This window comes from Amycolatopsis pithecellobii (genome assembly GCF_009707865.1).
GTDB classification, from domain to species: Bacteria; Actinomycetota; Actinomycetes; order Mycobacteriales; family Pseudonocardiaceae; genus Amycolatopsis_E; species Amycolatopsis_E pithecellobii.
This window is the reverse complement of record NZ_WMBA01000045.1, coordinates 1-54,486: the sequence shown is the minus strand read 5'-3', so window position 1 is coordinate 54,486 and position 54,486 is coordinate 1. Positions and strand designations below refer to the sequence as shown.

Sequence of the window (54,486 nt, the reverse complement as noted above, 5' to 3'; positions counted from 1 at the left end):
CGGCCATCCGCAGCCCGGACCGTCGCGTCTGGTGCACCAGCACGGCGCGGTAGTCCTCGGCGAAGGAGAACTCGCTGGCCAGCGGACTCTGCAACGCGGCGGCCACCCGTGGGTCGCTCGTGTCCGACACGATGGGCTCGTTCGCGAGCAGGTCCGACTGCAACACCAGTTGCGTGTCACCGTCGAGCGGTTCGACCTCGTACCTGATCGCCACCACGGCGCGCTGCGTGAACGAAACGAGGCGCTGTGTGCGCACCAGCACGCGACGGCCGGTGGGGGAGACCCATTCGGTATTGCGGGTGAGCGTGCCGGTGCGGAAATCGAGGGTGCGATCGTGTGCCGTGGCGGTGCCGTACCGCATGTCGAACGGCTCGTCTTCGACCAGGAGCCGGATGATCTTGCCGTCGGTCACGTTCACCACGGTCTGGCCCGCTTCGGGATACCCGTAACCCGCCTCGGCATAGGGCAGTTCGTGTTCCTCGTAGAAGCCGTTGAGGTAGGTCCCCGGCAGCCCGCGCGGTTCGCCTTCCTCCAGCGTGCCGCGGATCCCGATGTGCCCATTGCCCAGTGCGAACGTGGATTCGGTGCGCCGCAACTGATCGACGGCGAGCCCGCGCCAGCGCAGGCGCCATGGGTCCGTTTCGTACCCCCGGGTTTGGTCGCTCATGCCTTGGCCCCCAACAGGTCCGCGAGGTCGTCCACCACGACGTCGGCGCCGTGCGCTCGCAGTTCGTCCGCCTGGTCGGCGCGGTTCACCCCTACCACGTAACCGAAACTACCGGCTCGGCCGGCTTCGACGCCCGCCAAAGCGTCCTCGAACACAGCGGCCCGTGCGGGCTCGACACCCAATGCCTTGGCGCCGGCGAGAAAAGAGTCCGGTGCGGGCTTGCCGCGCAGGCCGTCGCGCCGGATCACCAAGCCGTCGATACGGGCCCGGACGAACCGGGTCAGGTTCGCTGCCTCCAGTACCGCGGCGCCGTTCGCGGATGACGTGACGACCGCGATCGCGATGCCCGCCTTCTCGGCTTCTTCGAGGTATCGCACGGAACCCGGGTACGGATCCACCCCGCGCTCGTCGATGATGTGCAGCACCAGTGCGTTCTTCCGGTTCCCGACACCGTTGACCGTGGCCCGGCCCGGCGGGTCGTCCGGATCGCCTTCCGGCAGGGTGATGCCGCGCGAGGCGAGGAACTCCCGCACGCCGTCGGCACGCGGGCGGCCGTCCACATGCTGGATGTAGTCGGCATCGGTGAAAGGCCGGAAACCGTCCCCGTCGCGCTCGCGCAGAAAGGCGTCGAACGTCTGTTTCCATGCTTCCCGGTGCAGCGCGGCGGTACCGGTCAGCACACCGTCGAGGTCGAACAGGCACGCGGAGATGCCTTCGGGTAGCCCGATCATGCTTCGCACCGTACCCGCCGTGGCACGCTACGGCACCGTGCCGGGATGTGGCCTTACGTGGTGGATCAGTTCGTGCACGGTGGCGTCGGCGAGCCGGTAACGCACGATGCGGCCGGTGCGATGCCCGGTCACCAGCCCGTGCGCGCGCAGCAGCCGCAGCGCCTGTGACACGGCGGTGTCGGTCATCCCGGCCACCGCCGCGAGATCGGTCACCGCGATCTCACCCGCGTAATGGATGCACACCAGCAGTGTCAGCCGGGACGGGTCGGCCAGCACCGAGAACCGTTCCGCCCACTGCTGTACGACCGCCCGGTCACCGAGGCCGTCGAGCGCGGCCGCGACCGCACCCGGGTCGATCACCCGCTGTTCCGGCTCGTCAGGCATACCTCATGATCTCATCACCGTGTTTGCCCGCTGCGGTCGCCTGACCTGGTGAACCGCGCCGCCTGAGCTGGCCTGGCGAGGGGCGGGCCGGGCAGGCTGCCTCATGTGGACGAGGGACGACGCCTCCGCATTTTCCTGAGCCGTTGCGAGGAACATCACGTGGACGAACAGGACGCGGCGCGTGCGCTGGCCGCCGCCCGGTTCGACGTCCGCACCGGCCGGGTCGCCGGCCGCGACCCGTTCCGGCTGGCCTGGCGGCGGCTGCGCCAGGCGCAGGCGCGACCGTCCACTTGACGTCCGAAGTGGACGGTCGGGCCGGCACGGTCGGCGGCCACCCGCCGTGGTTTTCTATGGGGCATGACGGCACAGATACTGGACGGTCGTGCGGTGGCCGCGAAGCTGCTCGATGCGGTGCGCGCGGAAGTCGCCGGACTCGGGCGGAAGCCGGTGCTCGCCACGATTCTCGTCGGCGACGATCCGGCCTCGCACACGTATGTCCGGATGAAGGCCAACCGGTGCGCGAAAGTCGGCATGGAGTCCCGGCGGATCGAACTCGGCGCGGACACCACCACCGGTGAGCTGGTGGCACGAATCCGGGACCTGTCCGAGGATCCGGACGTGGACGGCATCCTGCTGCAGCATCCCGTGCCGGGCCAGATCGACGAACGCGCCGCCTTCGAGGCGATCGACCCGGCGAAGGACGTCGACGGGGTGACCCGGACGTCGTTCGCGAAGATGGCGTTCGAGGAGGGCGGTTTCGCCTCCGCCACTCCCGGCGGAATCATGGCGCTGCTGGACGCCTACGAGATTCCGTTGTCCGGCAAGCATGCGGTGGTGGTGGGCCGAAGCCCGATCCTCGGCAAACCGGCCGGAATGCTGTTGCTGGCCCGGAACGCGACGGTCACCTACTGTCATTCCCGGACCACGAACCTGGCCGCCATGGTGTCCGAAGCGGACGTGCTTGTTGCCGCGGTCGGCCGGCCCGGTCTGGTCCGCGGTGACTGGATCAAGCCCGGCGCGGTGGTCGTCGACGCCGGTTACGCCGACAACAAGGGTGACGTGGAGTACGAGGCCGCCGCGGACCGCGCGTCGTACATCACCCCCGTACCTGGCGGGGTCGGCCCGATGACCATCGCCGTCCTGCTTGCCCAGACTGTGCGCGCGGCGCGGGAGAACCGACCGTGAGCCTTGGGGTGTCGACGCTGCCCTGGTGGCCGCTTCACGAAGACTGCGAACCGTGATTCCGGAACTGTTGTCCCTCATCGGGATCGCTGCTTTCGCCGTGTCCGGTGCGGTCGTCGGCGTGCGGCGGCGGCTGGATCTACTGGGTGTGGTGGTGGTCGGGCTGGCCACCGGAACCGGCGGTGGTGTGCTGCGTGACCTGGCGCTGAACGTGTCCCCGCCGGCGGCGTTCACGCACTGGCCGACCCTCGCCGTCGCCGTGGGCGCGTCACTCGGGGTTTTCGTGCTGCACGGGCGGTTGTCGCGTTTGCGGCGGCTGGAGTTGGTGTTCGACGCGTTCGGGATGGGCCTGTTTGCCGCCACCGGCGCGAGTTACGCGCTGGACCGGGCGGCGGGCCCGATGGCGGCGGTGCTGATCGGAACCCTCACGGCGGTTGGCGGTGGGGTCATCCGGGACGTGCTGGTCAACGAGATCCCGATCGTGCTGCGCCGCGAGCTCTACGCGATCTCGGCACTGGCCGGGGCGGTCCTGACTGTCGCACTGGTCGCGGCGACGGGGTCGCTGCCGTTGTCCACCGTCGCCGGAGTAATACTCGCGGTCGGCCTCCGGCTGATCTCCCTCTGGCGCGGCTGGCACCTACCCGCCCCCAAGAACCGGTAGCACCAAAGCAAAACCACTCAACTCGACCACCTCGACAAGCGAGTGGGAGTGGGCAGTCGGTCCATTATGGACTCAGTCTTCAGTCCTCCGTGCGCATCGCGACTACCGGGGTGGGGCGCATCGTGATCCGGGTTGCGATGGCTATGGAGCCCCAGCCGAAGGCGACCGCGGCGGCCACGATTCCCAGGTAGGCCAATGCGGGCACCGTCGGGATCGCGGACCCGGTCAGGCTCAGGCTGATGCCGATCAGTGGGGGGAGCGCGGCCACTGAACCGAGCACGACCGCGGCCACGACGATAACCGTTGCCTCGCCGCGCATCATTCCGCGTACCTGCCGCGGTTTCGCCCCGACCAACCGTAACAACGCGAACTCCCGGACCCGCGCCGCCGTCGCCAGCACCAGGATGTTCACCACCGCGATCGCGAGGAACGCGATCAGCACCAAATTCAACAGCAGCGAAACCGAGGATTCCACAGTGGACGAACCGCCGGTGAACGAAACCCCGTCTGTCAGCTGGATTTCCGGATGCGCGGCGAGCAAGTTCCGTAACGCGGCGGAATCAGTGCCGGCCAGGAGAATCGCGTCGTCGAGGCGGCTGGTGGTGTGGGCGACGACCACGTCGTTCGGCAAGGTCACGTCGCCGAATCCGAGCCCTTTTTCGTACACCGCAACGACACGCGCGGTGTACGGTGTGCCGTCCCCCAGTCGCAGCGCGAGCGTGGAACCGACGTCGACGCCGAACGTGCCGGCCGCGGTTTCGCTGACCGCGACGGTATTCCCCGTCAGACCCCCGAGGTTACCCCGCTGGACACCCAGGTCCATGACCGAGCCGAGCCCGGCGGTGGTGATGCCTTGCGCCGCATAGGATTCCGTCATGGTGTCACCCAGCTCCCGGTAACTGGCCAGCACCGACGTCCGCGCCACCGGAACCGCCGCGGTGATGCCGGGTACCTGCCGCACCGCGTCGGCCACCGGCGGCGCGATGCCGTCCCGGGCGACGAGCACGTGATCGGCGCGCACACCGTCCGCCACCTGGCGCTCGGCGGCCGTGCTGGTGGTGGTGACCGTGAAGATCTGCACCGCGGCCAGTGCCACCCCCATGATCAGCGGCGTAGCGGCCGAGCTGAGCCGGCGAGACCGGGCACGGGCACTGGTACTGGCCAGAAATCCCGCGACCGTGCGGCTCATGCCCAGCCTGCCGAACACACCGGCGGTCGCGGTGAACAACCGCGGTCCGAGTAGCGCCACTGCGACCACCAGTAGCAGCGCGGAGGTCGCCGCGCTCCCGGCCGCCGCCGTGCCGTCGAGTGCCAGCGGCAACGCCACCCCGTTCACAACCCCGGCGAGTGCCAGCACCCACCCGATGAGCAGCCGCGTCCGACCCAGTTTCGGCGGTTCGACGGCGGCCTCGCCCAGCGCCGCCACCGGGTTGATCCGCGTGGCCCGCCTTGCCGCGATCAGCCCGGCCACCACCGCCGCGAGCACGCACGCCACGACGGCAGCGAGCGCCGGGAGCGGTCCCACGACGAAGCGGAACCCAGCGGGGAGCGCACCGAAGCGGGCCAGTTCCGTACGCAGCAAGAAACTCAGCCCGATCCCGGGCACCGTGCCCAGCGCCGCCGCGACCGAGCCGAGCAGCAGTGTCTCGGTGGTGATGAGCCGCCGGACCTGCCGCGGGGTGGCCGCGATCGCCCGCAGCAGCGCGAACTCGCGGCGCCGCTGCTGGATCGACAACCCCAGCGTGCTGGCCACGACCAGCACCACGATCATCAGCATGGTCCCGCCGAAGGAGCCCGCGATCAGCATCAGGAACGACCGTGCGGACCCGATGTCGAGGAACTCCGCATCGGCGCGGTCGGCACCCACCGCGGTGGTGACACCGGGGACGTCGTGCCCGATCCGGGCCGCGAGTGCCGTGGCATCCGCCCCCGGATCGGCCAGCACCGCGACCGCGTCCACCTGGTCCGGGCGGCCGGACAGCACGCGCGCCTGCGCGTCGGTGAGGAATGCCGAATCCTGGGCGGGCGCGGTGATCCCCACGACGCGATAGCCGCTCGCCACCGCACCGACCGACAGGTCGACCGTGTCACCCGTGCGCACGCCCGACCGCGCGGCCAGCGCGCCGTCGAGGGCCACCTCGTCGGGCGCCTCCGGAGCGCGGCCGCCGGCGAGGGGAACCGGCCCGAGCCGCGTGGCCGACCAGCCATGCGCGACCAGTGGGACATCGCCACCCGGTCGCCGCAACCCGGCGTGCACGCTCACATCGCCTACGGCCGCACGTACTCCGGGCACGCGCGCGATGTCGTCGGCCCGAGCCGCCGGAAGCGTGACCCGCTCCGCGAAGCGCTGATCCAGGTCGTCGGTGACGGGCAGGGTCTGGGGTCCGGTGACCACGACCGGCGCCGCGGCATAGCGCTGCGGCGCGATCCCGCCACGCGCACCGGAATCGAGGAGGATTCCGCTCGCCGTGACGAGCGCGGAACCGCAGAACACGGCGACGAACGCGGCGGCCAGCGCGCCCCGCCGGGCCCGGATTGTCTGCCAAGCAAGGGAAAACACGGCGCTCACCACTCCCCGAGGTGCGTCATGCGCTCCGCGATCCGCTCCGGCGCGGCCCCTGCCAGCTCGCCCGCGATGCGGCCGTCGGCCAGGAACACCACCGAGTCCGCATAGGACGCCGCAACCGGGTCGTGCGTCACCATCAGCGCCGTCTGCCCCCACCGGTCCACCGCCTGCCGCAACGTTCCCAGCACCTGCCGGGCGGTGCGGGTGTCCAGCGCGCCGGTCGGCTCGTCCAGGAACATCACGTCGGGCCGGGTGATCAGCGCCCTGGCGATCGCAACCCGTTGCCGCTGCCCGCCGGACAGCTTGCTGGGGCGCCGGTCCAGCGGCACGTCCAGCTCGACCGAGCGCACCACTTCGGCGAGAAGGCCCGGCTCGACGGGCCGGTTGTCCAGCCGCAGCGGCAGCACGATGTTCTGCTCGACGGTGACCGCGTCGAGCAGGTTGTAGGCCTGGAACACGAACCCGGTCCGCCGCCTGCGCAACTCGGTCAGCTCGGTCTCCCGGAGGCCGGTGAGTTCCTGCTCGCCGAGCAGCACCCGGCCCGAGGTCGGTTGGTCCAGACCAGCGGCGCAATGCAGGAACGTGCTCTTGCCTGAGCCCGACGGCCCCATCACCGCGGTGAAACTGCCGCGCCGCAAGGCAATCGTCACGTTGTCCAGCGCGCGCACCGCCGTGTCCCCGCTGCCGTAGGTCTTGCTGACCGACAGCAGCCGTACCGCGTGGGTACGCTCGCCCGTCACCGTCGTCATCGCTGTTTCCTTCCCGTTTTTCCAGCGATGTCGACGTTATGGGCGTGGCGGGCGCGGCACATTGCCGCCAGATACCCGATCCGGGGTACAGCCAGCTATACCCCCGGGGCATCGGTCAGGCGGCGGCCGTTCGCGCCGCGGGCGGCAGGAGCGACTCGTCGGCCGCGGGCCACGCCAGCGGGTCCGGGCCGAGCGCGACCAGCTGCGCCACCTGCTCGGCACACCAGGGGGAGACGGCTCGCCTTCCGTCGAGTACCTCCCCCGCGAAACCCGCCCAGTCCACCCACTCGTAACTGTCCACTTCGGACGGATCAGGGACCGGGTCGGTGCCCGTGCGGGCGCGGAACACCGGGCACATCTCGTTTTCGACGATGCCGCCCATGACCGCGCGGTAGCGGAAGCGCGGCAGGACCAGCGTGACGTCGGTGACCTCCACGCCGAGCTCCTGCCCGGTCCGGCGCCCGACGCTGGCCGCGATGTCCTCGCCCGGTGCCGGATGACCGCAGCAGCTGTTGGTGAGCAGGCCGGGGAAGGTCTTCTTGGTGCGCGCGCGGGTGGTCAGCAGGAGGCGGCCGTCCGGACCGAAGAGGTAGCAGGAGAAGGCCAGATGCAGTGGGGTGTCGTGATGATGAACCTCCGCCTTGTCCAGCACGCCATTCGCTTCCCCTGACTCGCTCAGCAGCACGACCTGTTCCATGCGACCGATCGTAGGTTGTGGCCCCGTGGCGGGCCGAGCGATTCCCGTAGACATCCCGTAATGGCCGAACGGTGTCGCGCGGGCCACACTGAACTCATGGACACACCTGCCAAACGGCGGACCGAGCTGAACCCGGCCCGCGTGCTCGGCCTGGCCGCGGTGGCGGCGGGCATCCTCGCGGCGGCGGTGAATGCCGACGCCTGGTGGTTCCTGCTCGGGACCATCGCGTTCGTCTTCCTCTTCGTCGCCGGCGAGGGGCAGTGACGGGTCTCGCCTTCCCGGCGCGGCACCGGGCGCGATGACGGCTGCCCGGCGATTGCCCTTGTACGGGGCAGGCTTCGTCACGGCCTTCGGCGCGCACAGCATCGCCGCCGGACTCGGCGGGTACGTCGGTGGTCACGCGTCGTTGCTCACGTTGGGCCTGTTGCTGGCCGTCTACGACGGTGCCGAAGTGGTGCTCAAACCCGTGTTCGGCTCGCTCGCCGACCGCATCGGGCCCAAACCCGTGCTCCTGGGCGGGCTGTTCGCGTTTTCCCTGGCGTCGGGCGCTTTCGTGCTCGCCGGCGACCCGGCGATGACGGGACTGGTGCGGCTGGGCCAGGGCGCCGCCGCGTCGGCGTTCTCCCCGGCGGCGGGTGCGCTGGTGGCCAGATTGTCCCCCCAACGCGGGCACGGTAGGGCGTTCGGTGGCTACGGGGCGTGGAAAAGCCTCGGGTACACACTCGGCCCGCTGCTGGGCGGGGTCTTCATCGTGGCGGGCGGATTCGCCCTGCTGTTCGGGATTCTCGCCGGGCTCGCGCTCGCCGTCGCGGTCTGGGCGGCGCTGGCCGTGCCCGGCGTCCCGCCGTTGCCACGAACCCGGCAGACCGTCCTCGACCTCGTGCGGCGCCTGCGCAATCCCGGGTTTCTGCACCCGACCATCGCGCTGGCCGGCACCACTGGCGCACTCGCCGTCGGGGTGGGTTTTCTTCCGGTGACCGGTGCGGCGGCCGGGCTCGGCCCGATCACGACCGGCGCCGCGGTGTCGGCGCTGGCCTTGTCCTCGGCGCTCGTGCAGCCGTTGGCCGGGCGCGCGCGGGACGCCAGCCGCCTCGCCGACCGCCCCGGCATGGCGGCCGGGCTCGGCGTGACCGGCGCCGGACTGGTGGTGGCGGCACTCGCGCCGGGGGTCGTGGGATTGATCGCCGCTGCGGTCACTATCGGCGCCGGGATCGGCCTTGCCACCCCGCTTTGTTTCGCGCACCTGGCCACGGTCACCCCGCAGGAGCGGCTGGGGCAGACGATGGGCGCGGCCGAGGTCGGGCGCGAACTGGGTGACTCCGGCGGGCCGCTGCTCGTCGGTGCGATCGCCAGCGCGGCGACGCTCGGCGCCGGATACTGGGGCCTCGCCGCCGTGCTGGTCGTCGCCGGACTGACCATGGCGTGGGCGAAATAACATGCTCAAGCATTAATTGCTAATGCATAATAAAACGCGCATGCGCGCTGCGGGAAGGCCATTTCGTGCCTGGGTGGGCCGGCCGGCGCATCGAAACGGAGGTTTCCCTGATGGCGCCAGCCGAACCGGCCAGGGCCGGGCGGACCGTGGCGGTACTGGCGTTCTCCGGGATCGTGGTCTCGCTCATGCAGACCCTGGTGATCCCCCTCATTCCTGAGCTGCCTTCGCTGCTGCACGCCTCGGCGTCCAACGCCACCTGGGCGATCACCGCGACGCTGCTGGCCGGCGCGGTCGCGACCCCGGTCATCGGCCGGCTCGGCGACATGTTCGGCAAGCGCCGCATGTTGCTGATCAGCCTGGCGCTCCTGGTCATCGGATCGGTGGTCGCCGCGCTCGCCGGGGCGCTGGTGCCCATGGTGATCGGCCGCGCGCTGCAGGGTTTCGCCGCCGGGGTGATCCCGCTGGGCATCAGCATCATGCGGGACGAGCTGCCCGCCGAGCGGCTTGGCTCCGCGACGGCACTGATGAGCGCGTCGCTCGGGGTCGGCGGTGCGCTAGGCCTGCCCGCGGCGGCGTTCCTGGCCGACCGCGCCAGCTGGCACGCGCTGTTCTGGACCGCCGCCGCGGCCGGCGCGATCGCCACCGCGCTCGTGGTGACGATGGTGCCCGAATCCGCGGTCCGCTCGCCGGGCCGCTTCGACTTCGTCGGCGCGGTGGGCCTGTCGATCGGGTTGCTGTGCCTGCTGCTGGGCATCTCCAAGGGTGGTGACTGGGGCTGGGGGAGCGCGCTCACCATGGGCACGTTCACGGCGGCGGTCGTCGTGCTGCTGCTGTGGGGCTGGTGGGAACTGCGGATCCGGGAACCATTGCTGGATCTGCGCACGACGGCCCGCCGTCAGGTGCTGCTGACCAACATCACTTCGATCGTGTTCGGGCTCTCCATCTTCGGAGTCTGGCTGGTGGAGCCCCAACTGCTGCAGCTGCCGGCGGCGACCGGTTACGGGCTCGGCGCGGACATGCTGACCGCCGGCCTGGTCACCGCGCCGGCCGGGCTGGTGATGATGGCGATGGCACCGGTGTCCGCGCGGATCTCGAGCGCATGGGGCCCGAAACTCACCCTGATGCTCGGCGCCATCATCGTCGCCCTGGGCTACGGGCTCGGCGTGGTGCTGATGTCCCAGCTGTGGGAGCTCGCGCTCGTCGCGGCGGTGATCGGTGCGGGCATCGGCCTCGCCTACGGCACGCTGCCGGCGCTGATCATGGCGGCGGTGCCGGTGTCCGAGACCGCCGCCGCGAACAGCGTGAACACGCTGATGCGCTCGATCGGCACATCGAGTGCGAGCGCGATCGCCGGCGTCGTGCTGTCCCAGCTGACGATCAGCCTGGACGGACAGATCTTGCCGGCGCAGAGCGCTTTCCGGGTGGTGCTGGGCATCGGCGCGGCCGCGGCGCTCGTCGCGCTCCTGATCGCGGCGTTCCTGCCCGGCCGCCGGACGGCGGCCACCGCGGAGAAGCCCGCGGTCGCCGGCTTCTCCGCGGTGGCGGACCCCCGGCCTGCCCCCGCCTTGGCTACTTGCTCGCCACCCGCCGGTACTGTGCCGTCGCAAGCGGCGCGAAGATTGCGATGATCGCCACGCAGCACAGCACCGCGTAGAGGGCGGCGTGCTGGGCCGGCCAGCCCACCGGTGGCGGCCCGACCTCGTTGCCGAACAGCTGCCGGGTCGCGTTGACCACCGCGGTGAACGGGTTCCATTCGGCGAACGCGCGCAGCGGCCCTGGCAGCGTGGCGAGCGGGACGAACGCCGAGGAGATGAAGCTGAGCGGGAACATCCAGATGAGCCCCGCGCTCTGCGCCACCTCGACACTGCGCGCGGCGAGCCCGATCAGCGCACCGACCCACGACAGCGCCCACGCGAACATCAGCATCACCAGATAACCCAGCACCGCGTCGACGAAACTGCCGCGGATCCGCCACCCGATGGCGAGCCCGCACGCCGACATCACGATCAGCGCGACGATGCTCACCACGAGATCGGACGTGGTCCGGCCGAACACCACCGCGAGCCGGGACATCGGCAGCGAGCGGAACCGGTCGATGATCCCCTTCTGCAGGTCGTTCGCGAACCCGATCACGGGTGAACGCCGAGTTGAACGCGACCGTCTGCGCGAAGATCCCGGCGATCAGGAACTCCCGGTATGCCGCGCCGCCCGCGTTCCCGCCGATCGCGTTGCCGAAGACGTAGGCGAACAGCAGCACGAACATGATCGGCTGCAGGGTGGCGGCCATCAGCCAGTCCGGGTTGCGCCGCACGTTCATCAGGTTGCGCCAGGTGATGACGCCGCCGTCGGAAAAGCCCTTCGCGATCGCGTTCATTTCGCCGCCCCCTCGGTTTCCGTCGCGCCGTGCCCGGTCAGGGACAGGAACACGTCGTCCAGCGTGGGTCTGTGCAGCCCGACGTCCTGCACCGTGACGTGCTCCGCGTCGAGCCTGCGCAACGCCTCGATCAGCGCCTTCGGGCCGGTGTCGACGAGAATCCCGGCGCGCCTGGTGTGCTCGTCCCCGGTCGGCTCGCTGGACCCGACCTCGCGCAGCACCCGCAGGGTGACCGGCAGGTCGTGCGCCGAGGCGACGACCAGTTCGAGCCGCTCACCCCCGGTCTGGGCCTTGAGCTCGTCGGCCGTGCCGCGCGCGATCACCCGGCCCTTGTCGATCACCACGATGGTGTCCGCGAGCTGGTCGGCCTCCTCGAGGTACTGGGTCGTCAGCAGCACCGCCGCGCCGTCCTGGGCCAGTTCCTTGATGACGGCCCAGGTGTCGAGGCGCCCGGCCGGGTCGAGGCCGGTGGTCGGCTCGTCGAGGACGACCACGGCGGGCTCGCCGACGAGCGCACCGGCGAGGTCGAGGCGCCGGCGCATCCCGCCGGAATATCCCTTCGCCGGCCGGTCGGCGGCTTCTTCGAGCTGGAACCGGGCCAGCAGCTCCCGGGCCCGCGCCCGTGCGGCGGCCCGGCGCCGCCCGTACAGCCGGCCGACCATGTACAGGTTTTCGTAGCCCGTGAGGTTTTCGTCGACCGCCGCGTACTGGCCCGACAGTCCGATCTCACGGCGGACGGCGTCCCGGTCGGTGAGCACGTTGTGCCCCGCGACCCAGGCTTCCCCTGAATCCGGGCGCAGTAGCGTGGTCAAAATGCGCACGGTGGTGGTTTTGCCGGCGCCATTCGGACCGAGCAGGCCCAGCACATGCCCCGCCGGGATGTCCAGATCCACCCCGTCCAGCGCCCGTGTCTGCCCGTACGTCTTGACCAGTGCCCGCGCCCGGACGGCGGTATCCGGTTGCGACATTCTTCCCCCTGTCCTTCGGTGTCCGACCAACATAGGAGGAGGCACCGACAAAAACGTCAGGGTTTTTCCCTGGACTCCGGTGCCGCGACGCGAGGGTGAGCTGAGCCGCTAACCACTCGTTCGGAGTATGGCCCTCACCCACGGCTTCGATCGCCTGCTCGCTTCCGCGGTTTTCTCACTTTCCGTGACCGGATGCGAGACGCTTTTCGCGGTCTCATAGCTCCTTGGAGGAAAGGGTGCACGTGGTTTTCTACCTGGAATGCACGTGCACGTGGCACGTGCATTCACCCGTGCAGTAGGCAGTGGTAGCTTGCTGGCTGCAATATGCACGTGCATCCCCGCGGGCACAAAGGACGGCGAATTCGACCATGAGCGCCACGGAAGACACTGATTCGGTTGAAGCACGGCTGACCGACCTCATCGACCGGGGGTACCGCTTCATCCATCCCCGTGATCAGGACGGCACGGTCGTCGCCGTCGTCGGGGTCCGCCCGCACGGCACCGTCGTCGACATTCTGCGCCTCGAGGGCGAGGACGAGGCGACCGCCCTCCGGGTGCCCGCCGACGAGCAGGATCCGCTGACCCCAAGCCAGACGCTCTGGCGCTGCCACGGTGCCGCGGGTCAGGTGCTCGACGAGCTGCTCGCGCTTCCCGACGATTCCCGGACGATCTCGACCGTCACGTCCGGAAGGGGTTCCACTCGCCGCGTCCATGCTTGAGGATGGCGCGGTGACCAGTCTGGATGATCTCTCGCTGCGATGTCGGGCCGCGGGCGGTGAACCGGATCTGGCGGCGTCGCTGGCGGCCGCGCAGGCCGGCGACGAAAACGCGTTCCGCGTGCTCTATCGCGCACTCCAGCCCGGCATGTTGCGTTATCTGCGGGTCCTGGTCGGTGAGGATGCCGAAGACGTCGCGTCCGAGGCGTGGTTGCAGATCGCCAACGGCCTGTCCGGTTTCCGTGGCGACATCGACGGATTCCGCGGCTGGACCGCGACGATCGCCCGCAACCGGGCGCTGGATCAGCTGCGCAGCCGGCGTCGCCGCCCGCTGACCACGGACGCCGAACTGCTGGTCGAGTTCCCCGCACGCGACAACACCGCCGACTCGGCCGTGGACACCCTGTCCACCGACGCGGCGCTCGCCCTGATCGCGAAACTGCCGCCGGACCAGGCGGAAGCCGTGCTGCTGCGGGCCGTCGTCGGGCTGGACGCGGCCGGGGCCGCGAAGGTGCTCGGCAAGCGCTCCGGCGCGGTGCGCACCGCGGCCTACCGGGGGCTGCGCAAGCTGGCTGAGCACTTGGAACAGGCGGGTGTGACAGATCCGGGCGCCCTGACGCTGAATGAAATGAGATGAGCACACACCGAGCCCGTTCTGTCGACCGGTTCACCGCGGAGCAGCTGCTTCGCGGTGAACCGGTCGTCGGCAGGGGGCCGGACGCCGTGAGGGAATTACTGTCGGCCGCGGCCGCGCCCGCGACCGAGGCGGAGCTTGCAGGGGAGCCCGCCGCCCTCGCGGCGTTTCGGAGCGCGCAGCCCTTCCCGGCCACGCGGCCACGGAGGGGCTCGATCATCGGTTCGCTCACGGCGAAGGTCGCGGCCGCGGCCGTGGGCGCCGTGGCGGTGGGAGGGGTCGCTTTCGCGGCCGCGTCCGGCACCCTGCCCGCGAACCCGGGTGGTCCGGCTCCGGTGCCTGCGCCGTCCGTGGGGCGGACCAGCGACACGGTGCGCATCCCGGCACCGCCACCGCCGGTTCCGCATTCCGTTGCCGGGCAAGCGGAAAGCCCGGGCAGCAGCCCGGCGAGTCGCGCCAGCACGACCGGCGCGACCACCGCAGCACCGCCCCCGCCGGTCACCAGCCACCCCGGCGGTCAGGGCAATCAGGGCAAGGGCACCCCGTCCGCGAAACCCGTGGAGAAGGGGCCGACGAAAACCCATCCGGTGACACCGTCGAAAGGCAAGCCCGACGGTTGATCCCCCTAGCGGCGGCGGTTTCCTACGCCCTCTTCTTCCGAAGGGAATCGCCGCTTACGGACGAGCGGCGGGCACCGCCCCCCAGGCCCGCCGCTCGTCCTCCTTTCCCCGCCATGATCGTTGGAGACGCGATGGTCAACTCCTGCCCGCACACGATCACCGCCGCCAGCTACCTGCTCGGTGTGCTGGCCGCGAGCGAGCGCGACGAATTTCGCCGCCATGCCGCCGGCTGCGCCCCCTGCCGACGCGAGCTCGCCGAGCTGCGGCCGGTCACCTACGCGCTCGCGTCGGTCAGAGCGCGGGCGCGGGCGTGAGCCGGCCGCCGCGGGGTCAGTCGCCGGTGGGTCGTTCGTCGCGCAGTGAACGGCGGATTTCGGCGAGCTTGTCCTTCGCGGCGCGGTGGCGCTCGGCGATCTGCTCGTCAACGGACGCGGTGTCACCGGACAGCTCGGTCATGCCATCGGCGACCGCGGAACGGTGCTCGATCTTGTCACGGACATAGTCGAAGGTCGGCACCCCGCCTTCGGTGTAGTCGCCTTCCGGTTCGGTCATGCCCCCAGTCTGCCACCGGCCGCGCCGGCAGGCGCTAGGTCCGGGCCAGATCGTCGGCAACACCCAGTTCGGCGAGCAGGGTTTCGCGCAGCACCGGGAACTCCGGTGACTTGCGGTCCCGCGGGCCGTCGAAGCCGATCCGGTGTTGCGCGGCGAGGTGGCCGTCGCGCATCGCGACCACGCGGTCCGCGAGGAGGATGGCCTCGTCGACATCGTGGGTGACCAGCAGGACCGCGGGACGGTGCCGGGTGACCAGATCGCGGACCAGCGCATGCATCTTGATCCGGGTGAGCGCGTCGAGCGCCGCGAACGGCTCGTCCAGCAGCAGCAACCGCGGCTCGCGCACGAGCGCGCGGGCGAGCGCGACCCGCTGCGCCTCACCGCCGGACAATGTCGCGGGCCAGGCTTCGGCGTGGCCGTCGAGGCCGACCTCCGCCAGCGCGCGCAGGGCGGCCGCGCGTGCGTTGCCGCCGAGGCCGACCGAGACGTTGCGCCAGACCCGGCGCCACGGCAGCAGCCGGTGTTCCTGGAAGACGACCATCTTGGCGTCCGGCGCGGTGATCCGGCCGTCATCGGATTGGTCCAGACCGGCGAGCAGGCGCAGCAATGTCGTCTTGCCGCAACCACTCTGCCCGATCAACGCGACGAACTCGCCCTCCGCGATGTCCAGGTCGAGTCCATTGAGGACGGTTCGGGCGCCGAACCGGCGAACCAGCCCGCGGACCTCGACGGCACTCACAGCTTCACCGAGTGGTCGGCGATGTCGATCTTCCTGGTGAGGATCTTCCGTTCGGCGAGCCAGTCCGCGCCGCGTTGCAGTTGGGCGATCCCGTCGTCGTTCATCAGTGACAATGTGGTCTGGACATTCTTCGCGGCCATCTTGTCGATCACCGCCCCCGGATAGTTCGACACCGTGTTCCCGATCCGCAGCGACTCGGCGTAGTGCTGGTTCTGCCAGTCATAGTCCTCTTTGAACGCCTTGATCACGGCGCGGATGACGTCCGCGTTCTTTTCGGCGTAGTCGCGCCGGACGAGGTAGCTGGAGAAGTCGATCGTGAAGTCCAGTTCGTCGTTGTCGACGAAGATCGGGGTCGCCCCGTACTGCACTTCGGCGATTTCGCGGAACCCCTGCCAGATCGACCACGCGTCGATCTGCCCGCTCCCGAACGCCGCCGACGCTTCAGGCGGGTTCATATAGACGAACTTCACCCTTTCCTTGGGTACGTTGTATTTCTCCAGCGCGGCCACGAGCAGGAACTCACCCAGCCCGGCCTTGTTGACTGCGACGCCCTTGCCGACCAGGTCACTCACGTGCGAAATGCCGCTGCCGGGCCGTGCGACGATCGCCGTGGTACGCGGGGTCGACGCGCCCCAGGCGACGTACACGAGGCCCGCCCCGGACAGGATCGCCTGGTCCGCCGGTGTCGTGCTGCCGCCGAAGCTGAAATCGGCGCTGCCGCCTACGACGGCCTGCATACTGGGCGCGTGGTTGGGAAACGGCCCGACCCATTCGACGGTGATGCCTTGGTCCTTGAGCGTTTTTTCCAGCACACCACGGCTTTTCGGGACCGAGATGGTCCCGTAGGTCAGCCGTACCTTGCCGGGTGTGCCGCCGTCGGACGCGGCGGTCGCGCCGCACGCGGCGAGTGGCACGGAAAGCGCGGCGGCACCTGCCGCGGACAGGAAAGTTCTGCGGGACACGGTGGTTCGGGCTGACATGGGGCTCCTCAGGCGTGCAGTTTTGCGTAGGTGGGGTGCCAGCGCAGCAGCCGGCGTTCGAGCAGCCGGGTGATCAAGTCGCACACGATGCCGATGACGGCGTAGATGATCACCACCAGCACGATCACGTCGGCCTGCAGGAACTCGCGGGCGTTGGTAGCCATGAAGCCGAGTCCCGCGTCGGCGCCGATGGTTTCGGCGATGACGAGCGCGAGCCAGGCCGCGGTGAGGGAAAGTCTGAGCCCGCCCAGGATCGACGGGAGCGCGCCGGGCAGCACGACCCAGCGAACCTGCTCGGCGCGGTTCAGCCCGACCACTTCGGTCATTTCCAGCAACTTCGCGTCGATCTGGCGGATGCCGAGCACGGTGTTGAGATAGAGCGGGATCGAGGTGCCCAGCGCGATGAGGAAGATCTTGCCGCCCTCGCCGATGCCGAACCAGACGATCACCAGCGGCAGGATCGCCAGAAACGGGACCGCGCGGACCATCTGGATGGTGCGGTCGAGAAATGCTTCCGCCACCCGGGAAAGCCCGACGAGCAGGCCGAAGCCGAGGCCGGCGACCGCGCCGATCACGAATCCGGTGGCGGCGCGTTGCAGGCTTGCCAGCAGGTTTTCCGGCAGCTCGCCGTCGGCGATCAGCTCGGCTGCCTTGGTCAGGACCGTGCTCGGCGCGGGCAGCACCTGCTGGGAAATCAGGCCCAGCCGGGCGGCCAGTTCCCAGATACCGAGCACGGCGAGCGGGGCCAGCCACGAGACGGCACGATAGGGGAAGCGGATCGGGGTGCGCCGCCTGTCCTTAATGGTCACCGTCATGTGTCCATTGTTTTGGGCAGCGAGAGACGGTGTCAATTGCCGTAGCCGGCGTCCCAGAGGTCGGGATCGATCCACAGTGGACCATTGCCGGTGGGCACGGAAACGGCTTGGTTCGGCGGTTTTTTCGCGCCGGTGAGCAGTTCGATCTCGAGTACGGTGAGGCTGCCGTAGCGGCGCAGTGCCTCGTCGGCGGTCAGCCGCACCCGCGGCAGCGTTTCGCCGGTGACCGCTTCGACCGTGCCGGCGTATTCCGCGAACGGCCGCCAGCCGGGGACGACCCGCTCGCCTTGTGTGCCGCGAAAGATGAGGGTGGGCAACGCATACCGGAGGCGACCGTTGACTTCCTTGGCGCGGCCGCTGTGCGGGCCGGGCGCTTCCAGATGCCGTACTTCGTCGCAGGGCGTGCGGGTTTCGGTCCAGTCCTGCTCGACCGCGTGTTCCTGGTGGGGGAGTTCCCGAGCGAGCCGGGGGACGTCGAGCCCGGGAAGGCAGGCCACTGCGGACAGTACACTGTGGACATCGTCGGCCGGGCGGCCGGAGACGAACGTTGTTTCCCGGAGCCTGCGCAGAACCTGGTCGGCGAGCACGTCTCCTTGTGCTTCGGCGGCTTTGGCCGCCATCGACGCCGGCCAGCTCGTGCGCGCCACCCACGCCAGCTTCTCCGCGTGCGGCGCGCCGGTATGCCGGCTGATGTCGGCGATGAACCCGGCGTACCACGCGGCTTCGGCGTCCGGGTCGGGCGGCAGTTCATCGTCCCGATCGAACAGGATGCCGAACACCCGCCGCCAGCGCGCCCCCAGGGGCTCGGTCACCAGCCGCAGCAGGCGGAACTTCGGCTCCGAGCCCCACGCCCACGGGCAGGCGGGATCGGTGTACTCGACCACCTCGAGCACGGGCAATTTTCCTTTCCCAGCGGCGCGAGTTGAGCGTTGCGTGCGCGCGAGTTGAGCGTTGGGAGTGTGCGAGTTGAGCGTTGCGTGCGGCGGGAAGGCGCAACTCGCGCGGCGGGAACGCTCAACTCGCGCGGCCACGCAAGCCGCGTCAGTCAGCGCAGTCAGTCCTCTTGGGACACTTCGGCCCAGAGGCTGGGCAGATTCACCACGATGCCCTCCTGGCTGCTGCGCGCGATGATCACCACCGCGTCTTCCTCGCCCGGGTTTTCCTCCCGGTGCGGGACATACGGCGGCACGAAGATGTAGTCGCCGGGACCGGTCTCCAGCCGGATCTCCTTGTCGCCGTCGGCGAAGACGAACACCGGGTGGCCGGACTTGATGTAGATAGCGGTCTCCGCCTCGCCGTGGTGGTGGTCGCCGGAGTTGGTGGCCGGGCCGACGTGCGTCTCGCCCATCCACACTTTTTCCGAGCCGACGGTTTTGCCGGACACCGCCTCCAGCCGTCGCATTCCGCTGGTCTGCATCGTGTCTTCGGTCAGCTCACCGCCCTTGATGTGGCGCAATGGCTGATGCCAGTGATCGGTCATGTGCCGCTCCTTTCCGTTTGCCGGTCAGCAGTTGCGCGATCGACGTCGCGGTCAGCATCCGGTCGAGCTGTGCCTCGAGGTCCGCCCAGAACGGGGGCAGGAACTCCGCGGTGCCGTGGTAGCTCAGCCCGGCCCGTGGTTCATTGCGGATCGACAGCAGCTCACCGTCGACCGCCAGCACCGCGTCCCGGACGCTGATCGTCCCGGCGTCACGGGCGAGCCAGTACCCACCGTCGCAGCCGCGCTGGCTGCGCACCAGATCGGCGCGACGCAGGTCACCCACCACGGCCTTGATGAACCGCGGCGGGATGTCCTGGCGCACGGCCATTGTTTCGCAGGTCGTGGGCTGTGACGTGTCCGAGGCGAGCTCGAGCAGCACCCTGATCGCGTAGTCCGCCCTGGCCGAGATGCGCATGTTTCCCATTGTGCGCCGGCGCTCACACGGCGGCCGGTTCGCGGTGCCGGTTCGCCAGTTCCGCGCGGACCAGGGGTAGCAGGTGACGGCCGTAGTCGATCGCGTCGTCCAGCGGGTCATAGCCGCGGATGAGCAGGGTGCTCACGCCGATGTCGACGTAGTCCAGCAGCGCCTTGGCCACCGTTTCCGGCGTGCCGACCAGCGCGGTGGAGTTCCCGGCGGCACCGGTGGCCTTCGCCGGCGCCGTCCACAGTGCACGGTCGTGCCGTTCGCCTTTTTCCGCAGCGGCCAGCAGGCGCAGGCTGCCGACGTTCTGGGGCTGCCCGCCGTCCCGCCATTCACGGGCGATCTTCGCCGCGTCCGTGGCGGTGACCGTATCCAGGATCCGGTGTGCGCGTTCCCAGGCCAGGTCCTCCGTGGGGCCGAGGATGGGCCGGAAGGACACACTGATGCGCGGTGGCGTGCTGCGGCCCGTCGCCGTTGCCGCTGCCCGGATCGACGCGATCTGCTCCGCGGTCTCGGCGAGCGGTTCTCCCCACAACGCGAACACATCGGCGTGTTTGCCACCGACCCGGTAGGCCGCTTCGGACGACCCTCCGAAGTAGACCGGGATGCGGCCCCGCAGCGGCCGCACCTGACCGACGTAACCGTCCACTTTGTAGTATCGGCCATGGTGGGAGAACGGTTCGTCCGCGGACCAGGCGGCCTTGACCACGTCGAGGTATTCGTCGGTCCGCGCGTACCGTTCGTCCTTGCCGAGGTAGTCGCCGTCACGGGCCTGCTCGGTGTCGCTGCCGCCGGTGATGATGTGCACCGCGACACGGCCGCCGCTGAAATGGTCGAGGGTGGCGAAGGCGCGCGCGGCGAGTGTCGGTGCGACGAAACCGGGACGGTGCGCGACCAGCAGGCCGAGCCGCTCGGTGTTCGCGGCGGCGAACGCGGCCACCTGCTGGCCTTCCGGCCAGCCCGCGCCGTAGCCGATCAGCACCCGGTCGAACCCGCCGTCCTCATGCGCCCGCGCGAACCGCCGGACGTAGTCCGGATCGATGACCGGTCCGCGGGCGGGCCGCGTCTCGCTCGCGTCGCGCGTGCCGATCATGCCGATGAACTCGACCGCCATGACATGTTTCCCCTCTGCTGCGGACGAACGATCAACGACGCCAGCAAACGATGGTGTGTCACCGGTTGTCAATACAGCCACCCGCAGGTGTCCATTCCGTGGACGGGCTGGGCAACCGGACGGGCCCGTCTTACCGTGAGGCTCGTGACGACCGTTGCCGCCCCCAGCCTGCCGGGCATCGTCCGCGAACTCGCGGCGCGTGCCGGGCAGCATGATCAGGACGGCAGCTTTCCTTTCGAGGGCATCGAACTCGTGCACTCGGCCGGGCTGCTGACGAGCACCGTGCATCCCCGTTACGGCGGGCAGGGCGCGGGAATCCTCGACACCGCGCGGCTGCTCGCCGAGCTCGGCCGTGGTGACCCGTCGGTCGCGCTGATCACGGCGATGACGTTGTTCTCCCATGCGGCACAAGGAGAACAGCCCAGCTGGCCCGAGGAGGTCTACCGGGCGGTGCTGGCGGACTCGGCGCGGCGGCCGGTGCTGATCAACGCGCTGCGCGTGGAGCCCGCGCTGGGTTCACCGAGCCGCGGTGGCCTGCCGGAGACCGTCGCGCGGCGCACGGCCGGCGGCTGGTCGCTGTCCGGGCGCAAGATCTACTCGACGGGTTCGGCCGGTCTCGAGTGGATGGTGGTGTGGGCACGCACCGATGAACCTGAACCGCGCGTCGGCGGGTTCCTGGTGCGCGCCGGTTCACCCGGTATCGAGATCGAGCCGACGTGGGACCATCTGGGCCTGCGCGCCAGTGCCAGCCACGACGTCATTTTCACCGACGTACCGGTGGAAGGTTCGCTCGAACTGTCCACTCCGGACAGTGTGCGGCCGCCGGCGGCATTGACCTGGCAGCTGGCGCTTCCGGCGCTGTACCTGGGCGTGGCCCGCAACGCGCTCGACTGGCTGGTGGGTTTTCTGCGCGACCGGGTGCCATCCGGACTGGGCAAACCGCTGGCCACGCTGCCGAGGTTCGAAACGGGCGCCGGTGAGATCGCCGCCGCGATCCAGGGTGCCGAGGAGTTGCTGTTCGGCCTCGCCCGGCGGCTCGACGAAGGTGATCCCGGCGCACCGGCCCGGGTCGGTGTCGCGAAGGTACTGGCCACGCGGGCGCTGATCTCCGCCGTGGAGCAGGCGCTCGCGCTCGCCGGGAACCCCGGGCTGACCCGGCATTCCCCGCTGCAACGCCATTACCGCGACATCCTGTGCAGCCGGGTGCACACCCCGCAGGACGACGCCGTGCTGACCGCACTCGGCCGCACGGTACTGGGAGGCACATAGATGAGCGTGACGCTGCACTGGTTCCTGCCGACCCACGGCGACGGTCGGTCCATTGTGGACAAGCCCTCGGAAAGCGCTTTCGGTGCCGGTATCCCACGGGAACCGGAGATCGGCTACCTGGCACAGGTCGCGCAGGCCGCCGAGCGGCTCGGGTTCACCGGGATGCTCACGCCCACCGGAAGCTGGTGCCAGGACGCGTGGCTCACCACCGCCGCGCTGCTGGGCGTCACCCAGCGCATCAAGTTCCTGGTGGCGTTCCGGCCGGGCTCGATCACCCCGACGCTCGCCGCGCAACAAGCCGTGACCTACCAGCAGGTTTCGGGCGGGCGGCTGTTGCTCAACGTGGTCACCGGCGGCGACCCGGTGGAGCAGGCGCGGTTCGGCGATTACTTGTCCCACGACGAACGGTACGACCGCACCGACGAGTTCCTTGCCGTCATGCGGGAGATCTGGGCGGGGGAGCCTGCCGATTTCGCCGGCCGGTACTACCAGATCGAGGGCGCCACCGCGTACACCACGCCCGATCCCGTGCCACAGCTGTATTTCGGCGGTTCCTCCGACGCGGGCATGCAGGTCGCGGCGCGGCGCGCGGACGTGCACCTGACCTGGGGTGAGCCACCTGCGGCCGTCGCGGAGAAGATAGCCAGGCTGCGCAAGCTGGCCGCCGACGCGGGGCGGGAGCTGCGGTTCGGGATTCGCCTGCACACCATCAGCCGCGACACCTCGGCCGCGGCGTGGGCGCAGGCCCAGCAGCTGTACGACCAGTTCGACCCCGTGGACGTCGCGGCCTCGCAGGCGAAGTTCGCCGCCGGGGATTCGGTGGGGCAGAAGCGAATAACCGCGCTGCACGGAGGCAGGTTCGACGGTGACGCGCGCTCTCTCGAAATCCACCCGCATCTGTGGGCCGGGATCGGCCTGGTGCGCGGCGGCGCTGGCACGGCGCTCGTCGGCAGCCACGCCGAGGTGGCCGACCTCATCGAGGAATACCACGCGGTCGGGATCGAGGAATTCGTCCTGTCCGGCTATCCGCATCTCGAAGAGGCGTACTGGTTCGGCGAAGGCGTCCGGCCGGAGCTCGCCCGCCGCGGCCTGCTGGCGAACGCGGAGGCCCCGGCTCTCAGGTAGTGAGACGGGACCCGTGGTGATGGTCTCCTGTTACTGATGCGACGGAAAGTAGGCGGATACGGGCCGCAGCCGACCTGCTCGCAGAAACCCCTTTCCGCCGTGGCTGCCGTCGGATTAGTAACGAACGGCGCAGTATTGAACACACGGCAATGCGGAGGGAGTCCGGTTTGGACACGGCCGCGAAACTCGGCTGGTCGTCGATCGATCTGGAACACGTGCGGCCTGATCCCGCCCTGCTGCCGCCCCTGGAGGACGCGGTGGCCGCGGGTGCCCGTGCCCGCTGGCGGCCCGTGGACGAGCAGGACGGGATCACGCCGCGGTTGCTCGCCGCGGTCACCCCGACCTGGCCGTACCCGGCGGCGGACTGGACCGTCGCCGGCAGTGGCGCCGACGGGTTCAGGCTGGCCTGCCACGCGGTCGCACGCGCCGGCGATGTGGTGGCGGTGGCCGAGCCCACCGACCCGCTGATCCTGGAAACCTTGCGGGACTTGCGAATCCGGATCGTCCCGGTGACCTGCGACCACGAGGGTCCGGAACCGGCATCCCTCGCGGAGGCACTCGCCCGCCGTCCGGTCGCGTTCGTCCATCAGCCACGCGTCGCGGTACCCACCGGGCTTTCGGTGTCCCGCGAACGGCTTGCCGGTCTCGCCGCGTCACTGGACGGCTTGACGGTGCTGGAATACGACGCGCTCGGGCCGCTTTCCGCCGCGTCGCCGATGAGTCTCGGGACGCTGCTGCCGGATGTGCTGCATGTGCGTTCCTATTGCCACGCCTACGGTCCCGAATTGCGCAGCGGTGTCGTGGCCGGTCCGGCGTGGCTGGTGGAACGCGTCCGGCGGTTGCGTGCGCTCGACACCACGTGGACCGGCCGGATTTTGCAGGACACACAGGCATTTCTGATCGACGATCCGGACACCGGCGCGTTGTTGCGGCAGGCGCGGACCCGGTACGCCGCACGCCGGGCAGCGCTGGCCGCCGCGCTGCGGGCGGAAGACATCGTGGTGCACACCACCGACGGGCTCGGACTGTGGGTGCCGGTCGCGGACGAGATCCGGGCGCTCATGAGCCTTGCGGCACAGGGGGTTTCGGTCGCCGCCGGCAGCAGGTACCACTCGCGACCGCCCGCCGGGCAACACGTGTATGTGACGATCGGGCTGCTGCCGGACGATCCCGGACTGGCCATCACCCTCGCCGGGCTCATCGCGGCCGCGGCGCGCGGCAGACCTTAGCGCCCAGCCGGGAGTCGCACCATTCCTCCCGGATGCTGGACTGCCCACCATGGACCCGATGTCCAGTATCTGGAATCCCTGCCGGGACAGGGTTTCGCACTTTAGCGTGACCGCGTGTCTTCCCGCATGCGTGTGCTGATCCCGTCCATTGCCGCCGTGCCGGTGCTCGCCCTTGCGGCATGCTCGTCCGGCGCCACGACCGCCGACGCGGGACCGCCGCGTGCCGGTGGCACGCTGACCCTCGCGGTCGGCTCGAACCCCGACTGCCTCGACCCGCAACAGGCAGGTACGAACGCCAGCCTGAACGTGGGCCGCCAGCTCGTCGACTCGCTCACCGACCAGGATTCGGCCACCGGCGAGATCAAGCCGTGGCTCGCGCAGTCCTGGGAGGTCAACGCCGATTCCACGAGCTTCACCTTCCACCTGCGCACCGGCGCCACCTTTTCCGACGGCACACCGGTGGACGCCAACGCGGTGAAGACGAGCTACGACGGCATCAAAGCCCTCGGTGCGAAATCGCAGCTGGGAGTGGGATATCTGGCCGCGTACTCCGGCGCCACCGTGGTGGACCCGCAGACGGTCCGGATCAATTTCTCCTCGCCCAATGCGCAGTTCCTGCAGGCGAGCTCGACGATGTCACTTGGCCTGCTCGCCCCGGCGGCGTACCAGAAGTCGGCCGAGCAGCGTTGCCAGGGCGACGGACTCATCGGCTCCGGTCCGTTCGTGTTCACCAGCTTCAAGCAGAACTCGGAAATCGTGATCTCCAAGCGCAAGGGTTACGCGTGGGGCTCGTCGTTGTGGAAGCACCAGGGCGAGGCCTATCTCGACGCAGTGAACTACAAGATCGTGCCGGAGCCCGGCGTGCGCACCGGCAGCCTGCTGTCCGGACAGCTCACCGCGACCACCGAGGTGCAGCCGGTCGACGAGGCGCAGTTCCAGGGCAACGGGTTCACCGAACAGACCCGGCCCAACCCCGGCATCGTGTTCAACCTGCAGGCCAACGTGAGCCGGGGTGTGCTGTCCGATGACAAGGTGCGGCAGGCGATCACCAAGGGCATCAACCGGCCCGAGGTGGTGGACACGGTGCTGAGCCCCAACTACAAGCCGGCCACGAGCATCCTCGCGTCGACAACTCCCTTGTATACCAACCTGTCCCAGCAGCTGGCCTTCGACCCGGCCGGCGCGGCGGCGCTGCTCGACGCCGACGGCTGGGTATCCGGTCCAGACGGGATCCGGGTCAAGAACGGACAGCGGCTGTCCGCGTCCGTGGCGTTCGCCGCGGTGTTCAACCAGAGCCAGAGCGTGCTGGAGCTCGTCCAGCAGCAGCTCAAGAAGATCGGTTTCGAGCTGCGTCTCGACCAGCGCACCGCCGCCGAAACCGTGCAGCTGCAGCAGACCGGGAACTACGATTTCTTCTGGTACAACGTGACTCGCGCGGATCCCGACATCCTGCGCCTCACCTTCTCCACCAAGACCACCAACCGCAGCAAGCTCGCGCCGGGCAACCCGATCGACGCACCGCTCGAGCAACAGGCGGCCTCGCTCGACCCGGCGGTCCGCAAGCCCGCCGCCGAGCAGGCCCAGCGGATCATCGTCGAGCAGGCCTACTCGATTCCCGTGTTCGAGCTGACGCAGGTGGTCGCGCTCGGGCCGAACGCGCACGCGCTCGGGTTCGAGGCGTCGTCGCGGCTGCAGCTGTTCGACACCTGGGTTTCCGGCGCATGAGGTACTACGTCCTGCGCCGGGTCCTGCAGGCCGTGGTCGTGCTGTGGGCGGCGTTCACGTTGTCGTTCGTGATCCTGTACCTGTTGCCGGGCGACGCGGTGCTGTCGAAGCTGGGCGGCGGTGAGGGCTCGGCGACCCTCACCGCGGACCAGCTGGCGCAGGCGCGGGCCGAGTACGGGCTGGACGATCCGTTGCCCGTGCAGTACGGAAAACGCTTACTCGGCGCGCTGCACGGTGATTTCGGGCGCTCGGTCGTCACCGGTGACAAAGCCACGCACATGGTGCTCAGCGCGCTTCCGCCCACGCTGGCCATCGGCGGGCTGGGACTCGTGCTGGCCATCGTCTTCGGTGGTGGCGCGGCGCTCGCCGGCACCTACACCCGCGCGAAGTGGCTCGGAAACCTGCTGCTTTCCCTGCCACCGCTGGGAATTTCGCTGCCGGTCTTCTGGGTCGGCCTCGTCCTGGTGCAGATCTTCTCGTTCCAGCTGCGCGTGCTACCCGCCCTGGGCAACCACGGCCTGCAGTCGCTGATCCTGCCCGCGATCACGCTCGCCCTGCCGACCGGTGCGGTCATCGGCCAGGTGCTGGCGAGAAGCCTGCGCACCCAGCTCGCCGAGCCCTACATCGAAACGGTGCGGGCCAAGGGCGCCGGGCGCGGTCGTGTCCACTTCGGACATGCGCTGCGCAACGCGGCGATCCCGGTGCTGACGATGATCGGCGTAGTGGCCGGCCAGCTGCTCGCGGGTTCGGTGGTCACCGAGACCGTGTTCTCCCGCGACGGTGTCGGCCGGGTGACGACCGTGGCCGTCAACGGGCAGGACATTCCCGTGGTGCAGGCGGTGATCGTGCTGGCCGCGTTCTTCTTCGTGGTGATCAACCTGGCCGTGGACCTGGTGTACCCGCTGCTCGATCCGCGAGTCCGGCAGAACCCGGTGGCGCAGGCCAGGAAGGAACTCGTTCATGGTTGACGTCCTCGCCGTGCGCCCCGGCTTCGTGCTTCGGCGACCGGGACTCGTACTGTCCACTGTGGTGCTTCTGCTGGTGATCGCGTGGGCGCTGGCACCGAGCCTGTTCACCCGCTACGACCCGCTCGCCGGTGTGCCGCGGGAGAAGCTGCGCGCCCCCTCGGCCGCGCACCTGTTCGGCACCGACGAAACCGGGCGCGACGTGTTCGCCAGGGTCGTGCACGGTGCCGGACTTTCCTTGCAGGCGGCCGTTTCCGCGGTGCTCGTCGCCCTCGTCGTGGGTTCGGTGCTCGGGCTGGTCGCCGGTGCGCGGGGCGGCTGGCTCGACTCGGTGCTGATGCGGGTGATGGACGTTTTCCTCGCCGTGCCACCGATTCTGCTGTCGCTCGCGCTGGTCACCGCGCTCGGGTTCGGCACCATGAAGGTCGCCATCGCGGTCGGTGTGGCGAACGTTGCCCACTTCGCCCGGTTGATGCGCGCGGAGGTGCTGCGCGTGCGCACCGGCGTGTACGTCGAAGCGGCACGCGCCGGGGGAGTGCGCTGGTTCGGCGTGCTGACCCGGCATATCCTGCCCAACTCCGCCGGGCCGGTGCTGGTGCTCGCGGTACTGACCTTCGGCACCGCGGTGCTGGAGATCTCCGCGTTGAGCTTCCTCGGCTACGGGGCGGCGCCGCCGACGCCGGAATGGGGCTCGCTCGTCGCCGGTGGCCGTTCGTTCCTCGCGAGCGCGTGGTGGATGACCACACTGCCGGGGCTGGTGATCGCCGCGGTCGTCCTGTCCGCCAACCGGATTTCCCGTGCACTGGAAGGGGAACGACTGTGACCGAGCTACTCGTGGTGCGTGATCTGGCGGTGTCCTACCGCAAGGTGCCCGCCGTCCGCGGTGTCGACCTCACTGTCCGGAGTGGACAGACGGTGGCGGTGGTCGGCGAGTCCGGTTCCGGCAAGAGCACCATCGCGCACGCCGTGATCGGCCTGCTGCCCCGTGGTGGCCGGATCGACCGCGGGTCGATCACCTTCGCCGGGCAGGAACTGACGACCCTGTCCGAGCGCGGATGGCGCTCGGTGCGCGGTCGAGAAATCGCGCTGATTCCCCAGGATCCGGCGGTCTCGCTCGACCCGGTCAAGCGAATCGGTGAGCAGGTCGCGGAAACCCTGCTGGTGCACGGCCTGGAGACCAAGCGTGGCGCGCCCACCGCGGCCGAGGAACTGTTGCGGCGAGCCGGAATCGACGAGCCGGGGTTACGGGCCCGCCAGTATCCGCATGAGCTGTCCGGCGGCCTGCGCCAGCGGGTGCTGATCGCCGCCGCGCTGGCCGGGCGGCCCAAGCTGATCATCGCCGACGAGCCGACCAGCGCGCTCGACGTCACCGTGCAGCGGCGCATCCTCGACCATCTTGAACAGCTTGCGGCCGAGGAAAACCTGGCACTGCTGCTGATCACGCACGACCTCGGCGTCGCCGCCGATCGTGCCGGCGAGATCGCTGTGATGTCCGAAGGCAAGGTCGTCGAGCGCGCGCCGAGCGCCACCCTGCTCGCCGCGCCTGCGCACGCCTACACCCGGCAACTGCTTTCGGCCGCGCCCAGCCTGTCCGGCGAACCGCTGCGTCCCCGGCGCGAAGGTGGCGAGCCGCTAGTCGGCGTTTCGGGTCTGCACAAGGATTTCGGCGCGGTGCGGGCGGTGTCCGATGTGTCCTTCGAACTTGCGAAAGGACAGACGCTCGCGCTGGTCGGCGAGTCGGGTTCGGGCAAGTCGACGACGGCCCGGATGTTGCTGCGCCTGGAAACCCCGTCCGCGGGCACGGTGCGGTTCGATGGTGCGGACATCACGCGGCTGGGCGGTGAGCGGCTGCGGCTGCTGCGGCGCCGGATGCAGCTGATCTACCAGAACCCTTACGCCTCCCTGAATCCGAAGCTCACCATCGCCGACATCGTGACCGAGCCATTGCGGGCGTTCCGGGCCGGCAGCCGCAAGGACGCCGCGGGGTTGCTGGACCAGGTCGCGTTGCCCTCGGCCATGCTCAAGCGGAAACCCGCGGAACTGTCCGGTGGGCAGCGGCAGCGCGTGGCCATCGCGCGGGCGCTTTCGCTCCGGCCGGATCTGGTGGTGTGCGACGAGCCGGTGTCCGCTTTGGACGTTTCGGTGCAGGCACAGATCCTGGAACTCCTGGTGCGGCTGCAGGACGAGCTGGGCCTGGCGTACCTGTTCATCTCGCACGATCTGGCCGTGGTGCGGCAGGTCGCCGATCACGTCGGGGTGCTGCGAGCGGGCCGGCTCGTCGAGTACGGCCCGGCCGACGACGTCCTGCGCCGGCCGGCGCACGAGTACACCAAGGAGCTGCTGGCGGCCATTCCCGGACAGGTCACCGCCGCCGCGTGAGCACCCGGCCAATGCCACAAAGGGGCACTGGCCGGGTTCGCGATCACGTGGTGGAGCGGGCGGGCAGCTTCCAGTCCGGCCGGATGAAGTGGCAGGTGTAGCCGTTCGGGTAGCGCTCCAGGTAGTCCTGGTGCTCCGGCTCCGCTTCCCAGAACGGGCCTGCCGGGGCGACCTCGGTGACGACCTTGCCCGGCCACAACCCGGACGCGTCCACATCCGCGATCGTGTCCTCGGCGATCCGCTTCTGCTCGTCTCCGAGGTAGAAGATCGCCGACCGGTAGCTCAGCCCGACATCGTTGCCCTGCCGATTCTTCGTCGTCGGATCGTGGATCTGGAAGAAGAACTCCAGCAGCCTGCGGTAGCTGATCTTCTGCGGGTCGAACAGGATCTCGATCGCCTCGGCATGCGTGCCGTGGTTGTAGTACGTCGCGTTCGGCACGTCACCGCCGGTGTACCCGACGCGGGTGGCCAGGACACCGTCGTACTTGCGGATGAGGTCCTGCATGCCCCAGAAGCATCCGCCGGCGAGGATGGCCTTCTCGGTGGGCGCTGTCATGGTCTTCACTCCTTCTGCCTGGGCCGGTTCCAGCTTACCCGCGAGCCGAATGTTTCCCAGAGCTTCGCCGTACGGTCGACCGCGCGCCGCGCACGATGCCCAGACTGGTTCGCATGACCGACCTCAACCGCCGCCGGTTCCTCCAGGTGGCCGGGGGTGGCGCCGCGGCGACGATGCTGTCCGGCAGCATCGCGCGCGCCGCGGCCATTCCCGCCGCCCACCGCACCGGGAGCTTGCGCGATATCGAGCACATCGTCGTACTGATGCAGGAAAACCGCTCGTTCGACCACTATTTCGGGTCGCTGCGCGGCGTCCGCGGTTTCGACGACCCGCGTCCGGTCGCGCTCGCGAACGGCAAACCTGTCTGGTACCAGCCGGACGGGACGAAGGAGCTCCTGCCGTTCCGGCCCCGGGCAAACGACCTGGGGCTGCAGTTCATCCAGGACCTCCCGCACGGCTGGACGGACACGCACGCGGCGTGGAACCAGGGCAGGTACGACAACTGGGTGCCGGCCAAGGGCAGCACCACGATGGCGTACCTGACCCGCGAGGACATTCCCTTCCACTACGCGCTGGCCGACACGTTCACCATCTGCGATGCCTACCACTGCTCGTTCATGGGCTCCACCGACCCGAACCGGTACTACATGTGGACCGGGTACACCGGCAACGACGGCAAGGGCGGCGGCCCGGTCATCGGCAACGACGAGAAGGGGTACAGCTGGACCACCTACCCGGAACGGCTGGAACAGGCGGGGGTCTCGTGGAAGATCTACCAGGACGTCGGTGACGGTCTTGACGCCGCCGGCGGCTGGGGCTGGATCAGCGACGCCTATCGCGGCAACTACGGTGACAACTCGTTGCTGTACTTCGACAACTACCGCAACGCCCAGCCGGGAAACCCGCTCTACGACAAGGCGCGCACCGGCACGGACGTCAAGCACGGCGGCACGTTCTTCGACATCCTCGAGGCCGACGTGCGGGCCGGGCGGCTGCCGCAGGTCTCCTGGGTCGTCGCGCCCGAGGCGTTCACCGAGCACCCGAACTGGCCCGCGAACTATGGCGCCTGGTACATCTCGCAGGTCCTTGACGCGCTGACCGCGGTGCCCGAGGTGTGGAGCAAGACCGCGCTGCTGATCACCTACGACGAAAACGACGGGTTCTTCGACCACATCGTGCCGCCGTACGCGCCGCTGTCAGCCGCACAGGGGGCGTCCACTGTGGACACCACAGGTGAGGTCCTCAATGGACTGCCCTACGGTCTCGGCCAGCGGGTCCCGATGCTCGTGGTGTCACCGTGGAGCAAGGGCGGCCGCGTCTGCTCCGAGGTGTTCGACCACACCTCGATCATCCGCTTCATCGAGCGGCGGTTCGGGGTGCGCGAGCCGAACATCTCACCGTGGCGCCGCGCCGTCACCGGGGACCTGACGTCGGCTTTCGACTTCTCCCGCAAGGAAACCACGGTCCCGGCGCTGCCTTCCACTGCCGGCTACGTGCCGCCGGACCACGACCGCCACCCCGACTACGTCCCGGTGCCGCCGGGTAACCCCGCGCTGCCACGGCAAGAACACGGCCGCCGGCCCGCACTGCCGTTGCCCTACGACCTCAGCGTCGACAGCCAGGTGACAGGCGGCACGTTCTCGTTGCGGTTCGCCAGCGACGGCCCGGCTGGTGCGTGCTTCCACGTGACGTCGGCCAGTGACCAGAACGGTCCGTGGAGTTACACCGTTGGCGCTGGGCAGCGGCTTTCCGCGCAGTGGAGCCTTTCCGGCGGCGCGTACGACTTCGCCGTGCACGGGCCGAACGGGTTCGTGCGGCGGTTCGCCGGTGGTGTGTCCACAGTGGAGGTCACCGCACGCCCGGTGGACGGCAAGCTGAACGTGGTGTTGGTCAACAGCGGGAAGACCGCCGTCCGGGCCAGCGTCGCCAACGCGGACGCGTACGGGCCCACCCGTCCGGTGGCCTACGACGTGCCACCCGGCGCGCGGGTCACGCATTCCGTGGACACCGGCGCCACCGCCGGCTGGTACGACCTTTCGGTCACCGCGGGCACCTTCGTGCGCCGCCTCGCCGGGCATCTGGAGACGGGCGGGATCACGTTGTCCGACCCCGCGCTCGGCGCACGCTGAGCGGGTTCCCCCGCCCGGGGTTCCCGTGTTCCCGGGCGGGGGCACCTGTCACACGTCGCTGCCGCGGTGGCCCAGCTTCGGCGCGATGCGGGTCAGCGCGAAGCCGGCAGCCAGCAGCGCGAACGCGGCGAGCACGAGCCACAGCACGTTCGCGCCGGTGTAGGCGAGCCCGCCGGTGACCCCGGTGGCCGAGGCGGCCCCGATCTTCTGATACATGGTTTTTCCTTTCCTGGATGGGATTTCTCACCAGCTCTTGCGGGTGCGGAACAGGGCGTCGAAATACGCCTTGGCGTGGCAGGCCTGCAGGAAATAGTCGAAGACCAGCTCGTACATCGAGGCCGACAGCAGCATCCGGCGCCAGCCACGGTAGCGAACGGTGACCACGCGCTCGATCACGAACACCGAGGACAGCGCCAGCCACGCCGGCTGCAGGTGCAGGACACCGAGAAACGGCGCCACGGCAAGGGTGATCAGGTAGGTCACCGACACCAGCAGCCCGAGCACCGTGAGGGCCTGGCGCAGCCAGTACTTCCAGGTGATCCTGGTAAGTCCATATTGGACACAGTTCTCGACCGCACCGCGTTTCCACCGCAGCCGTTGTGTCCACAGCTCACCCCAGCTGGTCATGACTTCGGTGCTCAGGCCGCAGCCGGCCGGCGAGATGACGCGATGCCCCAAGGTCAGCAGGGCCAGCGTCAGCTCGTTGTCCTCGGTGAGCACGGTCGTGTCGTAGATCCCGCCCGCGCCGTCACCGGCGGGCAGGCGCCCGTCCAGCCGTGCCTGGGAAACCGCGCGGAGCGTGGCGACCCCGAACATCGCGGCCGTCCCGGTCAGCACGAGACAGCGGCCGCGTAGCCGGTGCACGTCGCGGGCATAGCGGGCGTACTCGTTGCGCTGCAGGTGACCCACGAAACCGCCGCCCGGCGCGCCGCGGAAGACTCCGCCGACTCCGCCGTAGCCGCGTTCGAGATACCGCAGCGCCGTCGCGACGAACTCGGGGTCGAGCATGCTGTCGGCGTCCTGCACCAGGACCACATCGTCGTCGTCCAGCGTGGGCAGGAGCGCGGCGAGTGCCTGGTTGAGCGCGCCGGCCTTCTTCGCCGTGTTGCCCGCGGTTTCCATGACCCGCGCGCCGGCGGCCGAGGCGAGGGCCGCGGTGTCGTCGGTGCAGTTGTCGCACACGACCGTGACCAGGCCGGGCACGTGGGTCTGCGCATCGAGCGCGCCCAGTGCCGCGCCGATCTTGCCGGCCTCGTTGTGGGCCGGCAGCAGCGCGATGACCCGCAGCAGGCCAGGTCGCCGGTGCCGCCCGTCGACGGCGGGCGAGGTGGCAGCGGGCATCGTGACGTCCGATCTTCCTCAGGGCGTGATCATGATGCTGAGAAGATCGGGAAGCGGGGTGAAGGGTTACGAAATTTTTCGACTACTACTCAACTGGGTTATAAAATCCGATTCCCGGTGGAAAGTAACACTCTGAGTGATCGGCAGTGTGGCGAAAAAAGGGTCTTTCGCCTCTAGCGACCGTCTACTTTGGTCGGTCCTTTGTGGCCGGTCGTGCGGAGGTGCTTCCGTTGCGTCACGCGTGCAGGTGATCGGTCCAGTCGTGCGGGACGCGGTCGGCCGGGCCGGGGGCGCTCTGGCCCGGCGGGTGATGCTGGGGCGCGGCAAGCTCCGGTCCGTTCTCGTGCAGCGCCTGCTCCCGGTAGTCCCAGAACCACTGCTCGCCCGGCTCGAAGCTGCGGACGAACCGGTGGCCGGTTTCGGTGAAATGGGCGGTGGCGTGCTGGCCTGGCGACGAGTCGCAGCAGCCGATGTGCCCGCAGGTCGCACATCGCCGCAGATGGAACCACCAGCCGGGCGGGGTCGCCGCCTCGCACTCGGCGCAGCCGGTTCCGCTGGGTCGCACGCTCGGGTCGATGCCCTCCATGGCCTCACCGTACCCCGCCGCCAAACTAGATTAGCGCTAATTAATTATGTGCTAATCTAGTTTCATGGTGCTGCGTGCGGTGTTCGACGACCTGGTCCGCTTCGAGACGGTGCTGTGGAACGCGCTCGACGAGCGGCTGCGCAAGGATTTCGCGGTGACCACCGGGGGCCTGAACGTGCTGCTGCTGATCGAGTCGGCGCGGTCCTGCCGGGTGTACGACATCGCGAACGCGCTGGCCATCACCGTCGGCGGGGCGAGTCAGGCCGTGGACCGGCTCGAGCGGCAGGGGCGCATCGTGCGCCGGCCGAACCCCGCCGACCGTCGCTCGTCGCTCGTCGAGCTCACGCCGGCCGGCCGGGAGCTGGTGGCGACGGCAGGCAAGGCGCTCGACGAGGAGCTCGAAAAACATCTGAGCGGCCCGCTTTCCGCGAGCGCGCTCAAACAGTTCGCCGCCGCGCTCGCGACCCTGCGCACGGCGGCACAAAAACCGGAAGGAAATCCATCATGAGTCAGGCACGAGCCGTCCGCTTCGACGAGTACGGCGGCCGGGAAGTCTTGTACATAGCCGAATTCCCGGTCCCCGAGCCCGCGCCGGGTGAGGTGCTGGTGCAGGTGCGCGCGGCCGGTATCAACCCTGGCGAGATCGCCATCCGGTCCGGCGCCATGCGGGAGCGGTTCCCGGGCCCGCTCCCGTCGGGGCAAGGCAGCGACCTCGCCGGCGTGGTGGCCGGGCTCGGCGAGGGCGTCACGGATTTCGCCATCGGTGACGAAGTACTCGGCTTCTCGTGGAAACGCTCCAGCCAGGCGACGCACGTGGTGGTGCCCGCGAACCAGCTGATCGCCAAGCCGGCCGGGCTGAGCTGGGAGACCGCCGGATCCCTCTACGTCGTCGCGGCCACCGCCTACGCCGCGGTCCGTGCCGTGGACCCGAAACCGGGGGAGACGGTCGCGGTTTCGGCGGCGGCGGGCGGCGTCGGCTCGCTCGTGATCCAGTTGCTGAGGATGCGTGGCGTGCGCGTACTGGGCATCGCCTCGGCCGCCAATGACGGCTGGCTCACCGGCTACGGCGTCGTTCCCGTGCGCTACGGGGACGGTCTCGCCGACCGGCTCACCGCGGCGGCGCCTGATGGCATCGACGCGTTCATCGACCTGTTCGGGCCCCAGTACCTGCGGCTCGCGGTCGAGCGCGGCATCCCGCGTGACCGGATCAATACGATCATCTCCTTCGCCGAGGCCGCGGAGCTGGGGACGAAGGCCGAAGGCAGCATCGAAGCCTCGACGCGCGAAGTGCTGTCGGAGATGGCCGAGCTCGTCGAGTCCGGGAAGCTCGAATTCCCCATCGCGGCGACCTTCCCGCTCGACAAGGTCAGGGACGCCTTCGCCGTGCTCGAGCAGCGGCACACGCACGGAAAGATCGTGCTCATCCCCTGACGCCGGGACCACTCATCCAGCCTGGGCGGACTCTTGTCCGTCCAGGCTTTTTTGTGTTCCGGCCCAGCCTTGCGTACAGTTGTCCGTCTAGCGGACAATCGTACGGAAGGAGCGTCGCGATGAACGAGCCGAGCGAGTTCGCCCCGGGCCGGCCCGTGGTGTTGCGTGGCGGCACCGTCCTGACGCTGGACGACCAGCGCCGGACGTTCGAGCGCGGCGACGTGCTCGTGACCGGCGATCGCATCACCGCGGTCGGGCCGGAGCTGGCCGCCCCACCCGACGCCGTGGTGATCGACGCGAGCGGCGGCATCGTGATGCCCGGCATGATCGACACGCACCGGCACATGTGGCAGACCGCGATGCGCGGGTACGGCGCCGACTGGACGCTCACGCAGTATTTCGTCTGGTACTACCTGGAAAGCGGCAAACTCTTCCGGCCGCAGGACATCCACGCCGGCAACGCGCTCGCCGCGGCCGAGGCGCTCGAATCCGGGGTCACCACGGTGGTCGACTGGTCACACGGGTTGCAGACGGTCGACCACGCCGAGGCGGCCGTCGACGCGCTGCGCTCCGTGCCGGGCCGGTTCGTGCTGGCCTACGGCAACATCCAGGCCCCGCCCGCGGAATGGACTCGCGCGCCCGAATTCCGTGATTTCGTCAACCGGCGGATCACCGGGGACGACCTGCTCGGTTTCCAGCTCGCCTTCGACGTCACCGGCGACCCGGCGTTCCCCGAGAAGCCTGCCTTCGAGGTGGCGCGCGAGCTGGGTGTGCCGGTGACCACGCACGCCGGGGTCTGGGGCGCGACCAACGACGACGGCATCCGGCTCATGTACGACAACGGTTTCATGACACCGGAAACCGTGTACGTGCACGCTGCTTCGCTGTCGGCCGACTCCTACCACCGCATCGCCGCGACCGGTGGCTCCATCTCGGTGTCGACCGAGAGCGAGCAGAGCGCCGGGCAGGGCTACCCGCCCACCTGGGCCATCCGCGCCCACGGCATCCCGGTTTCGCTGTCGATGGACACCTCGGTCTGGTGGAGCGGTGATCTGTTCTCGGCGATGCGGACGACACTCGGCGCCGACCGGTCGCGCGAACATCTCGAAGCGCACCACAAGTCCGAGACCATCACCCATTGCAGCCTGCGCGCGGACCAGGTGGTGGCGTGGGCGACCCGCGGCGGTGCGCACGCGATCGGGCGCGACGACCTCGGCAGTCTCGAGCCCGGCAAGAAGGCCGATGTGGTGCTGCTCAAGAACGACGATTCCGCGGTGTCATTCCCGTTGCTGAATCCCTATGGGCACGTGGCTTTCCAAGCGCAGCGCGGAGATGTGCACACGGTGCTGGTCAACGGGAAGGTCGTCAAACACGAGCACCGCCTCGTCGGCATCGACCTGGCCGCGATCCGTCGTGAAGTCGAAGAGACCGTCGATTACCTGCGCTCGACGATGGGCGAAGAGGCGTGGCAGAAGGGCATGAACCCGGACGTCGCCGAGACCAAGGTGCTCGACAACCCTTACACCTACACCGAATACCGCAGCGCCGCGACGCACACGAGGTCTTCCTGAGCATGACTGAAAGCGCTTCCACAGGCCCGCTCGCCGGAATACTGGTAGCGGACTTCTCCCGGATCCTCGCCGGGCCGTACGCCACGATGCTGCTGGCCGACCTGGGTGCCGACGTGGTGAAGGTCGAGGGCCCCGGCGGGGACGACACGCGCACCTGGATGCCGCCGGTCCGGGACGGGATTTCGACCTACTATCTCGGCGTCAACCGCGGGAAACGCTCCATCGCGCTGGATCTGCGTGACGAGGCGGATGCCGTACTCGCGCGGGAACTCGCGCGGCGCGCGGATGTGGTGATCGAGAACTTCAAACCGGGCGGCCTGGCCAAGTACGGTCTCGACTACGACGCCGTGCGGGCGACCAATCCCAGTGTGGTCTATACCTCTATCAGTGGTTTCGGTTCCGGCGCAGGCAAGGATGTGCCGGGCTACGATCTGATGGTGCAGGCGATCTCCGGCCTGATGAGCCTCACCGGTGACCCGGACGGCCCGCCGTACCGGGCCGGGATCTCGGTGTTCGACGTGATGGCCGGAAACCACGCCACCATCGGCATTCTCGCCGCGCTGCGGCACCGGGACGCCGCCGGGCAGGGACAGCACGTCGAGGTGAACCTGCTGTCCTCGGCGCTGACCGGGCTGGTCAACCACAGCTCCGCATATGTCGCGGGCGGCACGGTTCCCTACCGGATGGGCAACGCGCACCCGAGCGTGTTCCCGTACGAACCGTTGCCCACCGCCGACAACGACCTCATCATCACCGCGGCCAACGACAAGCAGTTCCGGAAACTGTGCGAGGTGCTGGGAATTCCGGAGATCGCGGACGATCCGCGGTTCGCCCGCAACGCCGATCGCACCGAGCGGCGCGAGGAGCTTCGCCCGATCCTCGCCGGGCAGCTGCGCAAACGCGGCGCACTGGAATGGTTCGATCTGCTCGTGGCGGCGGGTGTCCCCAGTGGACCGATCAACACGATCGACGGTGGTTTCGCGATGGCGCAACGGTTCGAGCTGGATCCGGTCGTCGAGGTCGGTGGCGTGCCCGGTACGCGGCATCCGATCCGGTTCTCCGAAACCCCGGTGAGCTACCACCTGCCGCCGCCACGGCTGGACGAGCACGGCGACGATCTGCGGAAGTGGCTGGAGGAGCAAGGGTGACCGAGTACCCGACCGCGCTCGGCGCGTCTTCACGCGAGAAGATCACCTTGCTGGGCCAGGATCTGGCCGGGGACGTGATGGGCAAGGTGTCGTTCGGGGAGCTGGCGTTCTGGCTCGCGACCCAGCGGCGGCCTGCCCCGGGGGAGACCCGGGTGTTCGAGGCGGTGCTGGCGGCGCTGGCCGATCACGGTTTCACCCCGACGGCCATCGTCACCCGGCTCACCTACCTGTCCGCGCCGGATTCCATTCAGGGCGCGCTGGCGGCGGGGTTGCTCGGTGGCGGGTCGCGGTTCCTCGGCGTCACCGAGGACTGCGGGCGTTTCCTGCACGAAGTACTGTCCACAGTGGACCGGCCGGTGGACGACGAGCTGGCGCTGGAGGTGGTGAAAGCCGAGCGCGCGGCGGGCCGGTTCATCCCGGGGCTCGGTCACCATGTCCACAAGAACGGCGATCCCCGCACCCCGCGCCTGTTCGAGATCGCCCGAGAGGAGGGGCAGTTCGGGCCGCACCTCGCGTTGTTCGAGGCCATCGGACGTGTCCACCCGCGGGTGCTGGGCAAGACGTTGCCGCTCAACGGCGCCGGCGCATGCGGTGCGGCGCTGGCGGATCTCGGGCTGCCGCTGGAGTTGCTGCGGGGATTCGCTCTCCTCGCGCGCACGGCGGGACTCATCGGGCAGCTCGCCGAGGAACTGCGCACGCCCGTCGCGAACGAGATCTTCCTGTCCGTCGACCTCAACAACCGGCCCATTCCCCCGGCAGGAGGCAGCCATGGCTGAGCTGGTCGCGGTGATCGCGTCCACGCACCACCCGTTCTACTACCGCGCCAGCACCGCGACCGGTGCGGACCGGCCGCCGTTCGCCGACGAGTGGGTGCGCAAGATCGAGGCGTTCCGGGAAACCCTTACGAGGGCGCGGCCTGACGTGCTCGTGATGGTCGGGTCGGATCATTTCCACCAGCTGTGGCTGGACAACATGCCGCAGTTCCTCGTCGGCAAGGCGCCGTTCTACGACGCGAACTTCTACAACGAGGAACGTGAGTTCGGGCTGCCGAAGATGTTCCTCAAAGGACAGGAGGACCTGTCGGCCTACGTCCTGCGTGAGGGGCTCGACGCCGGGTTCGATCTGGCGTTCTCGAACGAGCTGCGGATCGACCACTCGATCACCTGCCCGATCATCACCCTGCGCCCGCAGAACGACTTGCCGATCGTGCCGATCTACACCAACATCTTCGCCCCGCCGCTGCCGCAGCCGAAACGGTTCGTCCAATTGGGACAGACGATCCGGCAGCTGATCGAGTCCTGGCCGTCGGACAAGCGGGTCGCGGTGATCGGCACCGGGCACCTCTCGCTCGAATTGGGTGGGCCGCGGCAGTTCGGACCGCACGGGCCGGACCCGGAGTTCGATCGCAAGGCCGTGGACTGGATCTCGGGTGGGGACCTGGAAAAATGCCTCGGCGAGGTGACGCTGGAAAGCCTGCACCTGCCCGGAAACGCCACGCACGGGTTCATGGATTTCATGCTCATGATGGGTGTCGCGGGCGAGGGGGAGCGGGCCGACTACACCGACACCTACGACCTGTTCCACACCATGGAGGCCTACTTCACCTGGTATCCCGGAGGCCTGCGATGAGCAAGTACCTGCTCAACAAGTTCCTGTTCACCGTCGACCGCGATCCGGAGCTGGTCGAGCGCTACCGCAGCGACCCGGCGGGCACCGTGTCCTGGTGGGAAGCCGAGCAGGCCAACCGCATCCTCAACTGTCACGACGGCGAGTGTTCGACCTGGCTGCGATTCGACGAAACCGAGCGCGCGGCACTGTCCACTCACGACTATCCGAAACTGTTCGAGCTGGGGGCACACCCGTTCCTGACGCTGACGTTGTTCATCGGCATGTTCGAACGCGACTACGAGCCGCTGGGTTTCCAGACCGAATACGCCCGCCGCCTAGCCCACATCACCATGCCCTACCCCGACATCACAACCTGACAGCGATGCGCGAGTTGAGCTTTGGGGTGGCGCGAGTTGAGCGTTCCGGTTGCGCGAGTTGAGCGTTCCGGGGGGTGAGTTGATGAAACTCGGGCTGGGAGAGCGGTCATTTCGCGTAACGAACGCTCAACTCGCGCGTCACGAGCAGTCATCTCGCGCCCGGGAACGCTCAACTCGCACGTCACGTGCACTCAACTCGCGCACTGGGAACGCTCAACTCGCACGCTGGGAACGCTCAACTCGCGCGTCACGAACGCTCAACTCGCGCTGGGGTTTGGGAGGTGAGGTCAGCCTTTGATCGTCTCGAGGGGGCGGGAGTGCCAGGCATCCCAGTCGGCGCTGATGGCGCTTGCCGTGCGCAGCAGGAGCGGCAGGTGGTGCTCGACGAGGGTCTCCATCGTCGTCTCGGCGGCGTGGGCGTTGACGTTCACGGCGGCGACCACCGTGCCGTCGCCGTCGCGGATCGGTGCGGCGACCGAACGGATGCCCAGTGCCAGCTGCTGATCGGTGGCGGCCCAGCCCCGGGCCCGCACCTCGCGCAGGACCGTGTCGATCTCCTCGCGTTCCGGGGTCCAGCGCGACGGGACCCCGGCCCGGCTCGGCTCGGCCAGCGTGCGGTCGAGTTCGGTGGGGGTGAGCGAGGCGAGCAGCACCTTGCCGAGCGAGGTCGGCAACGCGGGGAAACGGGTGCCGATGGTGACAGCGAGCGCGACGAGTTTCGGCACCGCCACACGCGCCACGTACACCACGTCGGACCCGTCGAGCTGCGCGATCGAGCACGATTCGTTCGTCTGCCGCACCAGCTCACGCAGGTGCGGGCGGGTCAGCTCCCACAGGTTCACCGAGCCGATGTAGGCCATGCCCAGTTCGAGCACGCGCGGCGTCAATGAGAAAGCACCGTCCGTACCGCGGACATAGCCGAGCTGCTCCAGCGTGATCAGGATCCGGCGCGCGGTCGGGCGAGCGAGCTCGGTCGCCGTCGCGACCTCGCTGAGCGTCATGGCCGGTTTGGCAGCCTGAAAGCAGCGCAGGACATCGAGCCCACGCGCGAGGGCTTCGATGAATTCCGGGTTCCCGTCTCGCCGCATACGGAAAGGCTACCGGGTCAGGCGGACAGGTGTCCGTCATACGGTGGATTCCGCGAGCTGCAGGAGGTTCCGCACCAGTCCGCGCGCCCACTCGGGATCCATGGGCTGGGTGGTGAACATGACACGGTAGTACAGCGGGCTCAGCAGCGTGTCCGCGGCCGTCTGGACGTCGGGCACGTCGCCGCCCCGGGACCGCTCACGCTCGAGGATTGCTTCCAGTTGCTCGTGCCGGTCGCCGACGCAGGCGCAGCCGCCCGACGGGCCTGCCCCCAGCGCCGCCCGCATGATGGCGACGGTGTCCGGGTCGGTCAGGTCGGTGCTCACGTCGACCACCCAGCGTTCCAGGTCCTCGCGCAGCGTGCCAGTGTCCGGCACGACGATGTCACCGCTGAACCGGCTGGTCGCGACCTCGTTGAGCAGGTCGGACAGCGACCCCCAGCGGCGGTAGACGGTGGTCGGGTGCACCCCGGCGCGGTTCGCGATGACCGGCAGGGTCACGGCCTCGACCTGGTTTTCGGCGAGCAGCTCCTGGACGGCCCGGTGCACGGCCGCGCGCACCCGCGCGGACCGGCCGCCTGGCCTGGTGGTGACGGACATAACGACCATTATCGCACCGATCGTTGCTTTTGCGCTAAGGTGGTTTCAAAAGCATCGATCATTGCTTTAGAGGAGCGGTCTTGTCCGAGTCATCAGTCGCGGTCGCGCTGCCGGGCGCCGCAGCCGGGAGACGGCTGTCGCACGCCTTCTCCTTCGTCGCCGTCGCGGCGATCGCGATCCTGTTCATGGCGGCCTCCAGTGCGCCGTCCCCGCTCTACATCGTCTACCAGCAGAACTGGCATTTCTCCGCCACGACACTCACCGCCGTCTTCGCGGTGTACGTGCTCGGGCTCATCTCGTCACTGCTCGTCCTGGGCGCGCTGTCGGATCACCTCGGACGGCGGCCGGTGCTCGGCGCCGCGGTGGCGCTGGAAGCGCTTTCTCTCGTGCTGTTCCTCGTCGCCGGGGACGTGTCGGTGTTGTTCGCCGCGCGGATCGTGCAGGGTGTCGCGACCGGCGCCGCGATCACGACGTTGTCGGCACTGCTCGTCGATCTCAACCCGCCGCATGCGCCCGGCCGCGCCGGCGTCGTCAACGGCATCGCGCCGACCGTCGGGCTCGCGCTGGGCGCGCTGGGCTGCGGCGCGCTCGTGCAGTTCGCGCCGGCACCGACTCATCTGGTGTTCGGCGTGCTGCTGGCGGCCATGGTGCTGGCCGGCTTGATCGTGGCGGTGATGCCGGAAACGTCCGCGCGCCGGCCCGGTGGTGCACGCTCGCTCCTGCCGCGGCTCGGGCTTCCGCAGCGCCTGCGCCCCGAGTTCTTCGCGCTCCTGCCGATCATCATGGCGGGCTGGTCCCTCGGCGGGTTCTACCTCTCGCTCGGGCCGTCGGTCGCGGCCGGGATTTTCGGCCTGGCGAACCATTTCGTCGGCGGACTCGTGGTGACCCTGTTGTGCGGCACGGGTGCGGCGGCCACGTTCGCGCTGCGTAACCGCCCGGCCCGCCAGGTGCTGCGGATCGCGACATTGCTGCTGAGTGCCGGGCTCGCGATCACGCTGGGCGGGATGTTCAGCGGCGCGGTGGTGCTCGGTGCCGTCGGCACGATCGTCGCCGGACTCGGGTTCGGCGCGGCGGCGCTCGCGATTTTCGGGACGCTGGCACGGATCTCGGCCCCCGCCGAGCGGGGCGAGCTGTTCGCCGTGGGATATGTGGTGTCATACCTTGCGTTCAGCGTGCCCGCGGTGGTCGCCGGGTTCGCCGCCACCGCGCTCGGGCTGCGCGCCACGGCGATCGTGTACGCGAGCGTGCTGACCGGCCTCGCGGTGATCGCCGCCGGAGTGGAGGCGCTCCGGTCGCGCCGGTGACGCAAGCGTTTGACAGCGTCCATTTCGGACAGTCGTGGGCGGCATGTCATGATCGGGCGCATGACGCGCGAAGAACCGGAGCTCAACAGCGGGATCCTGCCCGGCAATGTCCGAGCGGACGACTGGATCATGCTCGCGCTCGCGGTGATCTCCGTCGGCCTGCCCGGATATCTGCTGCTCAGCCCGCCTTCCCGGGACGCGGGACTGTGGATCTTCTACGCCGACTGCACGGTGTGCCTGGTGTTCCTCGGCGAGTTCCTCCTGCGCTGGCGCAAACGCCGGTGGGGCCGGCATTTCCTCGCCCGCAACTGGTACGAGCTGTTCGCCATGATTCCCATCGCGTATCCCGGGCTGATGGGGCACCGCTTCATCGTCGTGGTGCTGATCCTGGTGCGCATCGGGCGGGCGGCGGATCGTGCGCTGGGGGAGCAGTTCACCTACCGGTTCGTGGACAAGCTGTCCGATCCGATCGTCCGCGCGGTCAAGAAACCGGTCACCATCGCGGTGCTCGACGAAGTGGTCAAGGTACTGGAAACCGGAAACTACCCGGAGAACCTCGCGCGCTCGCTCGATGCGCATCGCGAAGAGCTGCGCGCCATCATCACGGAGAAGGTGTCCGAGGACCCGCAACTGCGGCGGCTACGGCATATGCCATTCCACGGCGAAGTCGTGCGCGCGGTCGTGGACACGTCGTTCCGGGTGCTCCTGGAAGTGTTGCTGGACCCGCGGATCGACGACTTCTTCACCAGTGTGGTGCGTGAGAATCGCCTGCAGATCCGCCGCGCCGTGCAACTCGGGCTCAACGAGGTCGAGCCGTGACTCACGCGCCGAGCGTCGCCCACACGGTTTTGCCGCCACCAGGCCGGGTCCGGGTACCCCACGCCGTCGCGATTCCCTCGACGAGCATCAGGCCGCGGCCCCGGAGCGCGCGGGGCCCGGCCGCACTCCGCCGCGGCGGTTCGTCGCTCGGGTCGTCCACCTCGACCACCATGCGCCCTGGCTCGTAGCCGAGCCGCACGCGCACCGCGCCGCCGGCATGGTCGAACGCGTTCGTCACCAGCTCGGTGGCGACCAGCTGCACGTCGGTGATCAGGTCCGGCTCGCTCACCGGCAGCACCCGCGCCGCCCACTGCCTCACCGCGACCAGCGGGGGCAGCTGGCCGGGCGTCAGGTCTAGCTCGAACTGGTCGCTCATGGCAAGCATCCGGCTACCCTCACCGGCACCGGCCCAAACCTGGCTGTCCACTTCGGACTCCGCGGGCTGCTGCTGACGGGGGCACGTCGTGCGCAGTACCATCGGCCGACGGACTTGGTCGCCGAGGGGGGAAGATGAGCTATCCGGGGCAGCAGCCGCAGTATGGCGAGGGTCAGTACGGTGGCCAGCCGCAGCAACCCGGTCCCTATGGCGGTCCGCCGCAACCCGGGCCGTACGGATACGGTGCGCCCGGGCAGTACGGGTATCCCGCGCCGCAGTACGGGTACGGGCCGCGTGCCCCGTGGGATCTCGCGCCGCCCACCAGCAACATTCCGGCGGCGATCGTGCTCATCCTGGGCGGGCTCGCCGGTTTGCTGCAGTTCTTCCTCGAGTGGTTCAGCTTCCGTGACCAGGTGGTGACCGGCAAGGACGTCGCCGATCTCGCCGGAGTGGCCGACACTGCGGGCAGCTCCGCCGGCACGATGATCATGATCGGGGTGTATCTCGTGCTGGTCGGCGGCGGTGTGTCGCTGCTGGGCGGCGCGGTCCTGTTCGTCCCGATGCGTGGCGGCAAGCGGGTCCTCGGCGCGCTGCTGCTGGTGGTCTCCCTCGCCATGATCGCCGGCATGATCTTCTGGCTGGCGGCAGGCATCCCGAACCCGGACAGCACCGGGCCCGGCTACTACTTCTTCCTCGGCGCCGGCGCGGTCACGCTCATCGGTTCGGTCATCGCACTGATCAAGCGCTAGCGCGGTCGCCAGCCGAGCGCCGGACCCAGTTTCGTGGCCATGTCGGTGAGAATCTGCACGTAGTCGGCGTGCTCGAAGCTGAACGGCAGCGCGAACGCGACCTCGTCGATCTCGCGGAACCCTGCGTGCGCATACAGCTGCTCGACGATTTCGGCGGACGTGCCGAGGATGTCGCGCGCGAACAACATGCGCGCCGGACCCTGCGGGCTCGCGGTCCGCGGGGTGCGTTTTTCCACGTACGCCTCATACTTCGCGCGCTGCTGCGGGATCGCGGAGTCGGTGGGGATGACGACCAGCCCATGTGACACGCGGGCGGCGCCGCCGTCGGGGTGGTGCGCGCGGAAGGTCCGGATGTGCGAACGCTGGATCTCGGCGAAATCCTCCGACTCCTCGGCGCGGACCACGCTGCTGGACAGGAAGTTCATCCCGTGCTCACCGGCCCAGCGCGCCGACCGCAGGCTCCCGCCGCCGTACCACAGGCGCCGGATCAGGCCGGGGGAGTGCGGCTGGACGCGGTGGGAGAACTCCTCGAACCCTTCGGTACCACGGAAGTCGGTGACCGGCTTGCCGCCGATGGCGTCGAGGAGACGCCGGACCCGGTCATAGCTGAAATCCTCGAGGTCGGCGGTGTGCGGATACAGCGCCTGCTTGACATCGTCGTAGTGCATCGGCGGACCCACGCTCAGGCCCGGGTTGAGCCGCCCGCCCGAGAGGATGTCGACGGTGGCGAGATCCTCGGCAAGGCGCAGCGGATTTTCCCAGCCCAGCGGGATGACCGCCGTGCCGAGCTCGATCCGGGTCGTGCGCTGCGAGGCGGCGGCGAGCACGGCGACCGGCGAGGAGATGCCGTACTGCAGGTGCCGGTGGCGGACCCAGGCGGTGTCGAAACCGAGCTGCTCACCGAGCTGGATGATCTCCAATGTGGACTCGTGACCCCGGCGCGGATCGTTCTCGTCGAACAGCCCGATGGTCAGGAAGCCCAGCTTTCGCAACGGTTGCGAGGGCAATGGCACGGCGGTCCTCCCGGGTCCGGAGATCTTGTCGCAGATTCTGCCCCAGCCAGGAGGTGTTCTCACTATCCGAGAAGCTCCGGCCGCCGCCACGGCTCGCCGTGCACGTGATGGGCCAGGAAAGCGAACACGGTGGCGTACCAGAGCTTCGCGTGGTTGGGCGTCAGCACCCAGTGGTTCTCGTCCGGGAAGTAGAGGAACTTGTGCGGGCTGGTCCCGTCGTCCGCGGCCGTGCGGGACAACAGATCCCACCACAACCGCAGGGCTTCGCCGACCGGCACGCGATAGTCCTTGTCGCCGTGGATGACGAGCATCGGGGTGGTGATCTTCCCGGCCCAGCGGTGCGGTGAATGCCGGTCCGTGGCCTCGGGGCTGAGCTCGCGGGGCCAGTAGTAGGCGGCGTCGGTGGTCGGGAACATCTGGTCCAGCGCCCACAGCGAGGCATGTGTGACGATCGCGGCGAATCGATCGGTGTGCCCGGCCAGCCAGTTGGCCATGTACCCGCCGAACGAGCCGCCCATCGCCGCCGTGCGGGTCTCGTCGACATCGGGCCGTTCGACGGCGGCGTCGGTGATCGACATCAGGTCCGTGTACGGCGCGGCGCCCCATTCGCCCCAGCCGCGCTGGATGAACTCCAGCCCGTACCCGGTGGAGATCGCCGGATCCGGCAGCAGGACCGCATACCCCTGTGCGACGGCGAGCCACGGGTTCCACCGCCACTGCCAGGCGTTCCACGAACCCAGTGGGCCACCGTGAATCCACAGCAGCAGCGGCGCCGCAGCTTCGGGGCTCGCGTCATGGGGCAGCGCGAGCCAGGCGCGCAGCGGCGCCCCGTCGGTCGCGGTGGTGGTGACTTCTTCGACGTGTCCCGGCAGCTCGACGGCCGGCACCGGGCCGGGAAGCGCTTCCACCACACTGCCGTCGATCGCGACGCGGTACGGTGCGGGCAGGCTGTCCACAAAGGACCTGATCGTGTAGATCCATTGTCCATCAGGGGAAATCCGGATGTCGCCGAACGTGCCGGACCCGGTCAGCTTGGTCACCTCGCCGGTACTCGGGTCCACCCTCCACAGTGGAGAGTGACCGAGATCGTCCGCGCTGACGACCACTGCGCGGCCGTCCGGTGTCCACTCGGGACCGTGCGGCCAACGATCCCAGGACCGGGTCAGCGCACGCGGTTCACCGCCGTCGGCCGGGAGCACCGCGAGCCAGCTGTCCCCGACCTTCGCGGCTGTCGGGCGTTCAGTCACGACGACCGCGATGCGGCTGCCGTCAGGGGAAAACCGGGGGCCGGCGTACTCGTGGTCCGCCTCGTCCGCGAGCACGCGGCGCCCGCCGGTCTCGACGTCGATCGCCACCAGGGTGTCCCGCTGGGAGCCACCCGGTTCCGCCACCGTCCACACCGCGACGACCGTGCGCCCGTCCGGTGAAACGTCCCAAGTGGACTCCCCGTCGAGTGCCCGGCCGGCATGCCCGGTGATATCGCGTAGTTCCTCGCCGGGCGGACCCGCCAGCAGCCGTGGCCGGTCCGGCCCGAGATCGTGATCCCAGTAGCGGATCGGATACTCCTCGTGCAGGATCGCGGTGACCGCCTCGTCCTTGCGGCGGGCACGCAGTTCCTTGTCCCGTAAGGCATCCGTGGCCGAGGGCAGCATTGTGGAACCGGCCACGACGACGCCTGCCTCGCGTGCGACCACCACGCCCCGCACGCCACCGGGTGGTGACGCGATCACCTCCGGGTCACCGCCGCCGGCGGGCAGCCGCCACAGCGCCGGCTGGTCCTTGCCGTCGTCGTCGCCCGGCTCCGGACGGGACGAGGTGAACAGCAGATCGCCGTCGGGGGTGAAGACGGGCCCCGACTCGCCCTGCGTGCTCCGGGTCAGCCGCCGGGCCGGGCGCTCGCCCGCGGGATCGACCTCCCACAACCCGGGCACCCACTTGGTCTTCTTGGCATCCAGAGTGGACACACCGATGACGAGGCGTCGCCCGTCGGGTGACAGGGCGAGACCGGCGGCACGGGGGAGGGCGACATAGCCGTCAAGGTCGGCGAACGGGTCAGCGTTGGTCACTCAGCCTTCCTACCATCCCGGCGCGGCCCGATGAGCGGTTTTCCCGGCGCCGTGGCGGGACGAGGGCCAACCGCGCCGCGGGCGGCAGCGGCGCGAGTTCCGGGGTGGCCTGGAACGCCTGGATCGCGAGTGCCGCAAAACGGCGGGACGCCGCGACGCGGGCGGCCGGGGAGCCGGCGCGGATGCCGCCATTGGCCATCAGGACCAGGACCAGGTCGTCCACGACGAAATCGGGGCGCAGCCCGCCGGAGCGCTTGGCGCGGCCGGCCAGTTCGGCGAGCGTTCTGACGGCGCGTTCGCGGGCCGCGGCGAAGTCGATCGCACGGGGGAACGTCGACATGAAGGCCGCGGTGAAGCCCCGGTCACGTGCGTGCAGTTCACACAGTTTCTCGACCACCGAACAGAAACCGTGCCACGGATCCGGGTCGGCGAGCCCCTCGTCGGCGATGGTCTGGCACGCACGCATCTGGCCGGCGAAGGCCTCGGTCGCCAGTGTCTCCTTGGTCGGGAAGTGGCGGTACAGGGTGGCCGGGCCGACCCCGGCGCGGCGGGCGATCTCCCGCAGCGGCACATCCAGGCCTTCGGTGGCGAACACCGCGCGGGCCGCGTCGAGGATGCGCCCGCGGTTGTCGATGGCGTCGGAACGCGTTGCGTGAGGCAAACGGTCGGTCACCACTCTCACTTTAGCCAACCGGACGCCTGCGTCCGGTTAACGTCCACAGGAGACGATCAAGGAGGTAGTGGTGAAGGCCATCACGATCCGGAAATTCGGCCCGCCCGAAGGCATGGCGGTCATCGACGTCCCCGCTCCGGCTCCGGCCGGCGGGCAGGTGCTGATCAGTGTGGAGTCGATCGGCGTCGGCGGTGCCGACACCCTGATCCGAAGCGGAGGGCTGTTCGGCTGGGGTTTCACGGAAGGCCATATCCCCGGCAGCGAGGTGGCGGGCACGGTGACCGCGGTCGGTGACGGTGTCGACACGTCCTGGATCGGGCAGCGCGTGTGGGCCTTCACCGGCGTGGGCGGCGGCTACGTCGAGCACGCCGTGGCCGGAGTCGGGGAGGTCGTGCCGCTTCCGGCGAATCTGTCCACTGTGGACGCGGTGACGCTGGGAAGTTCCGGCGTGGTGGCGCATTTCGGCCTTGCCCATGCCCACTTTTCGGCCGGCGAGTCGGTGCTGGTGCGGGGTGCCGCCGGGAGCATCGGGATCACCGCGGTCCAGCTCGCGGCTCGCGGTGGGGCCGGCGCGGTGGCGGTCACCACGTCGTCGGCCGAGCGTGGCGAGCGCCTGCGTGAGCTGGGCGCGACCCATGTGCTGGACCGCTCCGGCGAGGGCGCTGACGGAGGTTATGACGTCATCATCGACATCGTCGCCGGTGCGGACCTGGCAGCCTTCCTCGGCAAGCTCAACCCCAACGGCCGACTGGTGGCGGTCGGCGCGGTCGGGGGTCTTCCGCCCGCGGACTTCGCGATGACGCTGTTCCCGGCGTTCCAGAAGTCGACGTCGTTCGCCACTTTCAGCTCCGACACCGCGCCCGAAGCCGACCGGCGTGCGGTACGGACCGAACAGTTCGCCGCGGCGGGTCGCGGCGAACTGCGCACGGTGGTGCACGAGGTGCTGCCGTTGACGGAAGCCGTGCTGGCGCACCAGAAGATGGCCGCGGGGGAGGTGTTCGGCCGGATCGTGCTGACGCCGTGACGTTGCTTCAGTCGGTGCTGTACTGTTCTCTCTGTACTGAAGTGTAAGACCGGGAGGACGCGCTGCCGGATCCTGGTCGCGCTGCTCGACGGGGTCACCTACCCCGGGCGGCTCGCCGAACGGCTGGAACTGAGCCGCTCCAACGTGTCCAACCACCTGTCCTGCCTGCGGGGCTGCGGTCTCGTAGTCGCGTCGTACGAGGGCCGCCAGGTGCGGTACGAGCTGTCCGATCCGCACCTGGCGCGCGCACTGCGGGAGCTCGCGCAGGTCGTGCTCGCCGTCCAGCCGGGCGCGGAGTGCGAGGACTGATGACGGCGCGGAATGTGGTGCCGGCGCGGCGAATCCGGCTCCTGGTCGCCGCGACCATCAGCTACAACGTGATCGAGGCGATCGTCGCGATTTCGGCCGGGTCGGTCGCGGATTCGACGGCGCTGATCGGGTTCGGGCTGGACTCGGTGATCGAGGTGGCCTCAGCCGCGGCGGTCGCCTGGCAGTTCTCCGGGGCCGACCCTGAGGCGCGAGAACGGATCGCGCTGCGGGTGATCGCCGTGTCGTTCTTCGCGCTGGCGGCGTATGTGACCGTCGGCTCGGCGATTTCCCTGGCGACACAAGGGAAGCCGCGGGAATCGGTGGTGGGGATCGTGCTCGCCGCGGTGTCACTGGTGGTCATGCCGGTGCTGTCCGCGGCGCAACGCCGGGCCGGACGCGAACTCGGCTCGGCCAGCGCGGTCGCGGACTCGAAGCAGACGCTGCTGTGCACCTACCTGTCCGGCGTGCTGCTGGCCGGCCTGCTCGCCGACACCTGGTTCGGCTGGTGGTGGGCCGACCCGCTGGCCGCACTGGTGATCGGCGCCGTCGCGATCCACGAAGGCCGTGAAGCCTGGCGCGGTGACCACTGCTGACTGCGTCACTTCACCGCGAGGCACCCCCGCATGTGGTCGTCGACGACCCCCACCGCTTGCAGGTACGAGTAGATGATCGTGGTGCCGACGAAGGTGAAGCCGCGGCGCTTGAGGTCTTTCGAGACGCGGTCCGACAGTTCGGTGCTCGCGGGCAGCGGCTCGCCCGGCCGTCGGCGGTGCACGACCGGCGTGCCGTTCACCCAGTCCCACAGGTACGCGTCGAAAGTCCCGCATTCCTCCTGTACTGCAAGGAAAGCCCGCGCGTTCTTGACGGTCGACGAGATCTTCAACCGGTTGCGGACGATCCCCGCGTCCTCGCGCAGCGCGTCGAGCTTCGCCTGGTCGTAGCGCGCGATCCGGATGTAATCGAAACCGTCGAGGGCGCGGCGGTAGTTCTCGCGTTTGTTGAGCACCGTCGACCACGACAGTCCGGCCTGCGCGCCTTCCAGTACCAGCAATTCGAACAGGTACTCGTCCTCATGCGACGGCCGGCCCCACTCGGTGTCGTGGTAGGCGATCATGGCCGCCGAGCCATCGGCGGCCCATCCGCAGCGGGTCACGCGCGCTCCAGCGGCATGATCAGCCACAGCGCGAGGTAGCCGAGAAACTGTGGACCTGGCAGCAGACAGGACACTACGAACAACACCCGCATCGTGGACGGGCGCCAGCCCACCCGCTCGGCAAGGCCGGCGCACACTCCGGCGATCACGCGGTCCGATCGCGACCGGGCCAGCCTCTTCGTGTTTGTCATGGACCCAGCCTCTCGCGTGCCGTACCCCGGCGCATCAGGTACCCCCCGGAAAGTGACCCGGACATTTCCCTGGTGTGGTCCGCAGTCACCGCACCTTCGGACGGGGCCGAGTGGAGCAAGGCAGGACACGAATCCGACAAGGCTGTCAAAAAGTCTAGACCAATTTCGTGAAGAGCTCGCACACTCGACGAGCGGTGTGTTTTTTCCGTTCCCCCTCGAAAGGTGTGTCCCATGCGTCGAAGAATCGCCATTGTCGCCGGCGGCGCGGCTGCGCTCGCCTTCAGCCTGGTCACGGCCAACCCGGCGGCCGTCGCGCAGATGTCGCCGGGCATGTTCGCGGCCATGCAACACGATTTCGGCTTGTCCGCCCAACAGGTCCAGACCAGACTCGGTCAGGAGAAGGACGCCACCGGCATCCTGCCCGCCGCCCAGCAGGCGGCTGGAGCAGCGTTCGGCGGCGCATGGTTCGACGCGGCGCGAGGCAAGCTCGTCGTCGGGGTGACCGACTCGTCGGTGGCCGCGGCGGTCGAGCGGACCGGGGCGGCGACGGTGCCGTCCCGGGTCAGCGCGGCGGCGCTCGACGGTGCGAAGAAGGCGCTCGACGACTCGGCCAAGGCGCAGCCCGCGCCGCCGTCGGTGAGCAGCTGGCGCACCGATCCGCGCAACGGCAGCCTCGTCGTGTCGCTTCAACCGGACGCGCGCGGCCCCGATGTCGACGCGTTCCTCGCGCGGGCACGCCAGACCGGCATACCGGTGACCGTGACGGCGGCGCCACGGCCGGTGACCGACGCAGCCGGCACTGTCGGCGGCGATCCCTACTACATCAACGGAAACGTCCGGTGCTCCATCGGATTCTCCGTGCAGGGCGGATTCGTCAGTGCCGGGCACTGTGGCGGCGTCGGTGCTTCGACCGCCGGCTGGGACGGTTCGGCGCAGGGCACGTTCGCCGGATCTTCCTTTCCTGGCAACGATTACTCGTTCATCCGGATCGGCAACGGCTGGTGGACCGTGCCGGTCGTGCTGGGCTGGGGCACGGTGAGCGACCAGCTGGTGCGGGGTTCGTCGGTGGCCGCGCCGGGAACGTCGATCTGCCGCTCGGGTTCGACGTCGCACTGGCACTGCGGTGTCGTGGAAGGTCTCAATGAGACGGTGAACTACGCGCAGGGCGCGGTGTTCGAGATGACGCGGACCTCGGTGTGCGCAGAGCCGGGTGACTCCGGCGGCTCGTTCATCTCCGGTGACCAGGCTCAGGGCGTCACCTCCGGTGGCTACGGCAACTGCAGCTCCGGTGGCGAGACGTGGTTCCAGCCGGTGAACGAGATCCTGCGGACCTATGGGCTGTCGTTGGTGACCGCCTGATCCGCGCTTGGCTACCGGTTCCCGGCGGGGCCGGTAGCCACCCTTCAAAATGGTCCAGTCCAACTACTTGACTTATCGCAATGGTCTAGTCCACATTACCGGAATCCCGGTTTTCTTTTTCCCGAGGAGGACAAGTGCACCGTCGGAAAGTCACCTCGATCCTCGCGGCCGCAACGGTGGCCGCCGGTACCGCGCTCACGCTCGTCACCCACGCCGACGCCGCGGCCGGTGCGACCGCGGCGTTGAGCAGCAACTGGTACGCCTCCGCGCCGTACCTGATGCCCCAGAGCAACAACCCGCCAGACCCGTCCGCGGTGATGGCCGCAACCGGGCAGAAGGCCTTCCAGCTCGCGTTCATCCTCGCGCCCAACGGCGGCGGTTGCAGTCCCACCTGGGACGGCACTTCCGCGGTCTCCTCCGACACCGCCGTCGCCGGGGTGATCGGCAAGATCCGCGCCGCGGGCGGCGACGTGTCGGTGTCGGTCGGCGGGTACGGCGGCACGAAACTCGGTCAGACCTGTTCGGACCCGGGCTCGACGGCCGCCGCCTACCAGCAGGTGATCGACAAATACGGGTTGCACGCCATCGATTTCGATCTGGAAGAACCGGAATACGAAAACGACGCCGCCATCAGCAACGAGCTCGGCGCCGCACAGATCCTGCAGCGCAACAATCCGGGCCTGTTCGTGTCGGTGACCATGCCGGGCACCGCGGCGGGAACGGGCTGGTTCGGCACCCAGCTGCTGGACAAGGCGAAGAAGCTCGGCTTCACCCCGAACAATTTCTCGATCATGCCGTTCGACGGCGGATTCAACGGCGCGTCGAGTCAGACGTCCGCGCTCGAAGCCTTCCATTCCCTGCTGATGAGCCATCTCGGCTGGGACAGTGGGACGGCCTACGCGCACGAGGGATTCTCCGGGATGAACGGCAAGAGCGACGCCTCGGAATTCTTCTACCAGGCCGATTTCCAGACCGTGCTCGACTACGCGACCGGCCACGGCCTCGGCCGGTTCACCTTCTGGGCGGTCAACCGCGACCGGCCGTGCACCACGACGACCGACAACGGTGTGTGCAGCAACGTTTCCCAGAACGACTGGGATTTCACGAAATTCACCGCACGCTTCGCCGGCGCGACCCCGCCGGTCACCACGACCCCACCGACGAGCACCACCCCGTCGAACCCGGGCGGCAGCTGCCCGGCGGCGTGGAGCGCCACCACCGCGTACAACGGCGACGCGGTCGTTTCCTACCACGGACACAGCTGGACTGCGAAGTGGTGGACCTACGGTGACACTCCCGGCGGGCAGGCCGGGGTATGGACGGACAACGGCGCCTGTTAAGGAGTGGGTTGGCCTGACTTGCGTGGCGGTGCGGGTAGCGCGCGAGTTGCGCGTTCCCGCCGCGCGAGTTGAGCGTTCCTGCTGCGCGAGTTGTGCGTTCCTGCTGCGCGAGTTGTGCGTTCCCGTCGCACGCAACGTTCAACTCGCGTGCACGCAATGCTCAACTCGCGCGTTCCCAACGTTCAACTCGCGCGCTTTTAGGTGGTCTGGACCGTTGGGGGGTGGCCGTTCCAGGTGACGAAGCAGGAAGAGGTTGTGCCGTCGCGGTTGAAGTCGACGCGCAGCCAGCCGTCGGCCTGCCAGGCCTGGACCTGCCATCCCGTCTCGGGCGTCGCGGACACGAGTTTCGCGGAGGTGGCGCCCAGTTCCAGCACCACCCTGCCGCCGGCGAGCTGGTAGCTCCGGACGTCGGCGGCAGGACTGGAAGTCGTGCTGGGCGGGGCAGCGGACGACGCCGCCGTCCGCGGGGGAGCGACACTCGCGGGCGGGGCCGGCGTGGGG

General features: G+C 69.2%; 60 protein-coding genes and 2 pseudogenes (1 of these 62 only partly in view). 33 read left to right on the top strand and 29 right to left on the bottom strand.

Features of this window, described 5'->3' with window-relative positions; all coding sequences use genetic code 11:
* The 3 genes in view from GKO32_RS25270 to GKO32_RS25260 are tightly spaced (at most 27 nt apart) and all read right to left on the bottom strand, a layout consistent with a single transcriptional unit that may run on beyond the window.
* A protein-coding gene (locus tag GKO32_RS25270; RefSeq protein WP_154759395.1) for a glycoside hydrolase family 65 protein crosses the window boundary here: on the bottom strand, window positions 1-667 show its start. The gene continues 1,718 nt to the left of window position 1, outside the view; only the first 667 of its 2,385 coding nucleotides appear in the window; the start codon lies at window positions 665-667; its stop codon lies beyond the left edge, outside the window.
* A complete protein-coding gene (locus GKO32_RS25265; protein ID WP_154759394.1) occupies window positions 664-1,398 on the bottom strand; it encodes an HAD family hydrolase in 735 nt (244 codons plus the stop codon). The genes GKO32_RS25270 and GKO32_RS25265 overlap by 4 nt, the downstream gene beginning before the upstream one ends.
* Before the next feature lie 27 nt (window positions 1,399-1,425).
* Window positions 1,426-1,782: an ArsR/SmtB family transcription factor gene (locus GKO32_RS25260; protein ID WP_154759393.1), complete on the bottom strand. Its 357-nt coding sequence runs from the start codon at window positions 1,780-1,782 to the stop codon at window positions 1,426-1,428.
* 159 nt (window positions 1,783-1,941) lie between these two features.
* On the opposite strand from GKO32_RS25260, the gene GKO32_RS39955 reads away from it, so the two are divergent.
* The 3 genes from GKO32_RS39955 (at window position 1,942) to GKO32_RS25250 (ending at window position 3,625) form a co-directional block, all read left to right on the top strand.
* The gene (locus GKO32_RS39955) at window positions 1,942-2,076 is read left to right on the top strand and encodes a hypothetical protein (protein ID WP_281354008.1); all 135 of its coding nucleotides are present in this window, start codon (window positions 1,942-1,944) and stop codon (window positions 2,074-2,076) included.
* Between the two features lie 63 nt (window positions 2,077-2,139).
* On the top strand, window positions 2,140-2,967 hold the full coding sequence (locus GKO32_RS25255) for a bifunctional 5,10-methylenetetrahydrofolate dehydrogenase/5,10-methenyltetrahydrofolate cyclohydrolase (RefSeq protein WP_154759392.1): 828 nt from the start codon (window positions 2,140-2,142) through the stop codon (window positions 2,965-2,967).
* A 52-nt stretch (window positions 2,968-3,019) separates the two neighbouring features.
* Entirely contained in the window at window positions 3,020-3,625 is a 606-nt protein-coding gene (locus GKO32_RS25250; RefSeq protein WP_312868521.1) for a trimeric intracellular cation channel family protein, read from the top strand.
* A gap of 79 nt (window positions 3,626-3,704) precedes the next feature.
* Here GKO32_RS25250 and GKO32_RS25245 read toward each other — a convergent pair whose 3' ends face one another.
* The 3 genes from GKO32_RS25245 to idi form a co-directional block, all read right to left on the bottom strand.
* Window positions 3,705-6,185 carry an ABC transporter permease gene (locus GKO32_RS25245; protein WP_312868520.1) on the bottom strand — a complete coding sequence of 827 codons (2,481 nt, stop codon included), beginning with the start codon at window positions 6,183-6,185 and terminating at the stop codon, window positions 3,705-3,707.
* Between the two features lie 5 nt (window positions 6,186-6,190).
* Window positions 6,191-6,940, bottom strand: a complete 750-nt coding sequence (locus GKO32_RS25240) for an ABC transporter ATP-binding protein (protein ID WP_154759391.1) — start codon at window positions 6,938-6,940, stop codon at window positions 6,191-6,193.
* A 115-nt stretch (window positions 6,941-7,055) separates the two neighbouring features.
* Window positions 7,056-7,637 carry an isopentenyl-diphosphate Delta-isomerase gene (idi, locus tag GKO32_RS25235; protein WP_154759390.1) on the bottom strand — a complete coding sequence of 194 codons (582 nt, stop codon included), beginning with the start codon at window positions 7,635-7,637 and terminating at the stop codon, window positions 7,056-7,058.
* Window positions 7,638-7,733: 96 nt separating this feature from the next.
* Between idi and GKO32_RS25230 the strand changes: the two genes are divergently transcribed.
* The 3 genes from GKO32_RS25230 to GKO32_RS25220 all read left to right on the top strand — a co-directional run bounded on the left by GKO32_RS25230 (window position 7,734) and on the right by GKO32_RS25220 (window position 10,700).
* Window positions 7,734-7,901, top strand: a complete 168-nt coding sequence (locus GKO32_RS25230) for a hypothetical protein (protein WP_154759389.1) — start codon at window positions 7,734-7,736, stop codon at window positions 7,899-7,901.
* A 34-nt stretch (window positions 7,902-7,935) separates the two neighbouring features.
* Entirely contained in the window at window positions 7,936-9,072 is a 1,137-nt protein-coding gene (locus GKO32_RS25225) for an MFS transporter (protein ID WP_154759388.1), read from the top strand.
* A 110-nt stretch (window positions 9,073-9,182) separates the two neighbouring features.
* Window positions 9,183-10,700, top strand: a complete 1,518-nt coding sequence (locus tag GKO32_RS25220; RefSeq protein WP_154759387.1) for an MFS transporter — start codon at window positions 9,183-9,185, stop codon at window positions 10,698-10,700.
* Here the strand turns inward: GKO32_RS25220 and GKO32_RS25215 are convergent.
* Together GKO32_RS25215 and GKO32_RS25210 are read right to left on the bottom strand one after the other, a co-directional pair.
* A pseudogene (locus GKO32_RS25215) lies at window positions 10,642-11,446 on the bottom strand (ABC transporter permease). The gene GKO32_RS25220 and the pseudogene GKO32_RS25215 sit on opposite strands and share 59 nt — an antisense overlap.
* Window positions 11,443-12,414, bottom strand: coding sequence for an ATP-binding cassette domain-containing protein (locus tag GKO32_RS25210; RefSeq protein ID WP_154759386.1), 972 nt, complete (start codon window positions 12,412-12,414; stop codon window positions 11,443-11,445). Before GKO32_RS25210 ends, GKO32_RS25215 begins: the two are co-directional and overlap by 4 nt.
* Before the next feature lie 368 nt (window positions 12,415-12,782).
* On the opposite strand from GKO32_RS25210, the gene GKO32_RS25205 reads away from it, so the two are divergent.
* From GKO32_RS25205 to GKO32_RS25190, 4 genes are all read left to right on the top strand, one after another.
* A complete protein-coding gene (locus tag GKO32_RS25205; protein WP_154759385.1) occupies window positions 12,783-13,133 on the top strand; it encodes a hypothetical protein in 351 nt (116 codons plus the stop codon).
* A gap of 10 nt (window positions 13,134-13,143) precedes the next feature.
* Window positions 13,144-13,767 (top strand): RNA polymerase sigma factor, encoded by a 624-nt coding sequence (locus tag GKO32_RS25200; RefSeq protein WP_312868518.1) that lies wholly within the window; start codon window positions 13,144-13,146, stop codon window positions 13,765-13,767.
* Window positions 13,764-14,384 carry a hypothetical protein gene (locus GKO32_RS25195; protein ID WP_154759383.1) on the top strand — a complete coding sequence of 207 codons (621 nt, stop codon included), beginning with the start codon at window positions 13,764-13,766 and terminating at the stop codon, window positions 14,382-14,384. The genes GKO32_RS25200 and GKO32_RS25195 overlap by 4 nt, the downstream gene beginning before the upstream one ends.
* Window positions 14,385-14,497: 113 nt before the next feature.
* Entirely contained in the window at window positions 14,498-14,698 is a 201-nt protein-coding gene (locus tag GKO32_RS25190; RefSeq protein ID WP_154759382.1) for a zf-HC2 domain-containing protein, read from the top strand.
* A gap of 16 nt (window positions 14,699-14,714) precedes the next feature.
* Here the strand turns inward: GKO32_RS25190 and GKO32_RS25185 are convergent, their stop codons facing one another.
* The 8 genes from GKO32_RS25185 to GKO32_RS25150 all read right to left on the bottom strand — a co-directional run bounded on the left by GKO32_RS25185 (window position 14,715) and on the right by GKO32_RS25150 (window position 20,485).
* Complete coding sequence (locus GKO32_RS25185; RefSeq protein ID WP_154759381.1) at window positions 14,715-14,936, bottom strand: PspA/IM30 family protein; 222 nt, start codon at window positions 14,934-14,936, stop codon at window positions 14,715-14,717.
* A 34-nt stretch (window positions 14,937-14,970) separates the two neighbouring features.
* Entirely contained in the window at window positions 14,971-15,675 is a 705-nt protein-coding gene (locus tag GKO32_RS25180; RefSeq protein WP_312868516.1) for an ABC transporter ATP-binding protein, read from the bottom strand.
* Window positions 15,672-16,655, bottom strand: coding sequence for an ABC transporter substrate-binding protein (locus tag GKO32_RS25175; protein WP_154759379.1), 984 nt, complete (start codon window positions 16,653-16,655; stop codon window positions 15,672-15,674). The genes GKO32_RS25180 and GKO32_RS25175 overlap by 4 nt, the downstream gene beginning before the upstream one ends.
* An 8-nt stretch (window positions 16,656-16,663) precedes the next feature.
* On the bottom strand, window positions 16,664-17,470 hold the full coding sequence (locus tag GKO32_RS25170; RefSeq protein WP_154759378.1) for an ABC transporter permease subunit: 807 nt from the start codon (window positions 17,468-17,470) through the stop codon (window positions 16,664-16,666).
* A gap of 32 nt (window positions 17,471-17,502) precedes the next feature.
* Window positions 17,503-18,363 (bottom strand): thioredoxin domain-containing protein, encoded by an 861-nt coding sequence (locus tag GKO32_RS25165; protein ID WP_208024532.1) that lies wholly within the window; start codon window positions 18,361-18,363, stop codon window positions 17,503-17,505.
* Window positions 18,364-18,524: 161 nt separating this feature from the next.
* On the bottom strand, window positions 18,525-18,950 hold the full coding sequence (locus GKO32_RS25160) for a cupin domain-containing protein (RefSeq protein WP_154759376.1): 426 nt from the start codon (window positions 18,948-18,950) through the stop codon (window positions 18,525-18,527).
* Window positions 18,904-19,365, bottom strand: coding sequence for an RrF2 family transcriptional regulator (locus GKO32_RS25155; protein ID WP_154759375.1), 462 nt, complete (start codon window positions 19,363-19,365; stop codon window positions 18,904-18,906). Before GKO32_RS25155 ends, GKO32_RS25160 begins: the two co-directional genes overlap by 47 nt.
* 22 nt (window positions 19,366-19,387) lie before the next feature.
* Window positions 19,388-20,485 carry an LLM class flavin-dependent oxidoreductase gene (locus tag GKO32_RS25150; RefSeq protein ID WP_154759374.1) on the bottom strand — a complete coding sequence of 366 codons (1,098 nt, stop codon included), beginning with the start codon at window positions 20,483-20,485 and terminating at the stop codon, window positions 19,388-19,390.
* Window positions 20,486-20,629: 144 nt separating this feature from the next.
* Between GKO32_RS25150 and GKO32_RS25145 the strand changes: the two genes are divergently transcribed.
* The 7 genes from GKO32_RS25145 (at window position 20,630) to GKO32_RS25115 (ending at window position 29,177) form a co-directional block, all read left to right on the top strand.
* On the top strand, window positions 20,630-21,754 hold the full coding sequence (locus GKO32_RS25145) for an acyl-CoA dehydrogenase family protein (RefSeq protein ID WP_208024531.1): 1,125 nt from the start codon (window positions 20,630-20,632) through the stop codon (window positions 21,752-21,754).
* Window positions 21,755-22,879, top strand: coding sequence for an LLM class flavin-dependent oxidoreductase (locus tag GKO32_RS25140; RefSeq protein WP_154759372.1), 1,125 nt, complete (start codon window positions 21,755-21,757; stop codon window positions 22,877-22,879). It begins immediately after the preceding gene.
* A gap of 167 nt (window positions 22,880-23,046) precedes the next feature.
* Entirely contained in the window at window positions 23,047-24,108 is a 1,062-nt protein-coding gene (locus tag GKO32_RS25135; RefSeq protein ID WP_166459722.1) for an aminotransferase class I/II-fold pyridoxal phosphate-dependent enzyme, read from the top strand.
* A gap of 126 nt (window positions 24,109-24,234) precedes the next feature.
* Window positions 24,235-25,833, top strand: a complete 1,599-nt coding sequence (locus GKO32_RS25130; RefSeq protein WP_154759412.1) for an ABC transporter substrate-binding protein — start codon at window positions 24,235-24,237, stop codon at window positions 25,831-25,833.
* A complete protein-coding gene (locus tag GKO32_RS25125; protein WP_154759370.1) occupies window positions 25,830-26,801 on the top strand; it encodes an ABC transporter permease in 972 nt (323 codons plus the stop codon). The genes GKO32_RS25130 and GKO32_RS25125 overlap by 4 nt, the downstream gene beginning before the upstream one ends.
* Window positions 26,794-27,621: an ABC transporter permease gene (locus tag GKO32_RS38515; protein WP_154759369.1), complete on the top strand. Its 828-nt coding sequence runs from the start codon at window positions 26,794-26,796 to the stop codon at window positions 27,619-27,621. The genes GKO32_RS25125 and GKO32_RS38515 overlap by 8 nt, the downstream gene beginning before the upstream one ends.
* Complete coding sequence (locus tag GKO32_RS25115) at window positions 27,618-29,177, top strand: dipeptide ABC transporter ATP-binding protein (RefSeq protein WP_312868515.1); 1,560 nt, start codon at window positions 27,618-27,620, stop codon at window positions 29,175-29,177. The genes GKO32_RS38515 and GKO32_RS25115 overlap by 4 nt, the downstream gene beginning before the upstream one ends.
* A gap of 43 nt (window positions 29,178-29,220) precedes the next feature.
* On the opposite strand, the gene msrA is transcribed toward GKO32_RS25115, so the two are convergent.
* Window positions 29,221-29,733, bottom strand: coding sequence for a peptide-methionine (S)-S-oxide reductase MsrA (gene msrA, locus GKO32_RS25110; RefSeq protein WP_154759368.1), 513 nt, complete (start codon window positions 29,731-29,733; stop codon window positions 29,221-29,223).
* A 113-nt stretch (window positions 29,734-29,846) separates the two neighbouring features.
* Here msrA and GKO32_RS25105 point away from each other — a divergent pair, with 113 nt between their 5' ends.
* Window positions 29,847-31,862, top strand: coding sequence for a phosphocholine-specific phospholipase C (locus tag GKO32_RS25105; protein ID WP_154759367.1), 2,016 nt, complete (start codon window positions 29,847-29,849; stop codon window positions 31,860-31,862).
* Between the two features lie 48 nt (window positions 31,863-31,910).
* Here GKO32_RS25105 and GKO32_RS38135 read toward each other — a convergent pair whose 3' ends face one another.
* The 3 genes from GKO32_RS38135 to GKO32_RS25095 form a co-directional block, all read right to left on the bottom strand.
* Window positions 31,911-32,078 (bottom strand): hypothetical protein, encoded by a 168-nt coding sequence (locus GKO32_RS38135; protein WP_166459720.1) that lies wholly within the window; start codon window positions 32,076-32,078, stop codon window positions 31,911-31,913.
* Between the two features lie 27 nt (window positions 32,079-32,105).
* Complete coding sequence (locus tag GKO32_RS25100) at window positions 32,106-33,203, bottom strand: glycosyltransferase family 2 protein (protein WP_154759366.1); 1,098 nt, start codon at window positions 33,201-33,203, stop codon at window positions 32,106-32,108.
* Between the two features lie 235 nt (window positions 33,204-33,438).
* Window positions 33,439-33,789, bottom strand: coding sequence for a UBP-type zinc finger domain-containing protein (locus tag GKO32_RS25095; protein WP_154759365.1), 351 nt, complete (start codon window positions 33,787-33,789; stop codon window positions 33,439-33,441).
* Between the two features lie 64 nt (window positions 33,790-33,853).
* Here GKO32_RS25095 and GKO32_RS25090 point away from each other — a divergent pair, with 64 nt between their 5' ends.
* From GKO32_RS25090 to GKO32_RS25060, 7 genes are all read left to right on the top strand, one after another.
* A complete protein-coding gene (locus tag GKO32_RS25090) occupies window positions 33,854-34,297 on the top strand; it encodes a MarR family winged helix-turn-helix transcriptional regulator (RefSeq protein WP_154759364.1) in 444 nt (147 codons plus the stop codon).
* On the top strand, window positions 34,294-35,220 hold the full coding sequence (locus tag GKO32_RS25085) for an NADP-dependent oxidoreductase (protein WP_154759363.1): 927 nt from the start codon (window positions 34,294-34,296) through the stop codon (window positions 35,218-35,220). The genes GKO32_RS25090 and GKO32_RS25085 overlap by 4 nt, the downstream gene beginning before the upstream one ends.
* A gap of 119 nt (window positions 35,221-35,339) precedes the next feature.
* The gene (locus tag GKO32_RS25080; protein WP_154759362.1) at window positions 35,340-36,791 is read left to right on the top strand and encodes an amidohydrolase family protein; all 1,452 of its coding nucleotides are present in this window, start codon (window positions 35,340-35,342) and stop codon (window positions 36,789-36,791) included.
* 2 nt (window positions 36,792-36,793) lie between these two features.
* Window positions 36,794-37,939 (top strand): CaiB/BaiF CoA transferase family protein, encoded by a 1,146-nt coding sequence (locus GKO32_RS25075; RefSeq protein WP_154759361.1) that lies wholly within the window; start codon window positions 36,794-36,796, stop codon window positions 37,937-37,939.
* Complete coding sequence (locus tag GKO32_RS25070) at window positions 37,936-38,715, top strand: citryl-CoA lyase (protein WP_312868514.1); 780 nt, start codon at window positions 37,936-37,938, stop codon at window positions 38,713-38,715. Before GKO32_RS25075 ends, GKO32_RS25070 begins: the two co-directional genes overlap by 4 nt.
* Entirely contained in the window at window positions 38,708-39,568 is an 861-nt protein-coding gene (locus GKO32_RS25065) for a DODA-type extradiol aromatic ring-opening family dioxygenase (RefSeq protein ID WP_154759360.1), read from the top strand. Before GKO32_RS25070 ends, GKO32_RS25065 begins: the two co-directional genes overlap by 8 nt.
* On the top strand, window positions 39,565-39,924 hold the full coding sequence (locus GKO32_RS25060; protein WP_154759359.1) for a hypothetical protein: 360 nt from the start codon (window positions 39,565-39,567) through the stop codon (window positions 39,922-39,924). Before GKO32_RS25065 ends, GKO32_RS25060 begins: the two co-directional genes overlap by 4 nt.
* A 287-nt stretch (window positions 39,925-40,211) precedes the next feature.
* Here the strand turns inward: GKO32_RS25060 and GKO32_RS25055 are convergent, their stop codons facing one another.
* The gene (locus tag GKO32_RS25055) at window positions 40,212-41,012 is read right to left on the bottom strand and encodes an IclR family transcriptional regulator domain-containing protein (RefSeq protein ID WP_154759358.1); all 801 of its coding nucleotides are present in this window, start codon (window positions 41,010-41,012) and stop codon (window positions 40,212-40,214) included.
* Window positions 41,013-41,048: 36 nt separating this feature from the next.
* Window positions 41,049-41,609, bottom strand: a complete 561-nt coding sequence (locus tag GKO32_RS25050) for a TetR/AcrR family transcriptional regulator (RefSeq protein WP_154759357.1) — start codon at window positions 41,607-41,609, stop codon at window positions 41,049-41,051.
* Window positions 41,610-41,689: 80 nt separating this feature from the next.
* Here GKO32_RS25050 and GKO32_RS25045 point away from each other — a divergent pair, with 80 nt between their 5' ends.
* Window positions 41,690-42,913 (top strand): MFS transporter, encoded by a 1,224-nt coding sequence (locus GKO32_RS25045; protein ID WP_154759356.1) that lies wholly within the window; start codon window positions 41,690-41,692, stop codon window positions 42,911-42,913.
* Between the two features lie 60 nt (window positions 42,914-42,973).
* Window positions 42,974-43,732 carry an ion transporter gene (locus GKO32_RS25040; RefSeq protein WP_154759355.1) on the top strand — a complete coding sequence of 253 codons (759 nt, stop codon included), beginning with the start codon at window positions 42,974-42,976 and terminating at the stop codon, window positions 43,730-43,732.
* 1 nt (window position 43,733) lies between these two features.
* On the opposite strand, the gene GKO32_RS25035 is transcribed toward GKO32_RS25040, so the two are convergent.
* Window positions 43,734-44,210, bottom strand: a complete 477-nt coding sequence (locus GKO32_RS25035) for an ATP-binding protein (protein ID WP_246244635.1) — start codon at window positions 44,208-44,210, stop codon at window positions 43,734-43,736.
* Window positions 44,211-44,242: 32 nt separating this feature from the next.
* On the opposite strand from GKO32_RS25035, the gene GKO32_RS25030 reads away from it, so the two are divergent.
* Complete coding sequence (locus tag GKO32_RS25030; RefSeq protein WP_154759354.1) at window positions 44,243-44,857, top strand: hypothetical protein; 615 nt, start codon at window positions 44,243-44,245, stop codon at window positions 44,855-44,857.
* Here the strand turns inward: GKO32_RS25030 and GKO32_RS25025 are convergent.
* From GKO32_RS25025 to GKO32_RS25015, 3 genes are all read right to left on the bottom strand, one after another.
* The gene (locus GKO32_RS25025; RefSeq protein WP_312868513.1) at window positions 44,854-45,870 is read right to left on the bottom strand and encodes an LLM class flavin-dependent oxidoreductase; all 1,017 of its coding nucleotides are present in this window, start codon (window positions 45,868-45,870) and stop codon (window positions 44,854-44,856) included. The genes GKO32_RS25030 and GKO32_RS25025 overlap by 4 nt on opposite strands.
* 62 nt (window positions 45,871-45,932) lie before the next feature.
* Window positions 45,933-47,936, bottom strand: coding sequence for a S9 family peptidase (locus GKO32_RS25020; RefSeq protein WP_312868512.1), 2,004 nt, complete (start codon window positions 47,934-47,936; stop codon window positions 45,933-45,935).
* Window positions 47,923-48,609: a TetR/AcrR family transcriptional regulator gene (locus tag GKO32_RS25015; RefSeq protein ID WP_312868510.1), complete on the bottom strand. Its 687-nt coding sequence runs from the start codon at window positions 48,607-48,609 to the stop codon at window positions 47,923-47,925. The genes GKO32_RS25020 and GKO32_RS25015 overlap by 14 nt, the downstream gene beginning before the upstream one ends.
* A gap of 70 nt (window positions 48,610-48,679) precedes the next feature.
* Here GKO32_RS25015 and GKO32_RS25010 point away from each other — a divergent pair, with 70 nt between their 5' ends.
* From GKO32_RS25010 to GKO32_RS25000, 3 genes are read left to right on the top strand one after another with little or no spacing between them, the layout of a single operon-like run.
* Window positions 48,680-49,633 carry a zinc-dependent alcohol dehydrogenase family protein gene (locus GKO32_RS25010; RefSeq protein WP_312868509.1) on the top strand — a complete coding sequence of 318 codons (954 nt, stop codon included), beginning with the start codon at window positions 48,680-48,682 and terminating at the stop codon, window positions 49,631-49,633.
* A gap of 36 nt (window positions 49,634-49,669) precedes the next feature.
* Complete coding sequence (locus tag GKO32_RS25005) at window positions 49,670-49,942, top strand: ArsR/SmtB family transcription factor (protein ID WP_154759352.1); 273 nt, start codon at window positions 49,670-49,672, stop codon at window positions 49,940-49,942.
* A complete protein-coding gene (locus GKO32_RS25000) occupies window positions 49,942-50,535 on the top strand; it encodes a cation efflux transmembrane domain-containing protein (protein ID WP_154759351.1) in 594 nt (197 codons plus the stop codon). The genes GKO32_RS25005 and GKO32_RS25000 overlap by 1 nt, the downstream gene beginning before the upstream one ends.
* 5 nt (window positions 50,536-50,540) lie before the next feature.
* On the opposite strand, the gene GKO32_RS24995 is transcribed toward GKO32_RS25000, so the two are convergent.
* Window positions 50,541-51,095, bottom strand: coding sequence for a DNA-3-methyladenine glycosylase I (locus GKO32_RS24995; RefSeq protein WP_312868507.1), 555 nt, complete (start codon window positions 51,093-51,095; stop codon window positions 50,541-50,543).
* On the bottom strand, window positions 51,092-51,286 hold the full coding sequence (locus GKO32_RS24990; protein WP_154759350.1) for a PspC domain-containing protein: 195 nt from the start codon (window positions 51,284-51,286) through the stop codon (window positions 51,092-51,094). The genes GKO32_RS24995 and GKO32_RS24990 overlap by 4 nt, the downstream gene beginning before the upstream one ends.
* 231 nt (window positions 51,287-51,517) lie before the next feature.
* On the opposite strand from GKO32_RS24990, the gene GKO32_RS24985 reads away from it, so the two are divergent.
* Together GKO32_RS24985 and GKO32_RS24980 are read left to right on the top strand one after the other, a co-directional pair.
* The gene (locus GKO32_RS24985; protein ID WP_154759349.1) at window positions 51,518-52,645 is read left to right on the top strand and encodes a S1 family peptidase; all 1,128 of its coding nucleotides are present in this window, start codon (window positions 51,518-51,520) and stop codon (window positions 52,643-52,645) included.
* Between the two features lie 134 nt (window positions 52,646-52,779).
* The gene (locus GKO32_RS24980) at window positions 52,780-53,985 is read left to right on the top strand and encodes a chitinase (RefSeq protein ID WP_312868506.1); all 1,206 of its coding nucleotides are present in this window, start codon (window positions 52,780-52,782) and stop codon (window positions 53,983-53,985) included.
* Window positions 53,986-54,182: 197 nt separating this feature from the next.
* On the opposite strand, the pseudogene GKO32_RS38130 reads toward GKO32_RS24980, so the two are convergent.
* Window positions 54,183-54,486: pseudogene (locus tag GKO32_RS38130) on the bottom strand (hypothetical protein); the annotation flags it as partial.

Bases quoted from the DNA above. Each gene is read 5' to 3' on its own strand.
- GKO32_RS25265 (WP_154759394.1), bottom strand. From the start codon at position 1,398: ATGATCGGGCTACCCGAAGGCATCTCCGCGTGCCTGTTCGACCTCGAC.
- GKO32_RS25260 (WP_154759393.1), bottom strand. From the start codon at position 1,782: ATGCCTGACGAGCCGGAACAGCGGGTGATCGACCCGGGTGCGGTCGCG.
- GKO32_RS25255 (WP_154759392.1), top strand. From the start codon at position 2,140: ATGACGGCACAGATACTGGACGGTCGTGCGGTGGCCGCGAAGCTGCTC.
- GKO32_RS25240 (WP_154759391.1), bottom strand. From the start codon at position 6,940: ATGACGACGGTGACGGGCGAGCGTACCCACGCGGTACGGCTGCTGTCG.
- idi (WP_154759390.1), bottom strand. From the start codon at position 7,637: ATGGAACAGGTCGTGCTGCTGAGCGAGTCAGGGGAAGCGAATGGCGTG.
- GKO32_RS25230 (WP_154759389.1), top strand. From the start codon at position 7,734: ATGGACACACCTGCCAAACGGCGGACCGAGCTGAACCCGGCCCGCGTG.
- GKO32_RS25225 (WP_154759388.1), top strand. From the start codon at position 7,936: ATGACGGCTGCCCGGCGATTGCCCTTGTACGGGGCAGGCTTCGTCACG.
- GKO32_RS25220 (WP_154759387.1), top strand. From the start codon at position 9,183: ATGGCGCCAGCCGAACCGGCCAGGGCCGGGCGGACCGTGGCGGTACTG.
- GKO32_RS25210 (WP_154759386.1), bottom strand. From the start codon at position 12,414: ATGTCGCAACCGGATACCGCCGTCCGGGCGCGGGCACTGGTCAAGACG.
- GKO32_RS25205 (WP_154759385.1), top strand. From the start codon at position 12,783: ATGAGCGCCACGGAAGACACTGATTCGGTTGAAGCACGGCTGACCGAC.
- GKO32_RS25195 (WP_154759383.1), top strand. From the start codon at position 13,764: ATGAGCACACACCGAGCCCGTTCTGTCGACCGGTTCACCGCGGAGCAG.
- GKO32_RS25190 (WP_154759382.1), top strand. From the start codon at position 14,498: ATGATCGTTGGAGACGCGATGGTCAACTCCTGCCCGCACACGATCACC.
- GKO32_RS25185 (WP_154759381.1), bottom strand. From the start codon at position 14,936: ATGACCGAACCGGAAGGCGACTACACCGAAGGCGGGGTGCCGACCTTC.
- GKO32_RS25175 (WP_154759379.1), bottom strand. From the start codon at position 16,655: ATGTCAGCCCGAACCACCGTGTCCCGCAGAACTTTCCTGTCCGCGGCA.
- GKO32_RS25170 (WP_154759378.1), bottom strand. From the start codon at position 17,470: ATGACGGTGACCATTAAGGACAGGCGGCGCACCCCGATCCGCTTCCCC.
- GKO32_RS25160 (WP_154759376.1), bottom strand. From the start codon at position 18,950: ATGACCGATCACTGGCATCAGCCATTGCGCCACATCAAGGGCGGTGAG.
- GKO32_RS25155 (WP_154759375.1), bottom strand. From the start codon at position 19,365: ATGCGCATCTCGGCCAGGGCGGACTACGCGATCAGGGTGCTGCTCGAG.
- GKO32_RS25150 (WP_154759374.1), bottom strand. From the start codon at position 20,485: ATGGCGGTCGAGTTCATCGGCATGATCGGCACGCGCGACGCGAGCGAG.
- GKO32_RS25140 (WP_154759372.1), top strand. From the start codon at position 21,755: ATGAGCGTGACGCTGCACTGGTTCCTGCCGACCCACGGCGACGGTCGG.
- GKO32_RS25130 (WP_154759412.1), top strand. From the start codon at position 24,235: ATGCGTGTGCTGATCCCGTCCATTGCCGCCGTGCCGGTGCTCGCCCTT.
- GKO32_RS25125 (WP_154759370.1), top strand. From the start codon at position 25,830: ATGAGGTACTACGTCCTGCGCCGGGTCCTGCAGGCCGTGGTCGTGCTG.
- GKO32_RS38515 (WP_154759369.1), top strand. From the start codon at position 26,794: ATGGTTGACGTCCTCGCCGTGCGCCCCGGCTTCGTGCTTCGGCGACCG.
- msrA (WP_154759368.1), bottom strand. From the start codon at position 29,733: ATGACAGCGCCCACCGAGAAGGCCATCCTCGCCGGCGGATGCTTCTGG.
- GKO32_RS25105 (WP_154759367.1), top strand. From the start codon at position 29,847: ATGACCGACCTCAACCGCCGCCGGTTCCTCCAGGTGGCCGGGGGTGGC.
- GKO32_RS38135 (WP_166459720.1), bottom strand. From the start codon at position 32,078: ATGTATCAGAAGATCGGGGCCGCCTCGGCCACCGGGGTCACCGGCGGG.
- GKO32_RS25100 (WP_154759366.1), bottom strand. From the start codon at position 33,203: ATGCCCGCTGCCACCTCGCCCGCCGTCGACGGGCGGCACCGGCGACCT.
- GKO32_RS25095 (WP_154759365.1), bottom strand. From the start codon at position 33,789: ATGGAGGGCATCGACCCGAGCGTGCGACCCAGCGGAACCGGCTGCGCC.
- GKO32_RS25090 (WP_154759364.1), top strand. From the start codon at position 33,854: ATGGTGCTGCGTGCGGTGTTCGACGACCTGGTCCGCTTCGAGACGGTG.
- GKO32_RS25085 (WP_154759363.1), top strand. From the start codon at position 34,294: ATGAGTCAGGCACGAGCCGTCCGCTTCGACGAGTACGGCGGCCGGGAA.
- GKO32_RS25080 (WP_154759362.1), top strand. From the start codon at position 35,340: ATGAACGAGCCGAGCGAGTTCGCCCCGGGCCGGCCCGTGGTGTTGCGT.
- GKO32_RS25075 (WP_154759361.1), top strand. From the start codon at position 36,794: ATGACTGAAAGCGCTTCCACAGGCCCGCTCGCCGGAATACTGGTAGCG.
- GKO32_RS25065 (WP_154759360.1), top strand. From the start codon at position 38,708: ATGGCTGAGCTGGTCGCGGTGATCGCGTCCACGCACCACCCGTTCTAC.
- GKO32_RS25060 (WP_154759359.1), top strand. From the start codon at position 39,565: ATGAGCAAGTACCTGCTCAACAAGTTCCTGTTCACCGTCGACCGCGAT.
- GKO32_RS25055 (WP_154759358.1), bottom strand. From the start codon at position 41,012: ATGCGGCGAGACGGGAACCCGGAATTCATCGAAGCCCTCGCGCGTGGG.
- GKO32_RS25050 (WP_154759357.1), bottom strand. From the start codon at position 41,609: ATGTCCGTCACCACCAGGCCAGGCGGCCGGTCCGCGCGGGTGCGCGCG.
- GKO32_RS25040 (WP_154759355.1), top strand. From the start codon at position 42,974: ATGACGCGCGAAGAACCGGAGCTCAACAGCGGGATCCTGCCCGGCAAT.
- GKO32_RS25035 (WP_246244635.1), bottom strand. From the start codon at position 44,210: ATGGTACTGCGCACGACGTGCCCCCGTCAGCAGCAGCCCGCGGAGTCC.
- GKO32_RS25030 (WP_154759354.1), top strand. From the start codon at position 44,243: ATGAGCTATCCGGGGCAGCAGCCGCAGTATGGCGAGGGTCAGTACGGT.
- GKO32_RS25000 (WP_154759351.1), top strand. From the start codon at position 49,942: ATGACGGCGCGGAATGTGGTGCCGGCGCGGCGAATCCGGCTCCTGGTC.
- GKO32_RS24990 (WP_154759350.1), bottom strand. From the start codon at position 51,286: ATGACAAACACGAAGAGGCTGGCCCGGTCGCGATCGGACCGCGTGATC.
- GKO32_RS24985 (WP_154759349.1), top strand. From the start codon at position 51,518: ATGCGTCGAAGAATCGCCATTGTCGCCGGCGGCGCGGCTGCGCTCGCC.